Source organism: Glutamicibacter sp. MNS18, assembly GCF_026107515.2.
GTDB lineage: Bacteria > Actinomycetota > Actinomycetes > Actinomycetales > Micrococcaceae > Glutamicibacter.
This window is the reverse complement of the sequence record NZ_JAPCHW010000006.1, coordinates 284,822-325,504: the sequence shown is the minus strand read 5'-3', so window position 1 is coordinate 325,504 and position 40,683 is coordinate 284,822. Positions and strand designations below refer to the sequence as shown.

40 protein-coding genes and 1 pseudogene (1 of these 41 running past the window's edge) are annotated in these 40,683 nt (G+C 66.1%); 23 read left to right on the top strand and 18 right to left on the bottom strand.

Translation table 11 applies throughout. The annotated features are described in order from the left end of the window. Positions 1-216 precede the first annotated feature (216 nt). The 3 genes from OK351_RS11340 to OK351_RS11330 form a co-directional block, all read right to left on the bottom strand. Positions 217-708, bottom strand: a complete 492-nt coding sequence (locus tag OK351_RS11340) for a hypothetical protein (RefSeq protein ID WP_265158936.1) — start codon at positions 706-708, stop codon at positions 217-219. A 384-nt stretch (positions 709-1,092) separates the two neighbouring features. Continuing rightward, positions 1,093-1,704, bottom strand: coding sequence for a dienelactone hydrolase family protein (locus OK351_RS11335; protein ID WP_371931422.1), 612 nt, complete (start codon positions 1,702-1,704; stop codon positions 1,093-1,095). 96 nt (positions 1,705-1,800) lie between these two features. Next, positions 1,801-2,052: a hypothetical protein gene (locus tag OK351_RS11330; RefSeq protein WP_265158934.1), complete on the bottom strand. Its 252-nt coding sequence runs from the start codon at positions 2,050-2,052 to the stop codon at positions 1,801-1,803. Positions 2,053-2,201: 149 nt separating this feature from the next. Here OK351_RS11330 and OK351_RS11325 point away from each other — a divergent pair, with 149 nt between their 5' ends. After that, entirely contained in the window at positions 2,202-2,417 is a 216-nt protein-coding gene (locus tag OK351_RS11325) for a hypothetical protein (RefSeq protein ID WP_265158932.1), read from the top strand. Here OK351_RS11325 and OK351_RS11320 read toward each other — a convergent pair. From OK351_RS11320 to OK351_RS11305, 4 genes are all read right to left on the bottom strand, one after another. Beyond that, on the bottom strand, positions 2,414-4,018 hold the full coding sequence (locus OK351_RS11320) for an ABC-F family ATP-binding cassette domain-containing protein (protein WP_265158930.1): 1,605 nt from the start codon (positions 4,016-4,018) through the stop codon (positions 2,414-2,416). The two genes, OK351_RS11325 and OK351_RS11320, sit on opposite strands and share 4 nt — an antisense overlap. 302 nt (positions 4,019-4,320) lie before the next feature. Then, complete coding sequence (locus OK351_RS11315) at positions 4,321-5,022, bottom strand: demethylmenaquinone methyltransferase (RefSeq protein WP_265158928.1); 702 nt, start codon at positions 5,020-5,022, stop codon at positions 4,321-4,323. A gap of 58 nt (positions 5,023-5,080) precedes the next feature. Continuing rightward, a complete protein-coding gene (locus OK351_RS11310; protein WP_265158926.1) occupies positions 5,081-6,052 on the bottom strand; it encodes an SRPBCC family protein in 972 nt (323 codons plus the stop codon). 13 nt (positions 6,053-6,065) lie between these two features. Next, a complete protein-coding gene (locus OK351_RS11305) occupies positions 6,066-6,404 on the bottom strand; it encodes an ArsR/SmtB family transcription factor (RefSeq protein ID WP_265158925.1) in 339 nt (112 codons plus the stop codon). A 257-nt stretch (positions 6,405-6,661) separates the two neighbouring features. Here OK351_RS11305 and OK351_RS11300 point away from each other — a divergent pair, with 257 nt between their 5' ends. The 16 genes and pseudogenes from OK351_RS11300 (at position 6,662) to OK351_RS11225 (ending at position 22,336) form a co-directional block, all read left to right on the top strand. Beyond that, on the top strand, positions 6,662-7,555 hold the full coding sequence (locus tag OK351_RS11300) for an ABC transporter ATP-binding protein (protein WP_265158923.1): 894 nt from the start codon (positions 6,662-6,664) through the stop codon (positions 7,553-7,555). Then, on the top strand, positions 7,555-9,207 hold the full coding sequence (locus OK351_RS11295; protein WP_265158921.1) for an ABC transporter permease: 1,653 nt from the start codon (positions 7,555-7,557) through the stop codon (positions 9,205-9,207). The genes OK351_RS11300 and OK351_RS11295 overlap by 1 nt, the downstream gene beginning before the upstream one ends. Positions 9,208-9,299: 92 nt before the next feature. After that, complete coding sequence (locus tag OK351_RS11290) at positions 9,300-10,523, top strand: helix-turn-helix domain-containing protein (protein ID WP_265158919.1); 1,224 nt, start codon at positions 9,300-9,302, stop codon at positions 10,521-10,523. Positions 10,524-10,711: 188 nt separating this feature from the next. Further along, a complete protein-coding gene (gene adh, locus OK351_RS11285) occupies positions 10,712-12,235 on the top strand; it encodes an aldehyde dehydrogenase (RefSeq protein ID WP_265158918.1) in 1,524 nt (507 codons plus the stop codon). A 152-nt stretch (positions 12,236-12,387) separates the two neighbouring features. Then, on the top strand, positions 12,388-13,416 hold the full coding sequence (adhP, locus tag OK351_RS11280) for an alcohol dehydrogenase AdhP (RefSeq protein WP_265158916.1): 1,029 nt from the start codon (positions 12,388-12,390) through the stop codon (positions 13,414-13,416). Between the two features lie 182 nt (positions 13,417-13,598). Further along, positions 13,599-14,012 carry a DUF779 domain-containing protein gene (locus OK351_RS11275; RefSeq protein ID WP_265158915.1) on the top strand — a complete coding sequence of 138 codons (414 nt, stop codon included), beginning with the start codon at positions 13,599-13,601 and terminating at the stop codon, positions 14,010-14,012. A 257-nt stretch (positions 14,013-14,269) separates the two neighbouring features. Then, positions 14,270-14,812, top strand: coding sequence for a diaminobutyrate acetyltransferase (ectA, locus tag OK351_RS11270; RefSeq protein WP_265158912.1), 543 nt, complete (start codon positions 14,270-14,272; stop codon positions 14,810-14,812). 147 nt (positions 14,813-14,959) lie between these two features. Beyond that, complete coding sequence (gene ectB / locus OK351_RS11265; protein ID WP_265158910.1) at positions 14,960-16,228, top strand: diaminobutyrate--2-oxoglutarate transaminase; 1,269 nt, start codon at positions 14,960-14,962, stop codon at positions 16,226-16,228. A gap of 48 nt (positions 16,229-16,276) precedes the next feature. After that, positions 16,277-16,681 carry an ectoine synthase gene (locus OK351_RS11260; protein WP_265158908.1) on the top strand — a complete coding sequence of 135 codons (405 nt, stop codon included), beginning with the start codon at positions 16,277-16,279 and terminating at the stop codon, positions 16,679-16,681. Positions 16,682-17,026: 345 nt separating this feature from the next. Continuing rightward, positions 17,027-17,329 carry an urease subunit gamma gene (locus OK351_RS11255; RefSeq protein WP_265158906.1) on the top strand — a complete coding sequence of 101 codons (303 nt, stop codon included), beginning with the start codon at positions 17,027-17,029 and terminating at the stop codon, positions 17,327-17,329. A gap of 15 nt (positions 17,330-17,344) precedes the next feature. Continuing rightward, positions 17,345-17,641, top strand: a pseudogene (locus OK351_RS11250) (urease subunit beta); the annotation flags it as partial. A gap of 254 nt (positions 17,642-17,895) precedes the next feature. Then, positions 17,896-19,608 carry an urease subunit alpha gene (gene ureC / locus OK351_RS11245; protein WP_265158902.1) on the top strand — a complete coding sequence of 571 codons (1,713 nt, stop codon included), beginning with the start codon at positions 17,896-17,898 and terminating at the stop codon, positions 19,606-19,608. A 27-nt stretch (positions 19,609-19,635) separates the two neighbouring features. Then, on the top strand, positions 19,636-20,109 hold the full coding sequence (ureE, locus tag OK351_RS11240) for an urease accessory protein UreE (protein WP_265158900.1): 474 nt from the start codon (positions 19,636-19,638) through the stop codon (positions 20,107-20,109). Beyond that, positions 20,090-20,785 carry an urease accessory protein UreF gene (locus OK351_RS11235; protein WP_265158897.1) on the top strand — a complete coding sequence of 232 codons (696 nt, stop codon included), beginning with the start codon at positions 20,090-20,092 and terminating at the stop codon, positions 20,783-20,785. The genes ureE and OK351_RS11235 overlap by 20 nt, the downstream gene beginning before the upstream one ends. A gap of 49 nt (positions 20,786-20,834) precedes the next feature. After that, positions 20,835-21,446 carry an urease accessory protein UreG gene (gene ureG / locus OK351_RS11230; protein ID WP_265158895.1) on the top strand — a complete coding sequence of 204 codons (612 nt, stop codon included), beginning with the start codon at positions 20,835-20,837 and terminating at the stop codon, positions 21,444-21,446. After that, positions 21,446-22,336 (top strand): urease accessory protein UreD, encoded by an 891-nt coding sequence (locus tag OK351_RS11225; RefSeq protein WP_265158893.1) that lies wholly within the window; start codon positions 21,446-21,448, stop codon positions 22,334-22,336. Before ureG ends, OK351_RS11225 begins: the two co-directional genes overlap by 1 nt. Here the strand turns inward: OK351_RS11225 and OK351_RS11220 are convergent. The 4 genes from OK351_RS11220 to OK351_RS11205 are packed head-to-tail and all read right to left on the bottom strand — an operon-like array spanning position 22,333 to position 27,229. Beyond that, positions 22,333-23,007, bottom strand: a complete 675-nt coding sequence (locus OK351_RS11220) for an ATP-binding cassette domain-containing protein (RefSeq protein ID WP_265158891.1) — start codon at positions 23,005-23,007, stop codon at positions 22,333-22,335. The genes OK351_RS11225 and OK351_RS11220 overlap by 4 nt on opposite strands. Continuing rightward, complete coding sequence (locus OK351_RS11215) at positions 23,004-24,611, bottom strand: ABC transporter permease subunit (RefSeq protein WP_265158889.1); 1,608 nt, start codon at positions 24,609-24,611, stop codon at positions 23,004-23,006. Before OK351_RS11215 ends, OK351_RS11220 begins: the two co-directional genes overlap by 4 nt. Beyond that, positions 24,604-25,497 (bottom strand): ABC transporter permease, encoded by an 894-nt coding sequence (locus tag OK351_RS11210; RefSeq protein ID WP_265158887.1) that lies wholly within the window; start codon positions 25,495-25,497, stop codon positions 24,604-24,606. The genes OK351_RS11215 and OK351_RS11210 overlap by 8 nt, the downstream gene beginning before the upstream one ends. Continuing rightward, a complete protein-coding gene (locus OK351_RS11205; RefSeq protein ID WP_265158885.1) occupies positions 25,406-27,229 on the bottom strand; it encodes an ABC transporter substrate-binding protein in 1,824 nt (607 codons plus the stop codon). The genes OK351_RS11210 and OK351_RS11205 overlap by 92 nt, the downstream gene beginning before the upstream one ends. 124 nt (positions 27,230-27,353) lie before the next feature. On the opposite strand from OK351_RS11205, the gene OK351_RS11200 reads away from it, so the two are divergent. Both OK351_RS11200 and OK351_RS11195 read left to right on the top strand, forming a co-directional pair. Continuing rightward, positions 27,354-27,716, top strand: a complete 363-nt coding sequence (locus OK351_RS11200) for an ArsR/SmtB family transcription factor (RefSeq protein WP_265158883.1) — start codon at positions 27,354-27,356, stop codon at positions 27,714-27,716. 41 nt (positions 27,717-27,757) lie between these two features. Then, positions 27,758-28,186 carry an acyl-CoA thioesterase gene (locus tag OK351_RS11195; protein ID WP_265158881.1) on the top strand — a complete coding sequence of 143 codons (429 nt, stop codon included), beginning with the start codon at positions 27,758-27,760 and terminating at the stop codon, positions 28,184-28,186. A 233-nt stretch (positions 28,187-28,419) separates the two neighbouring features. On the opposite strand, the gene OK351_RS11190 is transcribed toward OK351_RS11195, so the two are convergent. Genes OK351_RS11190 through OK351_RS11170 form a run of 5 tightly spaced genes read right to left on the bottom strand, consistent with a single transcriptional unit; the run spans position 28,420 to position 32,064 of the window. Further along, on the bottom strand, positions 28,420-28,698 hold the full coding sequence (locus OK351_RS11190; RefSeq protein WP_265158961.1) for a metal-sensitive transcriptional regulator: 279 nt from the start codon (positions 28,696-28,698) through the stop codon (positions 28,420-28,422). A gap of 46 nt (positions 28,699-28,744) precedes the next feature. Next, positions 28,745-29,107, bottom strand: coding sequence for a thioredoxin (trxA, locus tag OK351_RS11185; protein WP_265158878.1), 363 nt, complete (start codon positions 29,105-29,107; stop codon positions 28,745-28,747). Positions 29,108-29,131: 24 nt separating this feature from the next. Then, positions 29,132-30,025 carry a sulfite exporter TauE/SafE family protein gene (locus tag OK351_RS11180; RefSeq protein ID WP_265158876.1) on the bottom strand — a complete coding sequence of 298 codons (894 nt, stop codon included), beginning with the start codon at positions 30,023-30,025 and terminating at the stop codon, positions 29,132-29,134. 13 nt (positions 30,026-30,038) lie between these two features. Continuing rightward, positions 30,039-30,641, bottom strand: a complete 603-nt coding sequence (locus tag OK351_RS11175; protein ID WP_265158874.1) for a rhodanese-like domain-containing protein — start codon at positions 30,639-30,641, stop codon at positions 30,039-30,041. Positions 30,642-30,672: 31 nt separating this feature from the next. Then, the gene (locus OK351_RS11170) at positions 30,673-32,064 is read right to left on the bottom strand and encodes an MBL fold metallo-hydrolase (RefSeq protein WP_265158872.1); all 1,392 of its coding nucleotides are present in this window, start codon (positions 32,062-32,064) and stop codon (positions 30,673-30,675) included. A 292-nt stretch (positions 32,065-32,356) separates the two neighbouring features. On the opposite strand from OK351_RS11170, the gene OK351_RS11165 reads away from it, so the two are divergent. Continuing rightward, on the top strand, positions 32,357-33,577 hold the full coding sequence (locus OK351_RS11165; RefSeq protein WP_265158870.1) for an MFS transporter: 1,221 nt from the start codon (positions 32,357-32,359) through the stop codon (positions 33,575-33,577). 57 nt (positions 33,578-33,634) lie between these two features. Here OK351_RS11165 and OK351_RS11160 read toward each other — a convergent pair whose 3' ends face one another. Further along, a complete protein-coding gene (locus tag OK351_RS11160; RefSeq protein ID WP_265158868.1) occupies positions 33,635-34,294 on the bottom strand; it encodes a GntR family transcriptional regulator in 660 nt (219 codons plus the stop codon). Between the two features lie 130 nt (positions 34,295-34,424). Between OK351_RS11160 and OK351_RS11155 the strand changes: the two genes are divergently transcribed. Together OK351_RS11155 and OK351_RS11150 are read left to right on the top strand one after the other, a co-directional pair. Continuing rightward, positions 34,425-37,262: an FAD-binding and (Fe-S)-binding domain-containing protein gene (locus OK351_RS11155; RefSeq protein ID WP_265158865.1), complete on the top strand. Its 2,838-nt coding sequence runs from the start codon at positions 34,425-34,427 to the stop codon at positions 37,260-37,262. Between the two features lie 97 nt (positions 37,263-37,359). After that, the gene (locus tag OK351_RS11150) at positions 37,360-38,715 is read left to right on the top strand and encodes a TIGR01777 family oxidoreductase (RefSeq protein ID WP_265158863.1); all 1,356 of its coding nucleotides are present in this window, start codon (positions 37,360-37,362) and stop codon (positions 38,713-38,715) included. A gap of 25 nt (positions 38,716-38,740) precedes the next feature. Here OK351_RS11150 and OK351_RS11145 read toward each other — a convergent pair whose 3' ends face one another. After that, entirely contained in the window at positions 38,741-39,373 is a 633-nt protein-coding gene (locus tag OK351_RS11145; protein ID WP_265158861.1) for a carbonic anhydrase, read from the bottom strand. Between the two features lie 361 nt (positions 39,374-39,734). On the opposite strand from OK351_RS11145, the gene OK351_RS11140 reads away from it, so the two are divergent. After that, positions 39,735-40,683, top strand: partial view of a thiamine pyrophosphate-binding protein gene (locus OK351_RS11140; RefSeq protein WP_306349481.1) — the 5' portion only. Its footprint extends 713 nt past the window's final position; 949 of the gene's 1,662 nt are visible here — the first part of the coding sequence; its start codon is at positions 39,735-39,737; the stop codon falls past the right edge of the window.

The following is a 40,683-nucleotide window of genomic DNA, read 5'->3' as shown; positions in this document are numbered from 1 at the left end:
CTCAGTGCGGTGAGTAGTTGCAGGGTCAGGTCCCCGATTTCCTGGCGCAGTGTGGGGTGTAGTGAGCTGTTGTGGGTGCTCACCGTGTCCCGTAGGACGCCCAGGGCTGTGGCCAGGGAAATCTGGTTCATGGGTTGATGGTCCCGCGGGTCGGGGTGGGGCGTGGTGGCTGGTGGGCCAGCTGTGGACAACCCGGGCAGCGGGGAATCCATGGCGCTACCAGCTCTCGATTTCGTCCAGGCACATGTAGAAACGTATCGCGTTGTCGAACCAGTGGATACCGCGGGGTTCACGGCCTGGTCCGGATGCCGGGGTTATCGTGTAGACCTCCCCGTCCCAGGTCAGCCCGGTCGGCCTGTGGGTGCTGTCTTCATCCCATCCCTGCGGGATGCTGGGGGTGTAGACCCACCGCTCGCAGTCGCCGAACTCGTCGTAACCCAGCAACTTCCAGCCCCGGCGCCCCAGCAGGATCCGTCGTGGCTCCAGCTCGTAGGGTTGCAGGGCCTCCCTGCCGGGCAAGCCCTTCAGATGCGCGACGTGCCGCAGGGCCCGGGCAAGGTCCTCCACCCCGTGCGCATCGAGGACATCGCGCATGGCGTCGTGGAGACAGCGGGAACGGTATTGCGCGCGGACCTGGATTTCACGTCGTTCCCGGATGCGCCGCACGTCGTGGCTGGTGGTCTTCCTGCGGGGCTTGCTGACCGGCATGATGGCTCCTTGGGATGCCCGGTGGACACACCTGGGCTGTCTGGATTTCCGTTCAGCATAGGAGTGTTACCACCGGTTCCGTCCGGTCAGCGCGGATCTGTGGATAACCTTCCACGGCCCGGTCGGCGACGGTGCCGCACTGCGGGCACCCGGCACCCCGTCGGGTAGCCAATGCCCTTCCTGTTATGGGGCGCGATCGATGGGCTGATGCGATCTCGGGTGCCCGCTCGTGATGACTGGAGTGGTCGGTTCCGTCCAGCACGACGTGGCGCAAGGCTGCGATGGGACCGGCTCGACGTTGGTCACCGGTGCCCAATCCCTGCCGCTGCTATCGGCCCGGGCGGGTAGGGGCGGTGGATATTTGTGGTTCACCTGGGAAAACTGTCATTCGTGTTGCGGGTTGCGGGGATCGACCCGTGCAAGGAACCCGGTCATGTGCCCCATCACCTGCGCGAAGGCCCGCGCGTCATGGGATGGCAGGGAACTGTCGGTGAAAAGATGGGCGGAGCCCGGGTAGGTGAACAGCTCTGCCACATTGGCGCCGGATCCGGCGGTGAACTTCCTGGCAGCTTCGAGATCGCCTTCCCCGGAGAAAAACGGATCCTGCTCCATCCCATGGATCTGGACCGGGACCGAGGGTGGCCAGGGGCCGAAGGACCATTCGGCGTCCAAGTCGACGAAGCCCTCCAGCAGGATGGCCCCGATGGCCCCCGGACGCTGCTGCGCGAAACGCTGGGCGAGTACCGCACCCCAGGAAATCCCGGCATACACCAGATCGGCGGGAAGGCTGTCGACCAACTCGATCGCCCGGTGTGTCAGCGCGCTTTCCCCCAGTTCGGTGACCAGTCCAATGCCGGCATCGATATCCATCGGGTGTACACCGTCGAAGAAATCGGGGGTGTGTACCGTGTGGCCGTGCGATTCCAGCTCCTGCGCGATGGCCTGGACTCCCGGGGTCAGTCCCTGGACGTGGTGGAAGAGGACGACGTCGGCCATCTGCGGCTCCTGGTTCGAAGCAATTGCGGTTGTCGTCGACAGTAGGCGGTGAGCGGTTCCCCGTCAATCGTTTCCAGGCGTTTCCGGGGTGGCCGGCTAGCGTTCGTCGACCAGGTTCTCGATCCGTTCCGGCAGGTGCTCGATAGCAGAGTCCCAACCGGGCATCTGGCTGTTGATTTCCACGCTGTACCCCTCTGCGAGGATGAACTCGGCGCAGGTGAGCATGTCCGATCCGGAACCTGTCTCGTAGATGAAGGCGCGGCGGATATCATGCCAGAGCAGGGTGGCCGACTCATCGATGACCAGTCCGGCGGGTAGGACCTCTACGGTACGTTGCGGGTAGCTCATGGTTACCTTCCGGGGGCGGGAAACGTGCTTGGTACAAGTGTAGGGGCATCTGGGTGGGTGCGCCGGGGACACCATGCGCGGGCCGCCTTTCTTTGGCCGATCTTTGCGCAGCACCGTGCGGGCGTCGTGGAGCCGGGGAACCGGCCGGCATGCCGCCCCAGATCACGCATGCTGTTGAGGACAGGGAAGACCCGCGTCTCCACTGGCCGCAGTGCGCAGAATCCGCGCCAGGCGTCGACCAGGTCGGCGATGCGCAGCCGGAACAGGTGCGGCTGCTCGGTCCGCGGTTTGTGGTGCTGGATGCGGCCACCGCCGAGGGGAGCGGCGAACACACCCGGCTTCGGAAGGCCTGGAACGCGATCTAGGCCCGCGGTGGATCCTGGCGTACCAGGGAACCGGAATCCAGCTCCAACTGGTAGTCCAGATCCAGGGACGCCAGGAAATGCCGGTCGTGGCTGACCACCAACAGTGCCCCGCGGTACCCCCGCAACGCCTCGGAGAGCTGTTCCACGCTGGTCACATCCAGGTTGTTGGTCGGCTCATCCAGGACGATCAGTTGCGGCGTCGGCTCGGCCAACAGCACCGTGGCCAGGTAGACGCGGAAACGTTCGCCGCCGGAGAGGCTGGCCAGATCCCGATCAGCCGCCGGGCCGCGCAACAGCAGCCGGGCCAGCGCGTTGCGGATCGCGCCGGGGGTGGCGCCCGGCGCAACGGCCCGTACATTGTCCATGGCCGAGGCCCGTTCATCCAGCGAATCCAGCCGCTGCGGCAGGTATCCCACCCGGTCGGTCAGCAACCGGGCGGAGACTGGAAGCGCCCCGGGGTGCGGCAGGCCGAGCAACCGGTGCAACAAGGTGGTTTTCCCGCTTCCGTTGGCGCCGACGAGGCCGACGCGTTCGGGGCCCTGGATGATATGGCTGCGACTGCCATCGCCAAGTTCGGCGATTCGGCGGCTACGTGGCAGCTTCGGATCCGGCAACTGCAAGCTGATATGTTCCTCGGACCTGACCCTGGTGCCGGTCGAGTCCACTGCCTGTTGGGCCGATTCGACCTTGGAATCCAGCTCCGCGCGCAGCGACCCGGCAGAGGCCTGGGACTTCTTGCGCAGGTTGTCGGCCGCCATCCGCGGGATGCTGCCACTGAGCTGCAGGGCACGGCCCTGCCGTTGCCTGCGCGCCAGCTTGGTTTCGGCCTCGACGCGCTGGCGTTTCTCGACCTTCAGCGCCTGCTGCGCACTACGGGCCGCCTGCTGGGCCGCGTCCTGTTCGGCGGCCAGCTGCTCACGGTAGAAACTGTACGGTCCACCGTAGCTGCGCAGGGTGTTGGCGTGCAGTTCCACGGTGTTCTGCATCAGCTCGAGCAGGTCGAGGTCGTGGCTGACCACCACCAGGCTGCCCGGCCACTGCCGTAACATCGAATACAGCAGCTTCCGGGTGGGGGCATCCAGGTTGTTGGTCGGTTCATCCAGCAACGTGATTCCGGCGTCGGCCAGGCGAAGGCCGATCACCGCGATCAGCATCACCTCCCCACCGGACAGCCCGCTCACCGGGCGGAGCAGGTCCGCGGCCCCGAACCCGATACGTGCCAGCTCGGCTTCCGCCCGGGCCTCGATGTCCCAGCGCTCGCCGACCGCCTCGAAGTCCGCGACTTCCACACTGCCCGCTTCGATGGCGTGCAGCGCATCGAGCACCTCGGAGATCCCCAGCAACCCGGCCACCGTCATGTCTTGGTCCAGGGTGATGCCCTGTGGCAGGTAGGCGACGTCGCCCGAGGTCTCGAGATGCCCGGCGGTGGGGTGCAGCTTCCCGGCAATGAGTTTGAGCAGGGTGGACTTGCCGCTGCCGTTGGTTCCCACCAGGCCGGTACTGCCGGTGGGGAAGCTGCCATCGACTTCCTGCAGTGCGGGGCTGCCATCGGGCCAGCTCAATGATACGGAATGAAGGGTGATTGATGGTGTTTGAGCCATTGCTGGCCTCCTCGATACTGCCGAAAGGGGGCAGGGGTGGGGGCTGCCGACCGGTGGCGGAAGGGCATCGAGGGGAGTCCGAAGGCTGTCCGGGCGCGAACACGCGGGGAATCGATGAGATCCGAGGTCGGCCAGCCGGGGAATGAACAGGTGCACGCCGGAGCGTGCTGGGTTCTGCGGGCTAGGCGCGGGAGATCTCGGTCTTCATGGTTAGTACTGTAGCAGTTCGCGCAAGCGACGAACAGCGAAACCCGGTGGGATACCGCCGACCGGGTTTCGCTGCCGACTGCTGAAGGCTTTGCCTACTTGGTGGCGCGGTGCACCGCGACGATGCCACCGGTCAGGTTGCGGAACTCGACGTTCTTCCAGCCGACGTTGAGGAACTTGCGTCCCAGCTGTTCCTGGTTGGGCCAGGCGGCAATCGACTCGGCCAGGTAGGCGTAGGCCGACGGGTTCGAGGAGACCAGGTAGCCCAGTGCCGGGATCACCCGGGGCAGGAACTGCTGGTAGGCGACCTTGACCGGGGTGATGGTCGGGGTGGAGAATTCGGCCACCACGATCCGCCCACCGGGCTTGGTGACACGCAGCATCTCGGACAGGGCCTTTTCGGTGTCCGAGATATTGCGCAGCCCGTAGGAGATGGTCACCGCGTCGAAGGTATCGTCCTCAAAGGGCAGGTCGGTGCCGTCACCGTAGATGAACTCCAGCTGCGGGTGGCGTTTGCGGCCCTCGGCGAGCATGCCGTGGGACATGTCGCAGGCGGTGACCTTCGCCCCGGCCGCGGCGAAGGGTACCGAGGAGGTGCCGGTGCCGGCGGCCAGGTCGAGGATGTGTTCACCGGGCTTCGGGGCGACGGCTTCGGTGGTGACCTTGCGCCAGTAGTTGACGATGCCGCCGGTCATCAGGGTGTTGAGCAGGTCGTAGCGCGGGGCTACGTTGTCGAACATCTCCTGAACCTGGTTGGCCTGCTTGTCCAGGCCCGCGCGCACATTGTGGGAAGTCATGGTTCCCAGTGTTTCACATTCATGCTTTGCATATGCCCCGATGTGCGCGGAATCGCTCTCAGAGTAGCGACTCCAATCGCCGGTAGCTGACCTCCATCCCGTCGATCATTCCGGTTGCCAGGACGGTGTCCCTGGTTTCGGCATCCGGATAGGTGATGACCAGGCTCAGCAGCGTTCCGCCCGTGGTGGGGGTGAAGGTGGTTTCGTTGAGCGTTGGCGGGTAGTCGGTGCCGATCATCTGCTCGGTGAAGGATTCGTAGCTCTGCGGGATGCTGGCCAGGCATTCCCCGGTGAACCCGAAGCCCTGTCCCTCGGTATCCGGGCCGGGCTCCCACCAGTAGCGGTAGTGTTCGCCCACCGCCCCGGGCAGCAGGCATTCGGTCATCGTCCATCCGTCCGGGCCCAGCAGCCAGCGTTGCATCAGTTCGGCGTCGTGGTGTGCTCGCCAGACCTGCTCCAGGGTTCCGCGGATCAGCCGGCTGACCCGGACATGGGTGTCCGAGAGCGCTTGCGCCTCGGTGCTGAAGGTCTGCGCGTAATTGCGCAGGTCGATCAATACCTGTTCGATCTGGCTCATGGCGGAACGCAGTCCCTCGTCCATGCCCATGGACACCAGCTGTTCCAGCTCGGAAACGGTTGTGAAGTTGGTGGTGACGGTCAGCTTCGATCCATCTGGCACCGGGTCGAAGGTGAATACCGTGCGGGTGGTGGGAAGATCCGTGTTCGGGGTGCCGTCGGCGTGTGCAAACCCATCGGTGACTTCGAAGAACTTGTGTTCAACGACTTCTGTCCACTGCCAGTAGCCGTGGTAGTTTTCGCCCTCGGGCGAGGTCATGTAGTAGTTGCTGCGTCCACCTGCGGCACCATCATGGCGGGTGAAGGTGGCCGGGTAGCCGACCGGCCCCCAGAACTTCTCCAGTTGCCGCGGATCCAGGTAGGCGTCCCAGAGTCGTTCGACGGGGACCGGGAATTCGGCGTGGACGGTGAGTGTCAGCGTCTCTTCGTCCTTGACGACGGAGGTGACAGGCATGGGAAGACTCCTTCTACGGTGTCTGGTCGGCGAGGAAGGCATCCAGGCGGTTGACCCGTTGGCGCCAGAGATCCTCGTAGGCGGTCAGTAGTTCCTTGACGTGCCGGATCGTATCCGGCTGGCCACGAACGATCCGTTCGCGGCCACGTGCGATCTTGGTGACCAGGCCCGCGGCTTCGAGGGCTGCGACGTGTTTCTGCACCGCGGCAAACGACATGTCGTAGGATGCGGCCAAATCGGACACACGGACTTCCTCGTTCAGTGTGCGCCGCACGATATCCCGTCGTGTGGCGTCAGCCAAGGCGCGGAAGACCTTGTTCACCTGTTCTTCGCTCAACTCATATACAACCATTTGGTTGTATATTACTCCCGTTGGGCGCCCATTGAAAGGGGTGGGGTAAAAAACATGGGGCAAAAAATGTTGGTGCCATCATGCCGCAGCGGGATCGCGCAAAGGAGACTAGTCTCCTGGATTTGTAGGTGAAAAGTACCCCGGTTGGCCTAACGGTTGCGCCGTTCTGCCCGTAAGGCCTTCCGCATCCCGGGCTGCGCACCTAGCATCGGAGGGACAACCAAGCGGCGGGTGGCACTCGCAGGCAAGGAGTGGTCATGGGGCAGGCGATCGTCGAGTTCTCGAAGCTGAGCAAGCGCTTCGGCAAGATACAGGCGTTGGACGGGCTGGATCTGGAGCTGGAACCCGGACAGATCCATGGCTTCCTCGGACCCAACGGGGCCGGCAAGACCACAGCAATCCGCGTACTTCTGGGAATGCTGCGAGCCGATTCGGGCAGGGTGCGGCTCTTCGGCGCCGACCCCTGGAACCGCGCCGTGCAGCTGCACCGGAGGCTGGCCTACGTGCCCGGGGAGGTGACCCTGTGGCCCAGGCTGACCGGCGGCGAAGTCATCGACCTGCTGACGTCCTTGCGGGGTGCGACGAACGAGCAACGCCGCGCGGAAATGATCGAGCGTTTTGAACTTGACCCGACCCGCAAGACCCGCACGTATTCAAAGGGGAACAGGCAGAAGGTGGCACTCGTGGCGGCCCTGGCCAGCGACGTGGACCTGCTGGTGCTCGATGAACCCACCAGCGGGCTGGATCCGCTGATGGAGCTGGTCTTCCAGCAGGCGGTGGCCGAAGCGGCCGCCCGGGGCACTGCGGTGCTGCTCTCCAGCCATATCCTGGCCGAGGTCGAGAAGCTGTGCAGCCAGGTGACCATCATCCGGGAGGGACGCACCGTGGAATCGGGCAGCCTGCAGCAACTTCGCCACCTGACCCGCAGCCATGTGGTGCTGGGAAGCGACATCCCGGCCCACGTCCTGGCTGGACTTGCGGCGGTGCATGAACTGCACAGCCAGCAGGCGGTCCACCGGTTCAGTGTCGAACCGGATGGTATCGAGGAAGTGCTGGCGATCCTCCGCGGCTACGCGGTGCACTCCTTCAGCTGCACCCCGCCGAGCCTGGAAGAGCTGTTCCTGCACCACTACACCTCGGCGGGGCGGTAATGAGCGCCCGGGGTGCAGGCAGGCATGCGCTGCCAACACAGGGGACCGGGACGCTGGCCGGAGCCGGGGTGCTCTGGCGTTCGATGCTGCGCACCAGCAGGTGGGGGATCGCGATATGGGCCCTGGCGCTGGTAGGGCTGCTGTACTACATGGCGCTGGCCGTGAACGAGGTCCTGGGCGCCCAGGGGCTGCAGGCCAGGGCGGCCATCATCGGCCTGCCGGCCGGGGCGATGCTTTCCGGCCCGGGCTACGGTTTGGACAACTACACCCTTGAGGTCATGGTCGCGAATGAGCTGCTGGGCCTGTATGCGGTGATGGTGGGCATCATGTCCCTGCGACTGGCGGTGCGTCATACCCGAACGGACGAGGAGGCCGGGCGTACCGAACTGCTCAGGGCATTGCCCGTGGGCCGTCTGGCCCCGGTGACCGCCGCCCTGGCAACCTGCCTGCTGGCCAACGTCGTGGTCTCCGGGCTGATGCTTGCGGCGCTGCTGCTACTCGGTTTTCCGCTGCCCGGATCCGTCGGGTTCTGCCTCGGGCTGATGCTGGTTGGCCTGGTCTTCGCGGCGATCGGCGCTTTGTGCGCACAGTTGAGCTCCAGCGCGAGGACCGCCGCGTCGCTGGCCGGTGCGGTGCTTGCCCTGGCCTACCTGCTGCGCGCGGTGGGTGATGCCAGCGAGCCGGGCGGCAATGTGCTGTCCTGGCTGACCCCGGTGGGCTGGATCCAGCAGCAGCGGCTCTTCGTGGAGCAACGCTGGTGGCCGTTGCTGCTGGTGGTCGCGATGCTGATCGCGGTGGGGCTGGCCAGCTTCCTGCTGCAGCAGAGGCGTGAAGTCGGGGCGGGGCTGCTGCCCCAGCGTGCGGGACGCGACCGTGCCCGGGCCCTGGGCCGGAGGGTCATCGGGGTGGGTGCCCGCCTGGACCGCGGCCGGTTGTTCGGCTGGACGGTTTCGATCCTGGTCGCAGCGGTACTGACCGGGTCACTGGCGGGCCCGGTGGCCGACGCGTTCCGCGACCTGCCGCAATTGCAGGCGGTTCTGGGGTTGCGCGGTGGGCAGGCCGCACTGCAGGAGATCGTGGTGGCGGCCATGGCCACATTCCTGGTCTTCTTCGCCATGGTGGTGGCGATCTTCGCGGTGCAAGGTGCCCACCGGTTGCGCCGCGACGAGTCCCTGGGCCGGGTTGAGCTGTTGCTGGCCACCGCGGTCTCACGTTGGTGGGTCATGGGCAGCCAGCTGCTGCTGAACGTGGCCGGTTGCGCATGGCTGCTGGTGATTGCCGGCTTCGGGCTGGGGGTTGGGGCCCAGCCCGGTATGGGTGAGGCGGTGCTGGGCACCTTCATTGCCGCGGCGCTCTGGAACCTGCCGGTGGTGGCCTGCTGGCTCGCGCTGTCCATGCTTGCCCTGGGCCTTGGGCGCGGAGCAGTCCTGGTATGGATCGGGTTGGTGGCCTGCATCGTGGTGGGCATGTACGGGCCGTTGCTGAACCTGCCACAGTCCGTGCTTGATGCCGAACCGTTCACGTCCGTCAACGCCCTGGAAATCGTTCACGAGCAGGCATCGATGCTCGTACCGGCCGGTTACGCGCTGGCGGCCGCGATCCTTGCCGCGCTCGCGTTGATCCTGTATAGCAGACGGGACTTGGGACGTTGAGGCCCCCGGTCTCACGGCCCCTTCAAAACCCCATGGAATTGGCCTAGGCTAATGTCCACGGCAGTGATCTACGCTATGGGGTCTGGAGTCACATGGGCGGTACGGTAATCGACTGGTCTTCGGCGGCGCGCCAAGCGGCGCGCGCCCATGAGCTGTTGGGGTCGAACCAGGCCGATCTTGATTCCCTGCCGTTGCGGACCGTGGTCCGCGAGTCCTGGAAACGCTCCCTGTCCAGCCGGGTCCGGTCCGGGGAACCGCCCGTGCTCAGCGAAGAACACCTGCGTCTGGCCCGCGAGCACAGCGAGCTGCAACGTATCTGGCCGGTCTTCGAGAAACTCCTCGTACCGGCCGCCACCGACGCGAACCTCCTGGTGGCGCTCGCCGACGCGCAAGGGACCCTGCTGTGGGTCGCCGGAAGCAACGGTTCCCTGAACGGTGCCGAGCGGGTTGGTTTTGCGGCCGGGGCGAACTGGGGAGAGTCCGCAGTTGGCACCTCGGCTCCCGGCCTGGCCCTGGCTACCGGAAACGGGGTGCAGGTGACCGGGGCGGAGCACCTGTACCAGGATGTGCACCACCTGAATTGCTCCGCAGTACCCATTCGTAACCCCGCCACCGGCAGGGTCATCGGCGCGGTGGACCTGACCGGTGGTGCCGACGCCATTGCCGTGCATTCCCTGCCGCTGTTGCAGGCCGCCGTGGCCGCCGCCGAGAGCCAGCTGTTGCTGCCGGGGATCCCGGCGCCGCAGCCCGGGGCGGACTTCCTGGACTTGTGCGGGGCCGACGGGCCGGAACTGTCAGGCACGTCGATCTCCCTGCGTCATGCCGAAATCCTGACGCTGCTTGCCGCCCACCCGCGCGGATTGAGCAATGCCGAACTTGTCGAGGAACTGTTCGAACATCCCGATACGGCGGCCGTGGGGACCGTGCGTTCGGAAATCGTCCGCCTGCGCAAGGTGCTCTCCGCGAAGCCCGGTCGCACACTTGCCGCGCGGCCATACCGGCTGGAATGGGCGCTCGAAACCACGGTGTGCCGCTTGTGGCAGGCGTTGGAAGCCGGGGACCTGGAGCAGGCGCTGCAATTGTGCCCCACGGAGCTGCTGGCCCGGTCGCAGGCCCCGGGAATCATTGCGATGCGACATCGCGCCCAGGCCGCCATCCGCGAAGTGGCCTTGGATCGGGGGACGGCGCAGCAGTTGTTGCGGCTGGGACGGCAAAGCGGAGATGCCCAGTTCCTGATGGCCGCCCTGCGGGAACTTCCCCCGGATTCCCCGGCCCGCTCCCTTGTGGTGGCCGAAGTGGAACAACTCCAAGACTAGCGCCGCGTACCTCCCGTCTGGTCCGTTGGCGCTTCCGCGCACCTGATCGGGTCATGCCTCATGACGCCAAGCGCATTTGCCGAAGCGACGGGTTGCAACGTAGCTGCAACCTAGGGGTGACTATAGTCACACTCAAGACGCTGGCATCTGGCCATGCGGCAGGACCGAGACAAAGGAGTCGTACAGCCATGACTGTCTATGCAAACCCGAACACCGACGGAGCAGTAGTCAATTTCAAGTCGCGCTACGAGAACTACATTGGCGGTCAATGGGTTGCTCCTGTCAAGGGAATGTACTTCGAGAACGTCACCCCGATCACCGGAAAGTCCTTCTGCGAGGTGGCCCGATCCACCGCGGAGGATGTTGAAACCGCCCTGGATGCCGCCCATGCGGCTGCCCCGGCCTGGGGCAGGACCAGTCCGGCCGAACGCGCGGTGATCCTGAACAAGATCGCCGATAGGATCGAGCAGAACCTCGAGATGCTGGCCGTGGCCGAATCCTGGGACAACGGCAAGGCGGTACGTGAGACCCTGAACGCCGACCTGCCGCTGGCAGTGGACCACTTCCGCTACTTCGCCGGGGCCATCCGTGCCCAGGAAGGCAGCCTGTCGCAACTGGACGATGACACCACCGCCTACCACTTCCATGAGCCACTGGGCGTGGTTGGCCAGATCATCCCCTGGAACTTCCCGATCCTGATGGCCGTGTGGAAGCTGGCTCCGGCCCTGGCGGCCGGCAACGCCGTGGTGCTCAAGCCGGCCGAGCAGACCCCGGCCAGTATCCTGGTCCTGGCCGAACTCATCGGCGACCTGCTTCCGGCCGGCGTGCTGAATATCATCAACGGTTTCGGTGTCGAAGCCGGTAAGCCGTTGGCCTCCAACAAGCGCATCCGCAAGATCGCCTTCACCGGTGAGACCACCACCGGCCGGTTGATCATGCAGTACGCCAGCGAGAACCTGATCCCGGTCACCCTGGAACTCGGAGGCAAGTCCCCGAACATCTTCTTCGAGGATGTCGCGTCGAAGGACGACGCGTTCTACGACAAGGCCCAGGAAGGCTTCACCCTCTTCGCCCTGAACCAGGGCGAGGTGTGCACCTGCCCGTCGCGCGCCCTGGTCCAGGAAAGCATCTACGGCGAATTCATGGAAAAGGTGGTGGCCCGGACGCAGGCCATCAAGCAGGGCAACCCGCTGGACACCGAAACCATGATGGGGGCCCAGGCCTCGAATGACCAGCTGGAGAAGATCCTCTCCTACCTGGATATCGGCAAGTCCGAAGGCGCCAAGGTGCTCACCGGCGGTTCCCGTGCGGAACTCGGCGGCGAGCTGGAAGGCGGCTACTATGTGCAGCCGACCATCTTCGAGGGCACCAACAACATGCGCATCTTCCAGGAGGAGATCTTCGGACCGGTCGTTGCCGTAACCAGGTTCAAGGACTACGACGACGCGATCTCCATCGCCAACGACACCCTGTACGGACTGGGTGCCGGCGTCTGGAGCCGGGAAGGCAATACCGCCTACCGTGCCGGACGGGCCATCCAGGCCGGACGCGTCTGGGTCAACCAGTACCACGCCTACCCGGCGCACTCGGCCTTCGGGGGCTACAAGTCCTCCGGCATCGGTCGGGAGAACCACCTGATGATGCTGGACCACTACCAGCAGACCAAGAACCTGCTGGTCTCCTACTCCGAGAACAAGCTCGGTTTCTTCTAAACCCGATACCCACCACGCAGCGCAATATCCCAGTTTTGACAGACCTCGAAGGCGTGGGGTCACCGGGCGGACACCGCGGTTCGATTAGCCTCATTTCCGCGGCCTGCCGCTCCTGCTCCACGCCTTCGAATGCCATCCAAAGGAAGAGCACTATGACTACCATGAAAGCCGCAATCGTCGAGGGCTTTGGCCAGGAATTCCAGGTCAAGGACACCACCATTCCGGAGCCGGGACCAGGCCAGGTGCTGGTGAAGCTGATCGCCTCCGGTGTCTGCCACACCGACCTGCACGCCGCCGAAGGCGACTGGCCGGTCAAACCCCATTTGCCGCTGATCCCGGGCCACGAAGGCGTGGGCACCGTGGAAAAGGTCGGGGAAGGGGTCACCGAGGTCAAGGTCGGGGACCTGGTCGGCAACGCCTGGCTGGCCAGCGCCTGCGGAAGCTGCGAATTCTGCCGTACCGGCTGGGAAACACTGTGTGAAGCGCAGACCAACGGCGGCTACTCCGTTGACGGCAGCTTCGGGCAGTACATGCTTGTCGACGCCAAGTTCGCCGCCCACATCCCCGAGGGATCCGATCCGCACGAGATCGCCCCCGTGCTCTGCGCCGGGGTCACCGTCTACAAGGGCCTGAAAGTGACCGGGGTACGCCCCGGGCAATGGGTTGCCATTTCGGGCATCGGCGGCCTGGGCCACATCGCCGTGCAGTATGCGGTGGCCATGGGCATGCGCGTGGTCGCCATCGACGTGGCCGACGAGAAGCTGGCCCTGGCCACCAAGCACGGTGCCGAACTGACCGTCAACGCCTTCGCGCAGGACCCGGCCGAGGTGATCCAGGAGAAGATCGGCGGCACCCACGGCGTCCTGGTCACCGCCGTGCACCCGGCAGCCTTCGGGCAGGCCATCGGGATGACCCGCCGCGGCGGGACCATCGTGTTCAACGGCCTGCCGGCCGGCGACTTCCCGGCCCCGATCTTCGACATCGTGCTCAAGGGGCTGACCATCCGCGGGTCGATCGTCGGCACCCGGCAGGACATGATCGAGGCCCTGGAGTTCTACGCGGCCGGCAAGATCAAGCCGACCTTCCACACCCGGCCGCTGGAGGACATCAACGCGGTCTTCGACGAGATGCGGCACGCGAAGATCGATGGCCGGGTGGTCATCGACTACACCGCCAAGTAAACCCCGGAACCCCCAAGCCCCGCAGCCCGGACGGCGCGCAACCCTTGCGTGGCCGCCCGGGCTACGGGGCTTAACCGGTACCGCCTCCTGGCCCGTGGGGCCATGGACTCGCGGTGGGAAAAGTAGGACACTGGCAGGTACCGGCCATGCCGGACAGTGCCGAGACACGGTAGGAGCACGCAATGAGTACCATCACCGAGACACGAGCCACGATTGCCGGGGAGGAGTTCTCCCGGGTGGCCTTTACCGGGCAGTGCCTGGAGTTGCTGCGCAAGCTGTGGAATATCCACGGACCGTTGATGTTCCACCAGTCCGGAGGTTGTTGCGACGGTTCCTCGCCGATGTGCTACCCGGCCGGGGAGTTCAAGACCGGCGACGCGGATATCCGGCTCGGGGTACTTGACCTCGCGGATGAAGCGGGCCAACAGCTGGGCAGCATCGATTTCTGGATGTCCAAGGAGCAGTTCGAGTACTGGAAGCACACCAGGCTGACTGTGGATGTGGTCGACGGACGCGGTTCCGGGTTCTCCGTGGAGGCCCCCGAAGGCAAGCGGTTCTTGATCCGCAGCGAGGTCATCGAATTCCCCACTGCCTGATGCCGTGTTGTGCTGCCGGACCCGGCCGGGAACGGTGTCCTGCTCCTCCCGGGGCACCAGAAGGGCCCCGGAAGGCAACGTAATATAACAAAATGGTAACGGTGTTGCGGGTGTTTCGGAGGCACCCGCAACAACGCCGCATGCCTAGTGCCTTCTGGGATACCCTCCAGCGCCCACGGGGTCCGCCAGTGGGCGAGACGTGTCAAGTCGCCCGAACCGCGGTTGAGATCTCCGCTCAGTTCGTTACGTTGGAAGGGATGGTTGAAGAACTCGAAAACTCAATGTCCGAGGCAACATTCCGCCACCCAGTCCTATCCGACGGCCAGGCCCTATGGCAGCTGGCCCACGCCAGCCAGGTGCTGGATGTGAACACCTCCTACGCCTACCTGCTCTGGTGCCGCGACTTTTCCGGCACCTCGCTCATCGCCGAGATCGACGGGGTTCCGGCCGGCTTCGTCACCGGCTACCTGCGCCCCGACGCCCCCGACACCTTGATGGTGTGGCAGGTCGCCGTGGGCGCCGACTTCCAGCGCCGTGGCCTGGCCGCGACCATGCTCGACGAGCTGGCCGCACGGTGCGGTGCGTCGTACCTGGAAACCACAATCACCGATGACAACGCGGCCTCGAACCGGTTGTTCACCCGTTTCGCCGCACGCCGCGACGCCGGTGTGGAACGTTCCGCACTGTTCACCGCCGAGCTGTACCCCGATGCGCACGACACCGAATTCCTGTACCGGATCGGCCCGATAGGCCAGGGGCTCAAGACCCCCGAACCGGAGCTGGCCGAGACCAGCTCCTAGCTGCATCAGCCAGGCACCCCACGGAGCACCGCTTCCAGCCGGAGCCCTCCCGACTACCCGCCGCAGCACCAGCAATCCCGCTTTGCGACCAGCCTCCCTGGGGAGCTGGCGCCACTTTGACGTACCCCAATGGAAGGGAAAACAACCATGAACAGCATTTTCGACACCCTGGAGTCCTCGGTCCGCAGCTATTGCCGCAGCTGGCCCGTTGTCTTCACGCACGCCAACGCGGCCACCCAGATAACGGAGGACGGTACCGAGTACCTGGACTTCTTCTCCGGTGCCGGTGCGCTGAACTACGGGCACAATAACCCCGCGCTCAGCGCCCCGCTGCTGGAATACCTGGCCAGCGGGGCGGTGGTGCACTCCTTGGATATGATGACCCCGGCCAAGCGCGAGTTCCTGGAAACCTTCCAGGATTTGATCCTCAAGCCCCGCCATCTGGACTACAAGGTGATGTTCCCCGGCCCGACCGGCACCAACACCGTGGAGGCGGCCCTGAAACTGGCCCGCAAGGTCACCGGTCGCCAACATATCCTCTCCTTCACCAACGCGTTCCATGGCATGACCCTCGGGTCGCTGTCGGTGACCGGCAATTCGCTCAAGCGCCGGGGCGCCGGCATCCCGCTGACCAACAGTTCCAAGATCCCGTACGACGACTACTTTGACGGATCCGTCGCCGACTTCATGTGGCTGGAGCGGGTGCTTGAGGACTCCGGTTCGGGCGTGGACAAACCCGCCGCCGTGATCGTGGAGACCGTGCAGGGCGAGGGCGGACTGCGGGCCGCACGCACCGAATGGTTGCGCGGTCTGGCGGCCCTGCTCAAGCGCCATGACATCCTGCTGATCGTCGATGACGTCCAGGCCGGCTGCGGGCGCACCGGAACCTTCTTCAGTTTCGAGGACGCCGGGATCGAACCGGATATCGTCTGCGTCTCCAAATCGATTTCCGGCTACGGCCTGCCGATGGCATTGACGCTGTTCCGCCCGGACCTGGATGTCTGGGAACCCGGTGAGCACAACGGGACCTTCCGCGGCAACAACCCGGCCTTTGTCACCGCCACCGCGGCGTTGCGCACCTATTGGGCGGACGGGGAATTCCAGCGGCAACTGGGTGGCAAGATCGACACCCTGCACCGTGGGTTGGAGCAGATCGCCGGCACCGTACCCGGTGCGGGTGTCCGCGGCCGAGGCCTGCTGGCCGGAATCGTCTTCCCCGACCTTGAATCGGCGTCCGCGGTGGCCGCAGAGGCCTTTGCCAACGGGCTGCTGGTGGAAACCTCGGGCCCGGAGGACGAGGTCATCAAGATCATGCCGCCACTGACCGTCACCGACGAGGAGCTCACCCGCGGACTGGACATCCTCGCCGCGGCGGTACGCAGCGCCGTCGGCTCCCCGGAGCTGGCATCGGCCTGATCCACCCCACACCACCTACCCGACCAATCCAACCCAGGAGGACCCAGCATGCTGGTCACCAATCTGAACGACCTGAACGACACCGACCGTGATATCACCTCGGAGACCTGGCGCAGCCGCCGCATGGTGCTGGCCGGGGAGGGGGTGGGCTTCTCCTTCCATGACACCGTGATCTACGCCGGAACCACCTCGACGTTCCACTACGCCAACCACATCGAGGCGGTGTACTGCGTACAGGGCGAGGGGACGCTGACCAACGAGGAAACCGGCGAGGTGCACGAGTTGCGCGACGGCACCATGTACCTGCTGGACGGACACGAAAAGCACACCGTGCGCGCCACCAGCGAGCTGCGCATGGCCTGCGTGTTCAACCCGCCGGTCACCGGACGGGAAATCCACGACGAGAACGGGGTATATCCGCTGGTCCTCCAGGACAGCGCCTCCGGTAGCTGATCCGCAGAGGGCTGATCCCGCGAACCCGCCCGTGCACCACGGGCTCCGATACTGTGCCGGTCCCCGAAAAGGGGGCCGGCACAGTGCTCCTGGTGCGGCGGGCCACAGGTATCGGGGTCGTGGCGCGCACCCCGCGGCATCGCCGCGGCGGGTTGCCCCAAAACCGTATCTGACAGAGGGGTATGGGCGGCACAGGCGGCGTGATGAGCCGCTCGAAGCGCCGGCGCGTGCTTCGATCGGGGCTCTGCTATCCTAGGCCTTAACTGCAATTCCGCGGTTTTCCCTATCGGTTGTGCTGCACGATATCCAGCGGCCGAAACGTTGATGAGAACTAGGAGATTGTCGATGCATTTAACCCCCCGGGAGCATGAAAAGCTCATGGTGGTTGTCGCCGCCGACCTGGCCCGCCGACGTCAGGAACGTGGCCTGAAGCTCAACCATCCCGAGGCCGTAGCGATCATCACCTACGAACTCATCGAGGGGGCCAGGGACGGTCGCACCGTGGCGGAACTGATGAGCTATGGCACCACCGTCCTGACCCGCGAAGACGTCATGGACGGGGTGGCGGAGATGATCGCCGATGTCCAAGTCGAAGCGACCTTCCCCGACGGGACCAAACTGGTCACCGTCCACAACCCGATCCGCTAGCGGCCTGGAGGAACCATGAAACCGGGAGAGTACATCCTGCGCGATGAACCCGTCGCCTGCAACCAACAGCAACAGACCCGCGTGCTGAACCTGGTCAACCGGGGGGACCGCCCCATCCAGGTCGGGTCCCACTACCACTTTGCCGAGGTCAACCCGGATCTGGACTTCGACCGGGTTGCCGCCCGCGGCTTCCGGCTGGACATCCCGGCCGGAACGGCCGTGCGTTTCGAACCGGGCGACGCCCGGACCGTTCACCTGGTCGAGTACTCCGGTGCCCGCCAGGTGCACGGTTTCCAGGACCGGATCAACGGCCCGGTGGGGCGCACCGTGCCGGTGGTGGAAACCGAGGCCATCGGCGGAACCGCCGGTATCGACCCGGTGGTGGAAGCCGACGTGATCGAGGACTACGATATCGACCTGCCCAACCAGGGCGAAACCACGGTGGGTTTCCACACCACCTTCGGTGTGGATCCCGTGGACGAGAACCTGCCACCACAGCCGCATGAGACGCGCCGTGCCGAAGAAGCCCGGCAGCAGGCCGAGGGCGAAGAGAAGGAGGACTAGGGATGGCTTTTGAACTCTCCCGCAGGCAATATGCGGAAATGTACGGTCCGACCACCGGGGATGCCATCCGCCTGGCCGATACCGGCCTCTTCGCGGAGATCGAGCACGACCACACCACCTACGGGGAGGAAGTGGTCTTCGGCGGCGGCAAGGTGATCCGTGACGGGATGGGCCAGAACGGCCGGCTGACCCGTGACCAGGACGTGCCGGACACCGTGATCACCAATGTGGTGGTGCTGGACTACACCGGGATCTACAAGGCCGATGTGGCCCTGCGCGACGGGCACATCTTCAAGATCGGCAAGGCGGGCAACCCGGACATCTCCGACGGGGTGGACATCGTGATCGGGGCGGCCACCGACGTGATCGCCGGGGAACACAAGATCCTCACCGCCGGGGCCATCGACACCCACATCCACTTCGTCTCACCGGACCAGGTCCCGGTGGCGCTGGCCGCCGGGACCACCACCCTCATCGGAGGCGGCGCAGGACCCTCGGATGCCTCCAAGGCGACCACCGTGACCCCCGGTCCGTGGCATATCTCCCGGATGCTGCAGGCCGTTGAAGGGCTGCCGATCAACATCGGATTGCTGGGCAAGGGGCATGCCAGTGACCGTGCCCCGTTGGCCGAGCAGATCCGCGCGGGCGCCATCGGGCTGAAAATCCACGAGGACTGGGGAGCCACCACCTCCTCGATCGACAATTCGCTGAAGGTCGCTGACGAGTTCGATGTGCAGATTGCCATCCACGCAGACACCCTGAACGAATGCGGTTTCGTGGAGGACACCATCACGGCCATCGACGGCCGGGTGATCCACACCTTCCACACCGAGGGGGCCGGCGGCGGCCACGCCCCGGATATCATCCGCATGGCCGGGCTGCCCAATGTGCTTCCGGCCTCGACCAACCCGACCCTGCCGTACACCACCAACACCGTGGACGAGCACCTGGACATGCTGATGGTCGCCCACCACCTGAACGCCGACATCCCCGAGGACGTGGCCTTCGCCGATTCGCGCATCCGCGCCGAGACCATCGCCGCCGAGGACGTCCTGCATGACCTGGGCGTCTTCTCGATCACCTCCTCGGATTCCCAGGCCATGGGCCGGGTCGGTGAGGTGGTGCTGCGCACCTGGCAGGTCGCCGATGCGATGAAACGCCAGCGCGGCAAGCTGGAGGGCGACGGGCAGGTCGGGGACAACGCCCGGCTCAAGCGCTATGTCGCGAAGTACACCATCAACCCGGCCATCGCCCACGGGATCGCGGACTCGATCGGCAGTATCGAGGAGGGGAAATTCGCCGACCTGGTGCTGTGGGATCCGGCGTTCTTCGGGGTGAAACCGGAAATGGTGATCAAGGGCGGGCAGATCGTCCAGTCGATCATGGGGGATGCGAACGGCTCGATCCCCACCCCGCAACCGCGGACCCTGCGCCCGAACTTCGGCGCCCTGGGCAGTGCCGTGCACAGCTCGTCGATCACCTTCCTTTCCAAGGCGGCGATCGAGGAAGGTGTACCCGAACGGTTGCGGCTGCGCAAGGTCATCCGCCCGGTCCACGGCATCCGCGAGCTGACCAAGGCGGATCTGAAGCACAACGGACAAACCCCGGACATCCAGGTGGACCCGCAGACCTACACGGTCACCGTGGACGGCGAGGTCGCCACCTGCGAGCCCTCCGAGGTGCTGCCCATGGCGCAGCGTTACTTCCTGTTCTAGAGACCACAATCCACGGCAAGGAGACCGATGATTATCCAAGAACTCGTGGGCAACATCCACGAGCTTCCCGCCCCGGCATATGCCGGCCGGCACCAGGAGAAGGTCGTGCTGCCCAGCAGCGACCTGGTCAAGCGGATCCAGCGGGTGAGCACCGATCACGGGCGGGAACTGGGCATCCGCCTGGCCCCCGGCCCGGATCTGCGTGACGGGGACATCCTGTACCTGTCCGACACCGAACTGATCACCGTGTCGGTGTTGCCCACCGATGTGCTGGTGATATCCCCGGGCAGCATCCTGGAAATGGGGCAGGTGGCCCACGCCCTGGGCAACCGGCACCTGCAGGCCCAGTTCTTCGGCACCGACTCCGACTACGCCGCCGAGGTGATGGTGGTGCAATACGACCACACCGTGGAGGATTTCCTCAAGCACCACGGCACCAGCTACCAGCGGCAAGATCGTGTCATGCCGGTTCCGTTCCGCCATGCCGAACACACCCACTAGCGCCGGCCACCTGCTCGCGCTGCTGCAGCTGTCCGACTCGGCACTGCCCACCGGCGCCTTCAGCCATTCCTTCGGCCTTGAAAGCTATATCGAGGACGGAACGGTGCATGACGAGCACAGTTTCGCGCACTGGCTGGGACTCTTCCTGGGCCAGTCGCTGAGCTACACCGACGGGTTGGTGGTGCGCCTGGCGCATGAAGCCGACACCGGGGCCCAGATCGCCCGGCTGGATCGGATGATCCACGCCGCCGCGCTGCCGCGGCAATTGCGGGAAGCCGGCACCAAGATGGGCGCCCGGATGCTGGCGGTGGCCACCGCGGTGTTCCCCACCCCGGAACTGGAGCAGTACGCGCAGCAGGTGCGTGCCGGTCAATGCCACGGGCATCCCGGGATCGGGTTCGCGCTGGGGGCCAAGGGTGCCGGTGCACCGGTGGCCGATACCGTGGCCGGCTACCTGTTCTCCACCGTCACCGGCCTGACCCAGAACGCGATCCGGGCCATCCCGTTGGGCCAGAACGCCGGGCAACGGGTGCTGCGGTCGATGCATACCCCGGTCAGGCAGGCGACCGAGAGGATCTTCGGGATGGACCTGCAGGATCTGGGTACGGCGGCCCCCGGGCTGGAAATCGCCCAAATGCGCCACGAGCACCTGCGGGCGCGCATGTTCATGTCCTGACCACGGTGGCCGCCAAGCGGCCGCCACGACACTTCTAGGAGAGTGCAGTATGGAACCCATCCGCATTGGCGTTGGCGGGCCAGTTGGCGCCGGAAAAACGCAGCTGATCGAACGCATCACGCGTGCCCTGGACGGGCAGGTGTCGATGGCGGCGATCACCAATGACATCTACACCATCGAGGATGCCAAGATCCTGGCCGCCAACGGGGTCCTGCCGCTGGATCGGATCGTGGGCATCGAAACCGGCGGTTGCCCGCACACCGCGATCCGCGAAGACACCTCGATGAATTCGGCGGCCATCGACGAATTGAAGGACAAGCACCCGGACCTGGAAGTGATCTTCGTCGAATCCGGGGGAGACAACCTGTCGGCGACCTTCTCCCCGGAACTGGTGGATTTCTCGATCTACATCATCGACGTGGCGCAGGGGGAGAAGATCCCCCGCAAGGCCGGCCAGGGAATGATCAAGTCGGACCTGTTCATCATCAACAAGACCGACCTGGCCCCCTATGTCGGTGCCGACCTGTCGGTCATGGAATCCGATTCGAAGCAGTTCCGCGGGGACAAACCCTTCTGCTTCACCAACCTGAAAACCGATGACGGGCTTGAGCAGGTCATCAACTGGCTCAAGCACGACGTGCTGATGGTGGACCTGGGGTAGTGGCCACACGGACCCGGTATACCGGAAGCCAGCTGGGCCCCTCCCCGTTCGCCGGCGACAAACCCGTGGGGGAGTTGCGGCTACAGGTCGGACGGCGCGCCGGAAAGGATATCGCCACCGCCCAGTACCACCAGGGCGCCTTGCGGGTGCTGCGGCCGCACTACCTGGATGACAGCGCCCAGGTGTGCTACACGATAGTGAACCCCGGCGGCGGCTATCTGGGTGCCGACCGGTACGGGATCGAGGTCGAGGTCGCCGCGGGCAGCAGCCTGCTGTTGACCACCCAATCCGCCACCAAGGTGTACCGCACCCCGCAGGGCGAAGCCATCCAGCGGATGGTGCTGCGCCTGGGTGCCGGGGCGGTGCTGGAGTACCTGCCGGACCAGCTGATCGCCTACCGCCAGGCCAGCTACCGCCAGGAAACGAGCATCGAGATGGCAGCCGATGCCTCGCTGGTGCTTTGCGAGGTGCTCACCCCGGGCTGGAGCCCGGACGGAACCCTGTTCCGCTACGAACGGCTGCGGCTGCGCACCGAGGTCAGTGTGGACGGTGAGCTGGTGCTGCTGGACAACCTCCGGGTCGAACCCGGGGCCGATTCGCTGGATTCGCTGCTGTTCCTGCAGGACTATACCCATGTGGGCATGATGCTGGCGGTTGATGCCCGGATCGACCGGGAACTGGCCGAACAGCTGCGGGAGTTGGCCTACCGGATCGCCGGTGACCAGCGCAGCACGGTCCACGTGGGGATTTCCGTCACCGGATTCCCGGGGGTGGCGGTGCGCACGCTCTCGCACTCCACGGAGGCGACCAACGCGGTACTGCTGGGTATCGCCAACGAGCTGCGCCGCCGTTTCCGCGGCCAGCAGTCGGTCAACCTGCGCAAATACTAGCTCCGCTGCAGGCTGCCCAGCTGCACCACCTCATGGCAGATCGACTCCAGGGACTGCCGGTCATGGGAGGCGATCAACACCGCAGCGCCCCGGCCCGCCTGCTCCGCCAGCAGCCGCAGGATGAGGGTGGTGGTCTGCCCGTCCAATTGGGCCGTCGGCTCATCGCAAACCAGCACCGCCGGATCCAGCAGCAGTGCACGGGCCAGCAGCACCCGCTGCAACTGCCCGTCCGAGACTTCCGCCGCGGTGCGGGACAGCAGCCCCGGATCCAGTTCCACCCGCTCGCACCAGCGGTGGAGGGCAGCGGTGTATCTTCCCTGCCGGGGACGCCAGGCCCGGTCCCGGAACGCCAGCGGGGAGGCGAGCACGGCCCCGAGCTTCAGCCGCGGATCGGTGGCGGCCCGCGGGGATTGCGGGACCACGCCGATCCTGCGGCGCAGCGATGCGCTCACCGGCGCCCCCGCGTCCACCCGTTCCCCGGAAATGGACACGGTTCCGGTATCGGCAGACTGCATTAGTGCCGCGATACGCAGCAGCGTCGACTTGCCGGATCCGGAAGGGCCCTTCACTCCCACGATGCGGCCGGTGGCAACCCGCAGGTCCAGCTGCTCCAGGACCGTCCCGGCAGTATTCGGGTAACGGTAGCCGATCCCGTCCAGCTGCAGGCTCACAGGGCCTCCACGGACTGCTCCGTGGCGGACGGCATCCGCCGTGGCCCCAGAAGCTCGGCGACGCTTCCCTGCGCGGTGAGCCGCCCGTTCACGAGCAAGGCCACCCGATCACCCAACCGCTGGGCCAGCTGCTGGTCGTGGGTGACCATGATGACGGTGCATCCGGTGTCCGCCAGCCGGCGCAGCACTCCCTGCAGGATGCCGGCGCTGTCCGGGTCCAAGGCGGAGGTGGGTTCATCAAGAACCAGGATGTCGCACCCGGCCACCAGGCCCAGGGCCAGCACCACACGCTGGGCCTGCCCGCCGGACAGCTCGTGCGGGTAGTGGTTCAGCAGCCGCGGGGCCAGGTCGAGTTCGGCCAGCGAGGTGGCCAGGGCGGGTATCGAAGCGTCCAGCCCATGGCGCCGGCGCTCGCGGCCCAGGGCCGCACCCACGCTACGTACCGGGTTCAACGCGGTGGCCGCCGAGCCGGGAACAAACACCAGCCGGCGCCCGCGTTCAACCGCCAGGTCGCGGGGGCCCAGGGCCCGGCCGTCCACCAGGATCCGGCCATCGGCCTGCAGTTGCGGGGACAGCAACCCGGACAGGGCGCGCAGCAGCGTGCTCTTGCCCGCCCCGGAGGGGCCCAGGATCATGTTGACCGCTCCGCGATGTGCCAGGTAGTCCACCTCCTGCACCAGGGGCGGTCTGTCCGGCCGGGCCGGATCGCACACCGTCAGCCCGTCGGTAGCCAGGTAAGCCCCGCCAGGACCCGCAGCAGGGCGGGCGGCGGCCGCCTGTGCCCGCCGCATGTGCCGTGCGGCCCTCCTCGGCCCCGCCGGGCGGAAGCCCACCGGATGGGCCAGGGCCGCGGCAGCCCAGCTGACCAGCACCAGCAGCGCCGCCGGGAATACCAGCAACCACCAGGCACCGGAGAGGATGCCGCCCCGGGCATCCTCCAGCAGCAGGCCCAATGAGGCAGACTGCGGGGGCAACCCCACACCCAGGAAGGAGAGCGCCGACTCGTGCCAGATGGCGTGCGGCAATTGCAGCACCAGGGCAATCGCCGCCTGCGGGGCGACCGCGGGAACCAGGTGGGTGAACCAGATCGCCGCAGGGCTCGCGCCGCAGGCCCTGGATAGCGCCACATACTCGGCCTCGCGCACCTCGACCAGCCGCGCGCGGACAATCCGGGCGACCTGCGTCCAATGGGTCAGTGCGATGGAGGCCACGATGGCCCACCAGTTGCCCGGCCAGAGTGCCAGCACCACCACCCCCAGCAGCAGATGCGGCACCGCGTTGACGGTGTCGATCAGCCGCATGGCCACCCGGTCCAACACCCCGCCCGCCGACGCGGCGGCGACCCCGACTCCCACACCGATGACGGTGGAGGCCACCGACGAGAACAACGCCAGCAGCAGGGACAGCCGCAGCGCCTGCGCGGAGCGGACCCACACATCACGGCCCAGCTGGTCGGTGCCGAACGGGTGACCGGCACCGGGGGCGAGGTACACCGCCTCCAGATCCACGGCATGGACCGCGGCGGGGTCGCCCAACGGGACAACGAGCGCAAAGAGCAGGGCGCCGGCAAGCACCAGCAACGGCAGAACACGGTATCTAGACATCGGCCACCCGCGGATCGGCCAGCAGGTAACCGGCATCGGCCAGGGCGTTGCCGGCGAACACGGCCAGGCAGGAACAGGCGGTAACCGCGGCGAGTAACGCGAAGTCCCCGGCGATCGCGGCATCCACCACCGCCGAGGCGATCCCCGGCCAGGCGAACACGGTTTCCACCAGCAACGCCCCGGTGACCAGTTCGCCGAGCCGGGAACCGATGACCGTGATGAAGGGCAGCAGGGCCACCGGCAACACCTCGTGGCGCAGCAACGCCAGGCCGTGAACCCCGCGACCCCGGGCGGCCAGCACCGCATCGGAATCCAGCGTCTCGAACACCGAAGCGCGCAGGTTCAACACCAGCCACGGCAACAGGCTGATGGCCAGCACGGCGGCCGGCAACACCAGGTGGGCGGCGATCGAGACGGCATCCGGTGCCGTCCCGGCCGCCGAAACCCCGCCGGCCGGCAGCCCAAGCCGCAAGGCGAAAACGGCAATGGCGATCAAGGCCAGCACAAATGGGGGCAGCGCCTGCGCCAGCTGGGCCAGGAACGTGGTCAATCGGTCCGCGAAGCCGCCCCGGTTCAGGCCCGAGGCCAGCGCCAGGAACAGCGAAATCCCGATTGCCAGCGCCAGGGAGCACAACGCCAACAGCCCGGTATAGGGCAGCCGTTCGGACATCACCTCGGCGACCGGTTGCCCGTACATCCGGGACTGGCCCCAATCCCCGCGCAGCACCCCGCCCAGCCAGTGCCACCAGATGCCCCACCATGACTGATCCAGGCCCAGCTGCCGGGCCAGCACCTCACGCTGCTGCACCCCGGTGTGCTCGAAACGTGAGCCCAGGTAGGCGGCCAACGGGTTGAACGGGGCCACCGAGGCCAACCAGAAAACCACTGCGGTCACCACACCGGTTACCGGAACCGCCAGCAGCATCCGCCGACCCACCAGCGCGGCAGCCGCCCCGACACGGTACCGACGGTGCCGGACAACCCTCAGGGGCCGGCTCATTGGGCCAGGGCCCAGTCGCCGATCTTGACCCAGGGGCCCAAGCGGTGCCGTGATCATGCGGTTCAAGCAGCGTACCGGTGGTGTTCCAGGTTTCGTGGACGTCGCTGCGCTGCACATAGGTATGGTCGACAAAGGCGATCAGCAGCATCGAGGGCTGCTCGGCGTAGAGCTGCTGCACCTTGCGGTAGGCCGCCTGGCGGGAGGCGGGATCCACACTGGTCCGCCCGGTATGCAGGGCCCGGTCCATCTCCTTGGACGCGAAATGGCTCGGGTTGTCGTAGTAGGCGCCGGCCTGCGGGTAGCTCGAATGCAGCATCTTGTAGAGCTGGGTATCCACGTCATAGGGGGTGTCCCCGCCGCCGAGCATGATCGCATCCTGGTCGATCCGCGGTTCGGCCTCGTCGAAGGTCGCTGCCTCGACCGCGGCGCGCACACCGATCCGCTCCAGCTGGGAGGCCAGGGCCAATGACAGGTCCCGGCGCAGAATGTCTCCGGGGTTGTACATGATGGTGAATTCCGCGGGCTGGCCGTTCTTGTCAAGCATGCCGTCGGCCCCGGGCTTCCAGCCTGCCTGCTCCAGCAGCCGGATCGCCCGCTGCGGATCATGGTCGAACACCGCCTCCGGGTTGTACGCCTCACCGTATTCGGCGGGAACGAAGGTGTGGGCTTCCCGACCCGCCCCGGCCAGCACGGCATCGATCAGCTGCCGGCGGTCCACCGCCAGATTCAGGGCAAGGCGGACCGTGGGATCCCCGGTCAGCGGGTGGTCGGCAGGCAGGGAGATGCCGCGCCAGTCAGCGGAAGTCGCGTTCACGACCTCGAATCCCTCACGGTCGGCGTAGCCGAATGCCAGCCGGGGCGGGAGCACGGTGCCGGTGAAACCACCGGTGGCCAGGCGCTGCGAACGGGCGTTGTCATCCTCCGCCGCCTCGTACACGACCCGGGCGACCTCCGGTGCCCCCGCATGGTGCCGCGCATTGGCGGTGAGCACCAGCTGCGAGGCGGAGAAGCTTTCCACCAGGTAGGGGCCGGTACCCACCGGTTCGCGGTTCAGCAGCGATTCGCCGACCGGCTGACCGGGTTCCACCAGCTCGGAGGGCACGATGCCGATCAGCAGCGCCGTTCCGAACGACACCTGCGACTCCTTGAGCGTGAACCGCACGGTGTGCCCGTCCAGCGCCTCGACATCGGCAAGGTTCTCCAGGGTCCCGGCGATTGGCGAGGCGCTGGCCGGATCCATGACCGTCCGGAAGCTGGCCACGACATCCTGGGCATCGAAGCCGCTGCCGTCGCTGAACTCCACATCGGTACGCAAGGCCACGGTCCAGGCCAGTCCGTCGGTCGAAATCCGCGGTTCCCCGGCGGCCAGCAGCGGCACGATCCGGGGCAGGCTATCGGGTTCGCCCTCCAGGGTGTACAGCGATTCATTGACCTTCCCGGTGCCGTTGTTGTCGAAGCCGGCCAGCGGGTTCAGGGTGTCGGGCAGTGCCGGGGTGAGCAGGGCAACCTGCCGGTCGTTCGCGCTGGCCGTACCCGATGCGGGACCCTGGCAGCTGGTCGCGGCCAGTACCATGGGAAGTAAGAGTGCCAGTGTGGTGCGTCGGAGCGCATGGCGCATGGTGCAGGGTCCTTTCGGCGTGTTTGGAGGGTCTGGATGGGTTCGTTCCTACGATACATGTGTCTAGACAAACAGATAAGTTCACTGCCCGGTGCATTGGCCGCGGCAGGAATCGGGGGTGCCCATGGCGGAGCTTGAGCGGGGTCGGATCGCCGCCAACGCGGTCGCGGAGGCGCAGGGTCGGATCCCGGAATGGATCAACGTCTTCTCCCTGTGTGCCGACGCGACCCGGATGAAGATCCTGGTGGCCTTGCATGCCGCCCCCGAAGCCTCGGTGAGCCAGCTGGCCGAAGCGGCGGAGCTGTCGGCCAATACCGTCACCCAGGCGCTGGCCACGCTGCGCCGGGCCGGAGTGGTGGATGTGCGCCCCGATGGCAAGTACCGGCGCTGGCGGCTGGTGCATCCGGGGGTCCACCAGCTGCTGCACCAGATGGACGCACCTCATTCGGCCCTCCATCCGGAGCATCGGCACCCCGGGACGGAGTAACGAAACTCCCGGTTGCGTCGGCGCTCTGCTGGAATGGTTCCTTGACTGATGAAACCAGTACCGTGAGTGGCGGCCAGGATATCGAGATCCAGCTGCGATGGAGTGACGAGGACAAACTCGGGCACGTGAACAACGCGCGGGTGGTGACCCTGATGGAGGAGGCCCGCTACCGCTGGTCCCGTGCGGATAACGACGAACAGCGTCTGAAGTACGGGACGGTTGTCGCCTCACTCCAGGTGGACTACCTCAGGCCGCTGCACTACGGGCCGGCGATGTTCGTGCGGGTCGGGGTGTCCCGGATCGGGACCAAGTCGTATACGGTCCGCCATATTGCCTACCAGCACGGGGCGGTGGCCTTCGACGGCAGTGCGGTGATGGTGCCGCTGGCCGCCGACGGGGTCTCATCCCGGGCGCTGAACGAGGCCGAACGGGAATGGCTGCAACGACGGTTGATAAAGCAAAGCCGGTAGCTGGACCCAGCTACCGGCTTCGTACCGTGCGGTGGTTGGGCTACTTGCCGAACAACCTGGCGAACAGTCCCCGGCCCGCCGGCTGCTCATGTCCCTGGCAACGCCGGGACTTCGGGACGTTGGCCATGACCGAGTCCACATGCTGGCCGCAGCCAGCCCACGTCGTCTTCCCGCAGATCCTGCAGTTCACTTGACGGCACATCCGATGCACCTTTCCGGGCAATGGCCCATTTTTACGAAAGAGAGAGGAAGAGCTTTTCCAGCTCCTCGACGGTCAACCCGTCTTCTTCCTCGGCGGTCTTCTCCGGGTCGATCAGGCAGTGCTGCATGGCGGTGGAGACAATGGCGAACCCCGCGCGATCCAGGGCGGTGGACACCGCGGCCAGCTGGGTCACGACATCACGGCATGAGCCCTCGCCCTCGACCGCGTTGATCACCGCATCAAGCTGGCCCCGGGCGCGCTTGAGCCGGTTGAGGATCTTCTTGCGGGTGGCCTCGTCGGCGTTGCGCATCATTCTCTCCTTGGGTTGTGATCGGATTGACCGGATCCTTCGGGGGCTACCGGGGTGCAATCTGCATCCGGGAGCGTACCTCATCCATGTCCAGTTCCTTCAGCGAGGTGACCAGCGATTCGAGCCGTGCCGGATCCAGCGCACCGGGCCGGGAAGAGACCATGACCCCGTCCTTGAAGGCCAGCAGTGTGGGGATCGAGGTGATCTGCGCCGCCGCGGCCAGGGACTGCTGGGTTTCGGTATTCACCTTGCCGAAGACGACATCGGGATGCAGCTCCGCCGCTTGGTCGAACACCGGGGCGAACTGGCGGCATGGGCCACACCAGGCGGCCCAGAAATCCACCAGCACCATCCCGGGGGCCTTGACCACCTCGGCGAAGTTCGTTTCGGTCAGTTCCAGGGGTATCATTTTCTTTCCTTACTGCAATAGATACTAATCGAGTGCCGCGGCCGGGTCGGTTGGGGCCCGGTTGCCCCGCCACCGGCAGCGCGCGGCAACGGCCGGGACCGTGGTGCACAGCACCAGTGCAGCGATCACTGCCAGGCCGATTCCCAGTACCGGAAGACCGAAGGGGTGGGGCAGTTCCTGGGCCAGGACCACGACGCCCATCACCAGGACGAAGTATCCGAAACCCCTGCGCAGAGCGGCTTCCGGGATGCGGGAAGCCAACCGGGCACCGGCCAGCGAACCGACCATCGCCGCGGCCGTCACCGACAAGGCCAGCGGCCAGTCGATGGCGGTGGTCCAGAGATACCCGGCCAGCCCGGCGAAGGACTTCACGGAGATCACCAGCAGTGAGGTTCCCACGGCCAACGGCATGGATAACCCGCCCAGGAGAACCAGGGCCGGCACCACCAGGAACCCGCCCCCGGCACCCACCAGCCCGGTCACCAGTCCCACTACCAGCCCATCGATGACGATGCGGCCCACCGGACGTTTGGCATGTACCCGGCCCTTCACCTGCCTGCGTCCGCGCAACATCGCGCCGGCGGTGGCCAGCATCATCAGCGCGAAGGCGGTCATCAGTACCGTTCCCGGTAGACGGCCCCCAAGCAGCCCACCCAGAAAGGCCCCGGCCATGCCCGAAACCCCGAAAACCGTGCCGATGCCCCACCGGATGTTGCCGGCGCGGGCATGTGCGAGCAGACCGGACAGGGATGTCACCGCCACCACGAACAATGAGGTGGCGATGGCCTGTTTCGCTTCCATTCCGGCCACATATGACAGCAACGGGACCATCAGGATCGATCCGCCACCGCCGAGCAGCCCGAGGCTGAGGCCGACGACCACGGAGGCGAATAAGACCAGGATGACCAGCGGATCCACGGTGATCTTCCTTCTACTTCGTGTTGCCGGCCAGCAGCTGGCCGGCATTCGGGGTGTCGGCCAGCGGGTTGCTGCCGGCCACCGGGCGCACCCTGTTCCACGGCATCCGGGATAGGGCCCCGGCCATGGCGCAGGAGTTGGTGGCCGCCGAGAAGACCAAACCGGCGCCGACGGCGGCGGGCAGGTATCCCAGTTTCGGGTTGATGATCTTCCCGGCCAGGAACCCGGCAAGCACCAGGGCACCTGCGGCCATGCGAACCTGGCGGTCCATGGCCCAGCGTCGTGAACCACGCACCACCTCGCCACCGGCCTTCTCGTAGGCGGCGATGCCGCCGACCAGTACGCTGGCGCCCTCGATGTCGATGTCCACCAGGCATTGCTGGGCTTGTGTGGCCCGGTTGCCGGATTGGCAGACCAGCACGATCTGCCGGGCCAGGTTCCGGGTCACGTCATGGGCATGCTCGGGCAGCAGATCCAGCGGGACGTTGTACGATCCGGGGATATGCAATGCTCCGAACTCGACGGGGGTGCGCACATCCAAGATCGCGGCCCCGGAGCCATTGGCCAGCAGGGCCTTCAGTTCCTGGGCACTTATCCTCTTCATGGTGTTGCTCATGTTCCTGGGTTCTCCTTATCTCGAAGACGGGTTAGGCCGTGGCCATACGGGACTGCCAGCCGGCGTAGCTGCCGGCCAGTTCAACGACGTCGTAACCGGCGGCGCGCAGGGCGCTGGCCACCACGGCATTGCGTGTCCCGCCCTGGCAATAGGTGACGATCGCCCCGTCGCGAGGCAGCTGGTCGAGTTTCCACAGCGCCTGGCTGGCCGAGAGCCATCGGGCCCCGGGGATATGCCCATCGTTGTATTCGTTCCGGTTACGCACGTCGACCAGGGCGGCGTAGTCCAAGGACCCCAGCTCAAGGGGATGGACCTGCGGTGGCGTGAACGCCGGCAGCCCGTGCAGGGTGGTGGCGTATCCGGCCACCCTGTCGATACCTACGCGGATCAGATGGTCGCGCATTTCGTCGGCCTGCTTGGCATCCCGGGCCAGCACTACCAGCGAGCGCCCGTCACGTTCCGGATCGAAGGCCCAGCCTCCAAAGGTGGCCATCTTCCCGGGTCCGGGGATAGCCAGTGCTCCGGCCACCGTGCCGGACAGCACCTGGGTGTGTTCCCGGGTGTCCACGAAAACGCTGGTTCCGTCCGCAAGCCTGGCATTGACCTGCTCCGGGGCCAGCTCCGGCAGCGTGCCCAGCGGCCCGAGGATGGCGGCGCCGTCACGGTTCTGCCGTTTCATGCGCCCGAAGTAGGCGTGGGCATCCGGCTGGTTTTCCAGCAGTGCGGCCACGAACCCTTCCTCGTTGTCCTGCGCCAGATAGCTGGCCCACCAGGCGTACTGGCGTTCGTAGCCGACGGTGGTGGAAGGTACCGCACCCAGGGCCTTGCCGCAGGCGCTGCCCGAACCGTGGGCGGGGTGGACCTGCACATGGTCGGGCAGTTCGAGGAAGACCTGCTGCAGCGAGGCGAATAGCTGGCGGGCTCCGGCAAAGCGGGTGTCCACCCCGCCGGCGGCTTCATCGAGCAGATCCGGGCGGCCCAGGTCCCCGGCGAAGACGAAATCCCCGGAGAGCAAATATCCGGGCTCGGGGCTGAAGGCCCCGTCGGTGACCAGGAAGGAAAGGTGCTCGGGGGTATGCCCGGGGGTGTGGCGTGCGGTGAGGGTGATGTTGCCCAGAGTGATGGTGTCCCTATCCATCAGGCGTTCGGCGTCGAAGCCATACTGCCAGTCGACGCCGCCCTCGCCGGAGACGTACATGGCGGCACCGGTGGCGGCGGCCAGCTCGCGGGTACCGGAGAGGTAATCGGCGTGGATATGGGTTTCGGTTACCGCGGTGATGCTCATGCCGTGCTTGGCGGCCAGCTCCAGGTAGCCGGCGATGTCGCGGCGGGGATCAACCACGACGGCCTCGCCTTTGGCCTGGCAGCCGATGAAATAGCTGGCCTGGGCCAGGTCCTCGTCGTAGAAGCGTTCAAGCAGCATCTCATTCTCCTTTGTCGGTGGTGTTCCACCCATCATAGAGATACCCCCGGGGGTATGTCAACAATAGGGGTGGGGGTATGCCTGCAGCCTGGTTCGCCGGGCTTGTGTGAGATCGATACCAGGACCCCGACTCGCCGAGGCATGGCAGCTGTCAACGACGACCATGGGCCACAAAAGTTCACATACCGAACGAATGTTCGGTAATGAATGGTTTTCCGATGCGGTATGGGGCACACTCGAAGATGCTCGATCACCGATCCGTGACGAAAACCGACCATCTGGGAGTGCCTTCTTGAAAACAACCCGAGCCTGGATCGTGGCCCTATGCTGGACCACCGTGGTCTTTGAGGGGTTCGATATCGTTGCGCTCAGTGCCTCGATTCCGCACCTGCTGGACTCCGCCTATCTGGGCATGACCGCGCTGGACGCGACGAGTATTGCCACATTTTCGCTCGTTGGCGTGGGGCTGGGCGCGGTGCTGATCGGCCCGGCCTCGGATAAGTATGGTCGACGCGTGCCGATCCTGGTCTGCGTACTGGTCTTCTCGATCTTCACCCTGGTCTTCCCGCTCATGCCGAACATCGCGATGCTGGTGGTTGTGCGTTTCATCGCCGGTCTTGCCATCGGAGGCTGCATGCCGGTGGCCATCACGATGATGCAGGAAGCGGCTGCAGATGACGCCCGCGCCCACTCGAGCACCATAACCATGACCGGGTACCATGTCGGGGCGGTGCTTGCCTCGCTGCTGGCGATCGTGGCCGCGGGACATTGGACCTGGCTGTTCTACAGTGGCGGTGCATTGGGCCTGCTGCTGTTGCCGATCATGTACTTCAAGCTTCCGGAAACCCATGCCGCGGGCCTGGCCGCCCACGGGGATCCGGTGCCACAGGCCCGCATCCGGGATCTCTTCAGCGGAGGTACGGCACGGTCCACCATCGGTTTGTGGATCGGTGCATTCATGGGACTGCTACTGGTCTACGGCATGAACACCTGGTTGCCGCAGCTGATTCGTGGCGCCGGATACAACGTGGCCGATTCGCTGGTCTTGCTGCTGGTTCTCAATGTCGGGGCCATTGCAGGACTGCTGTTGGGCGGACGTATCGCTGATGCCCGGGGGATCGAGGGAACCACCATGTTCTGGTTCGGGTCCGCCGCGGTTCTACTGGTGCTGCTCAGTATCCGGATGGAGAACCAATGGGTGCTGAACCTCGTGGTCCTGGTCACCGGAGCCTTTGTCTTCTGTGCCCAGGTACTGATCTACGGATTCGTTGGCTATGCCTACCCTCGGCATCTGGTGGGTACCGGAATGGGAATGGTCGCCGGGGTGGGGCGCTTGGGCGCGATCGTCGGGCCGGGCCTCACCGGTTTGCTGGTAGCCAGCGGGCACGCCTACCCCTATGGGTTCTACCTTTTCGGTGCCGCGGCGGTGCTGGGACTGTTGGCTACCTCGTTGATCCGCAAGCCGGTACGCGCCACCGAGGCGGTGCAGCCGGAGCCGGTTGCGGCACAATAGCCCGCTCTGCTCCCACCCGTCCCGCATGGGAATCATGCTCCGGGCGGGTGGTTGTCATTAAACCGCGCTACCCAGGCCAGCAAGGTGCTCGGCGAGCCGGGTGCTGGCGTTGTCCAGATGCCGCTGGAGCACCTCGGCCGCACCATCCCCGTCTCCTGCGGCAATCAGCTCGAGCAGTTGCCCGTGTTCGGCGGCGATCCGCTCGGTGGACAGCAGTGTCGCGTCCTGCACATGGCTCATGCACAGGCGGATCTCGTCGGTCAGCTGTTCGTAGATGGTGCTGGTCCGCGGGGACTGCAGGGCGTCGACCAATGCGGTATGGAAACGCACATCGGGGTCGACGATCTGGATGGGCGAGGCATCACGCAGCGCGGTGATCCGGGCGTTGGATTCCAGGGCGGCCTCCGGGACGTGCCTGGTGGAGGCCAGTAGCCGCACGGCTTCGGCCTCGATGATGGCGCGGGTGCGGTAGATATCCCTCGTGTCCGCGGGGGTCAGCCGACGCACCCGGGCGGTCTGGTGGGCATTGCGGCTCAGCAACCCGGTGGCCACCAGGTTCTCCAGGGCCGCCTTGGCCGTGGGGCGGGCCACCTCGTAGTGCTCCGCCACGTCGACCTCGCGTAGTGCGGAGCCCGGGGCCAGGTCCCCGCTGAAAATCCGCTCACGCAGGTCCCGGATGATGGCCTGCACGACCGAAACGACCCCTAGACGTGCCACGGCTTTGCCTCCAATGGTTTGCTTTGGACGGTTAAAGTATTGCACGCAAGGTACTAGCATGGCATGTGTACTTGTTAGACAAAATTGCGATTCGGTAGGCTTGGCCTACTCGAGACCACAGGAGCAGAGCATGGCCGTGAGCACGCCAGCATTGGGTGAGACCACCGTCCCGCGCGAAGTGACCGACGTCGTTGCCGATCGGGACCGGGTCAAGACCCGGTCCATCGACCGTGTCGCCTACGCCTCGGATGCCTCCCATTACCTCTTCACACCCCAGGCCGTGGTCATCGCGGCCGATGCCGCTGAAGTCAGCCGGCTGCTGGCCGCCTCCGCACGCACCAATCAGCCGGTGACCCTGCGTTCGGGCGGCACCTCACTGGCCGGTCAGGTCAGCGGGGACGGGCTGCTGATCGATGTGCGCAAGAACTTCCGCGCGATCACCGTGCTGGAGGCGGGCCGACGGGTCCGTGTGCAGCCAGGCGCCACGGTCCGCCAGGTCAACGCCCGGCTGGCGCCCTACGGCCACAAGCTGGGACCGGACCCCGCCAGCGAGGCCGCGTGCACCATTGGCGGGGTCATCGCCAACAACTCCTCGGGCATGGCCTGCGGCACCGAATTCAACACCTACCGGACCCTGGAATCGATGACCTTCGTGCTGCCCAGCGGCACCATGATCGATACCGCGGCCCCGGACGCCGATGCCCGGTTCGCCCAGGCGGAACCGGAACTGGTGGCCACGCTGGAACGCCTGCGCCGCCGGGTGCGGGACAACTCCGAATCCGTGGCGCTGATCCGCAAGCACTTCGCGCTGAAGAACACCATGGGCTACGGGCTGAATTCCTTCCTGGACTTCGACTCCCCGGCCCAGCTGTTCGCCCAACTGGTCATCGGTTCCGAGGGGACCCTGGCCTTCGTGGCCGAGGCGGTGTTCCGCACCGTGCCGATCCGCAAGCTGGCCATCGCCACCCTGGCGGTGTTCGACAACCTCGATCTGGCCACCCGCGCCCTGCCCGACCTGGTCGACTCGGGGGCGGCCACCCTGGAGCTGATGGACTCGACGTCGCTGCGGGTGGGTCAGAACCTGCCCGGCGTCCCGCAAGCCATCATGGGTTTCGAGGTACGGGACCAGGCCGCGCTGCTGGTGGAGTACCACGCGGACACCGATCAGGAACTGGCCGGTCTGCAGCGGGCCGGGCAGCAACTGCTGGACCAGGCCCCGCTGCGCGCCCCGGCCCTGCTGAGCACCGATGCGGTCAACCGCCAAGCCGCCTGGAAATTCCGCAAGGGACTCTACGCCTCGGTGGCCGGGGCCAGGGCCTCGGGAACCACCGCGCTGCTGGAGGACGTGGCCGTCCCGGTGGGCGAACTCTCGCACACCTGCCAGAACCTGCAGGAACTGTTCACCGGTTACGGGTACGAGGATTCGGTGATCTTCGGACATGCCAAGGACGGCAACATCCACTTTATGCTCACCGACCGGTTCGAGGGCGAGAAGGCCCTGAACCGCTACAACGCGTTCAATGAGCAGATGGTTGAGCTGATCCTGTCCAAGGGCGGAAACCTGAAGGCCGAACACGGCACCGGGCGGGCCATGGCACCCTTCGTCCGCCGCCAATACGGGGACGAGCTCTACGAGGTGATGGTTCAGCTGAAGACCGCGGCCGACCCGCGGCTGGTATTGAACCCGGGGGTCATCATCGACGAGGACCATGCCGCGCATATCCGCAATATCAAGCTCAACGCCACCATCGAGGTGGAGGCCGATCGCTGCGTGGAATGCGGTTACTGCGAGCCGGTGTGCCCCTCCAAGGACCTGACCCTCACCCCGCGGCAGCGCATTGTGGTGCGCCGCGCCATCGCCAAAGCCGAAGCCGACGGCGATATGGCGCTGGTGGCCGAACTGGAACGCGACTACGACTACGACGCGGTGCAGACCTGCGCGGTGGACGGCATGTGCGTGACCGCCTGCCCGGTGCAGATCAACACCGGCCTGCTGGTCAAGCGGCTGCGCCGCGAGGACGCCCACCCGGTGCTGGAAGCCGGTTTCAAGGCCGCGGCCAAGGGCTGGGGCGCGGCCACCCGTGCCGGGGCGCTGGCGCTGAGCGTGGCCGAGAAGATCCCTGCCCCCCTGGTCAGCGGAACCACCGACCTGGCCCGCAAGGTCATCAACACCGATGTGATGCCGCGCTACGGGGCGGACCTGCCCGGGGGAGGAACGGCCCGCAAGCCGTTGGTCGGACGGCTCGGTGCCAAGGATGCGCAACCGGTGGCGATCTACCTGCCGGCGTGCGTGAACTCGATGTTCGGCGCCTGCGGCGACGGGGACGGTGTCGCCGCCGCGTTCGAGCAGCTGCTGGTCAATGCCGGGGTCAGCGTGCTGGTGCCCGTGGGCATCGAGTCCATGTGCTGCGGTACGCCCTGGACCTCCAAGGGCTATACCCAGGGGCACCAGGTCATGGAGCACCGGGTCATCGAACGGGTGCGTGCCGCGCAGCCGGAAGGTGCCGCCTTGCCGGTGATCTCCGATGCCACCAGCTGCACCGAGGGTTTTGAGCAGATCCTGGCCGGGGCCGGGTACACGGTGCAGGATGCCCTGGGATTCACCGCCAGGCACCTGCTGGACAGGCTGCCGACAGGCAAGAAGATCGACTCGCTGACCCTGCACCCGACCTGCTCATCCACCCAGATGGGACTGAATGACGCACTGGAGGCCATCGCACGGGCAACGGCCGACGTGGTCCATGTGCCCCAGGCCTGGGGATGCTGCGGATTCGCCGGGGATCGCGGGATGTTGCATCCCGAGCTCACCGCCTCGGCCACCGCGGCCGAAGCGGCAGAGGTCAGGGAGCTGGACAGCACGGCCCATGCCTCGTGCAACCGCACCTGCGAACTGGGCATGACCCGGGCCACCGGCAAGGACTACCAGCACGTGCTGGAGCTGCTGGCCCAGGTCACCACCGGGGCCTAACGGCCACCGGTCCCTGGCGCCGGGCCGGATGTGCGCCGGGTGTGAACCCGCTCCGCAGCCTTGCCCAACCCAGGTGCCATATGCCTAGATTGGGTCCATGAGCATTCACCGGGAAGTGCAGTTGCCGCTGTCCGTCGAGGACACCTTCGCATGGTTCGCCCGGCCCGGCGCCGTGCACCGCCTCTTGCCGCCATGGCTTCCACTCACGGTGCTGCAGGAGGCCCGGTCGCTGCGGGACGGCACCGCGGTGCTGCGCTTGCCCGGTGGGCTGCGCTGGATTGCCGCCCACCAGCCCGGCGAGTACGACGAGGCGCGGCGCTTCGTGGACCTGCTGGAGCCGCAGGGTCCGCGCAGCTGGCCGACCAGGGCTCTGACCTGGCGCCATGAACACCGCTTCGAGGCTGCCGGTCAGCAGCAGTCGCGGGTCATCGACAGGATCGACTCCTCGCTACCGGCAGGGCAGATCCAGCGCATGTTGGCCTACCGGCACCGGCAACTGGTGGGCGACTTCTCAGCCCACCAGCAGGCCGCAGAGGCCGGCCTGAAGCCATTGGTGATTGCCGTAACCGGTGCGTCCGGGATGGTGGGAAGCGCACTGTGCGCCTTCCTCACCAGCGGAGGGCACCAGGTGATCCGCCTGGTCCGCCACGAAGCCGGGAACCCGGAGGAACGATGCTGGGATCCGCAGGATCCCGACGCGGAACTTCTGTCCGGATGCGACGCCGTGATCCACCTGGCCGGTGCGAGCATCTTCGGTCGATTCGGGCATGAGCACCGGGCTGCGGTGGTGTCCAGCCGTATCGAACCGACCAGGAAGCTGGCCCAGTTGGCCGCATCCAGCGGCGTGGGGACCTTCGTCAGCGCCTCCGCCGTTGGCATCTACGGCAGCAACGCCGGGGACGAGCCGCTGGATGAGGACGCCATGTCCGGAGCCGGCGGCGAGGACTTCCTGGTGGATGTGGTGCGGCGCTGGGAGAATGCGGCACGAGGTGCACAGGGTCAAGGCCTGCGCACGGTCCAGGTCAGGACCGGTGTGGTGCTTGATGCCTCTGGTGGAATGCTCGCGGTGCTGCGCCCGCTATATGCCGCGGGGCTGGGCGGACGGCTGGGATCCGGGAAGCAATGGCTGTCCTGGATCGGGCTGGATGACCTGGTTGATATCTACCACCGGGCCTTGTGGGACACGGAACTGGAAGGACCGGTCAACGCCGTGGCACCGTACCCGGTGCGCAATGCGGATTTCTCACGCAGCTTCGGGGAAACGTTGCATCGGCCGGCGGTCATCCCGGTGCCGACGCTGGGGCCGAAACTGGTCCTGGGCAACCACGGGGCCCGGCTGCTGGCCCTGGCCAACCAGAACATCATCCCGCGCAAGCTGTTGGAGGCGCAGCACCGCTTCCGCACCCAACGGATCCAGGAGGTCCTGGCGCACACGCTGGGACGCGCGGAGTAGAAGCCGGTCCCGCTAGAGGAGAATGCTAGTCATCCTGCAGGCCGAACCCGGAGACGACCTGTGCTTCACCATCGGAGAGGTGGTAACTCACCCCGACCACTGCGGTACGCCCTTCGGCGATCGCATCCCCGATGATGCGCGAACGGTCCACCAGCCGTTCGGAAGTCTCCTTCACATGCTCCACGACGGTGGAGTTCACATCGGTGAACCCCTTGCGTTCGGCGGCAAAGACCGACGGGGTGATGTGTTCCACCAGGTCGCGGATGAAACCCTTGGGCAGGACACCGGATTTCTTGGCCTCGATGGCGCTGGTGACCGCTCCGCAGCTGTCATGGCCGAGGATCACGATCAGCGGGATATTCAGGATGTCGACGGCGAACTCGAGCGAACCCAGGCTTGCCGAATCGATGACGTGCCCTGCGGTGCGGACCACGAACATGTCGCCCAAGCCGACATCGAAGATGATCTCCGCGGCCAGGCGGGAGTCGGAGCAACCGAAGATCACTGCGAAGGGGTCCTGCCCCGATACCAGCGACTGCCGTCGACCGCCGTCCTGGTTGGGGTGCTCATTCTGGCCGTTGATGAAACGCAGGTTCCCTTCCTGGAGTTTGGCCAGGGCCTCGGCGGGGGTCAGTGCATGTGGTGCAGGTATCGACATGCTACAAATTATACGTGCGACCTCGGTCCGGAGACGCGAAACCGTGTGTCAGATGCCCTATTGGGATGGGCCGGCTACGTCGTTTGGCCTTGCCGGACGCGCTATCGGCTGCTGTGGAATACTCCGGGAAAAGCGGACGGGAGGAGGTGCCGGTGCGGAGCGCACACCTCGAAGACGGAAAATCCGGTAGCGGTACGCTGGCCTCGGACCGGTTATGTCCCGTATCCTGAATCCTGTCAGGAACCCCGTGGGGTTTCCGGCGCTCTCAAAAGGGGCGATACCCGCTACCAGTACCGGTAGCGAATGGTAGCGGCAGACATATATGGAATTCTCTCAACCAGCACTTTCTTGAAAAGAGTCCATGATGTCAAGCATTTCCGCCGTCATCGCACGCGCCCTGAAACCCGTCGCCCCACAGATCTTCGGCCTGATGGGCAACGGCAACGCCCACTTCCTCGACGCCGCCGTCCGACAGGGGTTCGACTACACCGCGGTACGCCACGAACAGGCTACCGTGACCGCTGCGGACGCCTACTTCCGGGTGAGCAACAAGCTCGCCATCGCCTCCACCACCTACGGTGCGGGTTTCACCAATGCGATCACGGCGTTGGCCGAGGCGGCTGCGGCCCGCACCCCGGTCCTGTTCGTTACCGGTGACGCACCCACCAGCGGACGCCGCGGCTGGGATGTCGACCAGGGGGCCATCGATACCGCCGTGGGTGCGGTGACCTACGTGGTGGACGCACACACCCCGGGGCAGACCGCATTGCAGGCCGCAGCCCATGCCCTGCGCGAACGCACTCCCGTGGTGCTGGCCATTCCCTATGACCTGGCGGCGGCACCGACCGAAGACCAGGGCCCCTGGGATTTCGCCGAGTACCGGTCACACCCTGCCGCCCCCTTCCCGCAGGACGGCGAGCTGGAACACATCGCCGGGCTGCTGAACGCTGCCCGCCGCCCGCACATCCTATACGGGCGGGGGGCCATCGACGCGGCCGGTGCGGTGGCCGAACTGGCCGATAGGCTCGGAGCGACCAGCTCGGGCACCCTGCTGGCGCGCAATCTGCTGGCCCGCCCGGCCGACCTGGGCATCACCGGCGGTTTCTCCACCGAACGCACTGCCCAGATCATCGGCCAGGCCGATACCGTACTTGTGCTCGGGGCGAGCCTGAACCAGTTCCAGATGCGGTTCGGGGACCTGTTCCACCCGCACGCCACCGTGATCCAGCTCGACCTGGCCCAGGCCCCAACCAGTAGCCGGGTGGATCTCTTCGCCACCGCCGACACCGCGCAGGCACTGGCCGGGTTGC

Bases quoted from the DNA above. Each gene is read 5' to 3' on its own strand.
- OK351_RS11325 (WP_265158932.1), top strand. From the start codon at position 2,202: ATGCCGCCCCAGATCACGCATGCTGTTGAGGACAGGGAAGACCCGCGT.
- trxA (WP_265158878.1), bottom strand. From the start codon at position 29,107: ATGATACCCCTGGAACTGACCGAAACGAACTTCGCCGAGGTGGTCAAG.
- ectB (WP_265158910.1), top strand. From the start codon at position 14,960: ATGAACAGCATTTTCGACACCCTGGAGTCCTCGGTCCGCAGCTATTGC.
- OK351_RS11335 (WP_371931422.1), bottom strand. From the start codon at position 1,704: ATGGCCGACGTCGTCCTCTTCCACCACGTCCAGGGACTGACCCCGGGA.
- ureE (WP_265158900.1), top strand. From the start codon at position 19,636: ATGATTATCCAAGAACTCGTGGGCAACATCCACGAGCTTCCCGCCCCG.
- OK351_RS11310 (WP_265158926.1), bottom strand. From the start codon at position 6,052: ATGCCTGTCACCTCCGTCGTCAAGGACGAAGAGACGCTGACACTCACC.
- OK351_RS11190 (WP_265158961.1), bottom strand. From the start codon at position 28,698: ATGCGCAACGCCGACGAGGCCACCCGCAAGAAGATCCTCAACCGGCTC.
- OK351_RS11215 (WP_265158889.1), bottom strand. From the start codon at position 24,611: ATGTCTAGATACCGTGTTCTGCCGTTGCTGGTGCTTGCCGGCGCCCTG.
- ureG (WP_265158895.1), top strand. From the start codon at position 20,835: ATGGAACCCATCCGCATTGGCGTTGGCGGGCCAGTTGGCGCCGGAAAA.
- OK351_RS11150 (WP_265158863.1), top strand. From the start codon at position 37,360: ATGAGCATTCACCGGGAAGTGCAGTTGCCGCTGTCCGTCGAGGACACC.
- OK351_RS11330 (WP_265158934.1), bottom strand. From the start codon at position 2,052: ATGAGCTACCCGCAACGTACCGTAGAGGTCCTACCCGCCGGACTGGTC.
- OK351_RS11200 (WP_265158883.1), top strand. From the start codon at position 27,354: ATGGCGGAGCTTGAGCGGGGTCGGATCGCCGCCAACGCGGTCGCGGAG.
- OK351_RS11235 (WP_265158897.1), top strand. From the start codon at position 20,090: ATGCCGAACACACCCACTAGCGCCGGCCACCTGCTCGCGCTGCTGCAG.
- OK351_RS11275 (WP_265158915.1), top strand. From the start codon at position 13,599: ATGAGTACCATCACCGAGACACGAGCCACGATTGCCGGGGAGGAGTTC.
- OK351_RS11260 (WP_265158908.1), top strand. From the start codon at position 16,277: ATGCTGGTCACCAATCTGAACGACCTGAACGACACCGACCGTGATATC.
- OK351_RS11290 (WP_265158919.1), top strand. From the start codon at position 9,300: ATGGGCGGTACGGTAATCGACTGGTCTTCGGCGGCGCGCCAAGCGGCG.
- OK351_RS11145 (WP_265158861.1), bottom strand. From the start codon at position 39,373: ATGTCGATACCTGCACCACATGCACTGACCCCCGCCGAGGCCCTGGCC.
- OK351_RS11295 (WP_265158921.1), top strand. From the start codon at position 7,555: ATGAGCGCCCGGGGTGCAGGCAGGCATGCGCTGCCAACACAGGGGACC.
- ectA (WP_265158912.1), top strand. From the start codon at position 14,270: ATGGTTGAAGAACTCGAAAACTCAATGTCCGAGGCAACATTCCGCCAC.
- OK351_RS11175 (WP_265158874.1), bottom strand. From the start codon at position 30,641: ATGAGCAACACCATGAAGAGGATAAGTGCCCAGGAACTGAAGGCCCTG.
- adh (WP_265158918.1), top strand. From the start codon at position 10,712: ATGACTGTCTATGCAAACCCGAACACCGACGGAGCAGTAGTCAATTTC.
- ureC (WP_265158902.1), top strand. From the start codon at position 17,896: ATGGCTTTTGAACTCTCCCGCAGGCAATATGCGGAAATGTACGGTCCG.
- OK351_RS11320 (WP_265158930.1), bottom strand. From the start codon at position 4,018: ATGGCTCAAACACCATCAATCACCCTTCATTCCGTATCATTGAGCTGG.
- adhP (WP_265158916.1), top strand. From the start codon at position 12,388: ATGACTACCATGAAAGCCGCAATCGTCGAGGGCTTTGGCCAGGAATTC.
- OK351_RS11340 (WP_265158936.1), bottom strand. From the start codon at position 708: ATGCCGGTCAGCAAGCCCCGCAGGAAGACCACCAGCCACGACGTGCGG.
- OK351_RS11255 (WP_265158906.1), top strand. From the start codon at position 17,027: ATGCATTTAACCCCCCGGGAGCATGAAAAGCTCATGGTGGTTGTCGCC.
- OK351_RS11205 (WP_265158885.1), bottom strand. From the start codon at position 27,229: ATGCGCCATGCGCTCCGACGCACCACACTGGCACTCTTACTTCCCATG.
- OK351_RS11300 (WP_265158923.1), top strand. From the start codon at position 6,662: ATGGGGCAGGCGATCGTCGAGTTCTCGAAGCTGAGCAAGCGCTTCGGC.
- OK351_RS11170 (WP_265158872.1), bottom strand. From the start codon at position 32,064: ATGCTGCTTGAACGCTTCTACGACGAGGACCTGGCCCAGGCCAGCTAT.
- OK351_RS11315 (WP_265158928.1), bottom strand. From the start codon at position 5,022: ATGACTTCCCACAATGTGCGCGCGGGCCTGGACAAGCAGGCCAACCAG.
- OK351_RS11305 (WP_265158925.1), bottom strand. From the start codon at position 6,404: ATGGTTGTATATGAGTTGAGCGAAGAACAGGTGAACAAGGTCTTCCGC.
- OK351_RS11155 (WP_265158865.1), top strand. From the start codon at position 34,425: ATGGCCGTGAGCACGCCAGCATTGGGTGAGACCACCGTCCCGCGCGAA.